This window comes from Ideonella sp., assembly GCF_036277275.1.
Classification (GTDB): domain Bacteria; phylum Pseudomonadota; class Gammaproteobacteria; order Burkholderiales; family Burkholderiaceae_C; genus Ideonella.
Window position 1 is genome coordinate 1 of the sequence record NZ_DASUNH010000038.1, and the last position, 43,265, is coordinate 43,265.

General features: G+C 65.7%; 41 protein-coding genes. 28 read left to right on the forward strand and 13 right to left on the reverse strand.

The window, feature by feature from the left end; translation table 11 throughout:
* The 4 genes from VFY73_RS07945 to VFY73_RS07960 form a co-directional block, all read left to right on the forward strand.
* A partial coding sequence (locus VFY73_RS07945; RefSeq protein ID WP_329717414.1) for a chitinase occupies positions 1-1,257 on the forward strand: 1,257 nt, incomplete at its 5' end.
* A 130-nt stretch (positions 1,258-1,387) separates the two neighbouring features.
* Positions 1,388-1,846: a (2Fe-2S)-binding protein gene (locus VFY73_RS07950; protein WP_329717416.1), complete on the forward strand. Its 459-nt coding sequence runs from the start codon at positions 1,388-1,390 to the stop codon at positions 1,844-1,846.
* The gene (locus VFY73_RS07955; RefSeq protein WP_329717418.1) at positions 1,843-3,918 is read left to right on the forward strand and encodes a xanthine dehydrogenase family protein molybdopterin-binding subunit; all 2,076 of its coding nucleotides are present in this window, start codon (positions 1,843-1,845) and stop codon (positions 3,916-3,918) included. Before VFY73_RS07950 ends, VFY73_RS07955 begins: the two co-directional genes overlap by 4 nt.
* Positions 3,915-4,829 carry a helix-turn-helix transcriptional regulator gene (locus VFY73_RS07960; RefSeq protein ID WP_329717420.1) on the forward strand — a complete coding sequence of 305 codons (915 nt, stop codon included), beginning with the start codon at positions 3,915-3,917 and terminating at the stop codon, positions 4,827-4,829. The genes VFY73_RS07955 and VFY73_RS07960 overlap by 4 nt, the downstream gene beginning before the upstream one ends.
* 64 nt (positions 4,830-4,893) lie before the next feature.
* On the opposite strand, the gene VFY73_RS07965 is transcribed toward VFY73_RS07960, so the two are convergent.
* The 4 genes from VFY73_RS07965 to VFY73_RS07980 form a co-directional block, all read right to left on the reverse strand.
* Entirely contained in the window at positions 4,894-5,502 is a 609-nt protein-coding gene (locus VFY73_RS07965) for a redoxin domain-containing protein (RefSeq protein ID WP_329717422.1), read from the reverse strand.
* A gap of 31 nt (positions 5,503-5,533) precedes the next feature.
* The gene (locus VFY73_RS07970; RefSeq protein WP_329717424.1) at positions 5,534-7,690 is read right to left on the reverse strand and encodes a protein-disulfide reductase DsbD family protein; all 2,157 of its coding nucleotides are present in this window, start codon (positions 7,688-7,690) and stop codon (positions 5,534-5,536) included.
* Between the two features lie 162 nt (positions 7,691-7,852).
* Complete coding sequence (locus VFY73_RS07975) at positions 7,853-9,442, reverse strand: hypothetical protein (protein WP_329717426.1); 1,590 nt, start codon at positions 9,440-9,442, stop codon at positions 7,853-7,855.
* Positions 9,443-9,676: 234 nt separating this feature from the next.
* Positions 9,677-10,339: a metalloregulator ArsR/SmtB family transcription factor gene (locus VFY73_RS07980; protein ID WP_329717428.1), complete on the reverse strand. Its 663-nt coding sequence runs from the start codon at positions 10,337-10,339 to the stop codon at positions 9,677-9,679.
* Between the two features lie 175 nt (positions 10,340-10,514).
* On the opposite strand from VFY73_RS07980, the gene VFY73_RS07985 reads away from it, so the two are divergent.
* The 17 genes from VFY73_RS07985 (at position 10,515) to VFY73_RS08065 (ending at position 29,370) form a co-directional block, all read left to right on the forward strand.
* Positions 10,515-11,291, forward strand: coding sequence for a phosphonate ABC transporter ATP-binding protein (locus VFY73_RS07985; protein ID WP_329717430.1), 777 nt, complete (start codon positions 10,515-10,517; stop codon positions 11,289-11,291).
* Complete coding sequence (locus VFY73_RS07990) at positions 11,278-13,293, forward strand: PhnE/PtxC family ABC transporter permease (protein ID WP_329717432.1); 2,016 nt, start codon at positions 11,278-11,280, stop codon at positions 13,291-13,293. Before VFY73_RS07985 ends, VFY73_RS07990 begins: the two co-directional genes overlap by 14 nt.
* Positions 13,294-13,318: 25 nt before the next feature.
* Positions 13,319-14,173, forward strand: a complete 855-nt coding sequence (locus VFY73_RS07995; RefSeq protein WP_329717434.1) for a putative selenate ABC transporter substrate-binding protein — start codon at positions 13,319-13,321, stop codon at positions 14,171-14,173.
* Between the two features lie 14 nt (positions 14,174-14,187).
* Positions 14,188-15,108, forward strand: a complete 921-nt coding sequence (locus tag VFY73_RS08000) for a transglutaminase domain-containing protein (RefSeq protein WP_329717436.1) — start codon at positions 14,188-14,190, stop codon at positions 15,106-15,108.
* Positions 15,109-15,131: 23 nt separating this feature from the next.
* Positions 15,132-16,271, forward strand: coding sequence for an NAD(P)/FAD-dependent oxidoreductase (locus VFY73_RS08005; RefSeq protein ID WP_329717438.1), 1,140 nt, complete (start codon positions 15,132-15,134; stop codon positions 16,269-16,271).
* 26 nt (positions 16,272-16,297) lie between these two features.
* On the forward strand, positions 16,298-18,607 hold the full coding sequence (locus VFY73_RS08010; RefSeq protein WP_329717440.1) for an efflux RND transporter permease subunit: 2,310 nt from the start codon (positions 16,298-16,300) through the stop codon (positions 18,605-18,607).
* A gap of 17 nt (positions 18,608-18,624) precedes the next feature.
* Positions 18,625-19,413: an outer membrane lipoprotein-sorting protein gene (locus tag VFY73_RS08015; RefSeq protein WP_329717442.1), complete on the forward strand. Its 789-nt coding sequence runs from the start codon at positions 18,625-18,627 to the stop codon at positions 19,411-19,413.
* 14 nt (positions 19,414-19,427) lie between these two features.
* On the forward strand, positions 19,428-20,615 hold the full coding sequence (locus VFY73_RS08020; protein ID WP_329717444.1) for a hypothetical protein: 1,188 nt from the start codon (positions 19,428-19,430) through the stop codon (positions 20,613-20,615).
* 12 nt (positions 20,616-20,627) lie between these two features.
* Complete coding sequence (locus VFY73_RS08025; protein ID WP_329717446.1) at positions 20,628-20,978, forward strand: DsrE/DsrF/TusD sulfur relay family protein; 351 nt, start codon at positions 20,628-20,630, stop codon at positions 20,976-20,978.
* Positions 20,979-21,012: 34 nt separating this feature from the next.
* A complete protein-coding gene (locus tag VFY73_RS08030; protein WP_329717448.1) occupies positions 21,013-21,720 on the forward strand; it encodes a 4Fe-4S dicluster domain-containing protein in 708 nt (235 codons plus the stop codon).
* Positions 21,721-21,730: 10 nt separating this feature from the next.
* A complete protein-coding gene (locus VFY73_RS08035; protein WP_329717450.1) occupies positions 21,731-24,394 on the forward strand; it encodes a molybdopterin-containing oxidoreductase family protein in 2,664 nt (887 codons plus the stop codon).
* Positions 24,361-24,867 carry a cytochrome c gene (locus VFY73_RS08040; RefSeq protein WP_329717452.1) on the forward strand — a complete coding sequence of 169 codons (507 nt, stop codon included), beginning with the start codon at positions 24,361-24,363 and terminating at the stop codon, positions 24,865-24,867. Before VFY73_RS08035 ends, VFY73_RS08040 begins: the two co-directional genes overlap by 34 nt.
* Before the next feature lie 19 nt (positions 24,868-24,886).
* Positions 24,887-25,828 (forward strand): thioredoxin-disulfide reductase, encoded by a 942-nt coding sequence (trxB, locus tag VFY73_RS08045; protein WP_329717454.1) that lies wholly within the window; start codon positions 24,887-24,889, stop codon positions 25,826-25,828.
* Complete coding sequence (locus VFY73_RS08050; RefSeq protein ID WP_329717456.1) at positions 25,825-26,985, forward strand: cysteine desulfurase family protein; 1,161 nt, start codon at positions 25,825-25,827, stop codon at positions 26,983-26,985. The genes trxB and VFY73_RS08050 overlap by 4 nt, the downstream gene beginning before the upstream one ends.
* Before the next feature lie 68 nt (positions 26,986-27,053).
* Positions 27,054-27,683, forward strand: coding sequence for a cytochrome b/b6 domain-containing protein (locus tag VFY73_RS08055; protein WP_329717491.1), 630 nt, complete (start codon positions 27,054-27,056; stop codon positions 27,681-27,683).
* An 81-nt stretch (positions 27,684-27,764) separates the two neighbouring features.
* Complete coding sequence (locus tag VFY73_RS08060) at positions 27,765-28,085, forward strand: c-type cytochrome (protein ID WP_329717458.1); 321 nt, start codon at positions 27,765-27,767, stop codon at positions 28,083-28,085.
* 13 nt (positions 28,086-28,098) lie between these two features.
* Complete coding sequence (locus VFY73_RS08065) at positions 28,099-29,370, forward strand: NAD(P)/FAD-dependent oxidoreductase (protein WP_329717460.1); 1,272 nt, start codon at positions 28,099-28,101, stop codon at positions 29,368-29,370.
* Positions 29,371-29,460: 90 nt separating this feature from the next.
* Here VFY73_RS08065 and VFY73_RS08070 read toward each other — a convergent pair whose 3' ends face one another.
* Positions 29,461-30,537, reverse strand: a complete 1,077-nt coding sequence (locus VFY73_RS08070; RefSeq protein WP_329717462.1) for a helix-turn-helix domain-containing protein — start codon at positions 30,535-30,537, stop codon at positions 29,461-29,463.
* Positions 30,538-30,691: 154 nt separating this feature from the next.
* Here VFY73_RS08070 and VFY73_RS08075 point away from each other — a divergent pair, with 154 nt between their 5' ends.
* The 3 genes from VFY73_RS08075 (at position 30,692) to VFY73_RS30420 (ending at position 32,159) form a co-directional block, all read left to right on the forward strand.
* Positions 30,692-31,519: a sterol desaturase family protein gene (locus VFY73_RS08075; RefSeq protein ID WP_329717464.1), complete on the forward strand. Its 828-nt coding sequence runs from the start codon at positions 30,692-30,694 to the stop codon at positions 31,517-31,519.
* 171 nt (positions 31,520-31,690) lie between these two features.
* The gene (locus tag VFY73_RS08080; RefSeq protein ID WP_329717466.1) at positions 31,691-31,930 is read left to right on the forward strand and encodes a hypothetical protein; all 240 of its coding nucleotides are present in this window, start codon (positions 31,691-31,693) and stop codon (positions 31,928-31,930) included.
* Positions 31,839-32,159: a hypothetical protein gene (locus VFY73_RS30420; protein ID WP_414654430.1), complete on the forward strand. Its 321-nt coding sequence runs from the start codon at positions 31,839-31,841 to the stop codon at positions 32,157-32,159. Before VFY73_RS08080 ends, VFY73_RS30420 begins: the two co-directional genes overlap by 92 nt.
* Here the strand turns inward: VFY73_RS30420 and VFY73_RS08085 are convergent.
* Together VFY73_RS08085 and VFY73_RS08090 are read right to left on the reverse strand one after the other, a co-directional pair.
* Positions 32,061-33,971 carry a GGDEF domain-containing protein gene (locus VFY73_RS08085; RefSeq protein WP_329717468.1) on the reverse strand — a complete coding sequence of 637 codons (1,911 nt, stop codon included), beginning with the start codon at positions 33,969-33,971 and terminating at the stop codon, positions 32,061-32,063. The genes VFY73_RS30420 and VFY73_RS08085 overlap by 99 nt on opposite strands.
* A gap of 350 nt (positions 33,972-34,321) precedes the next feature.
* The gene (locus VFY73_RS08090; protein WP_329717470.1) at positions 34,322-34,660 is read right to left on the reverse strand and encodes a hypothetical protein; all 339 of its coding nucleotides are present in this window, start codon (positions 34,658-34,660) and stop codon (positions 34,322-34,324) included.
* Positions 34,661-34,881: 221 nt separating this feature from the next.
* Here VFY73_RS08090 and VFY73_RS08095 point away from each other — a divergent pair, with 221 nt between their 5' ends.
* From VFY73_RS08095 to VFY73_RS08105, 3 genes are read left to right on the forward strand one after another with little or no spacing between them, the layout of a single operon-like run.
* A complete protein-coding gene (locus VFY73_RS08095; protein ID WP_329717472.1) occupies positions 34,882-35,505 on the forward strand; it encodes a TetR/AcrR family transcriptional regulator in 624 nt (207 codons plus the stop codon).
* Between the two features lie 4 nt (positions 35,506-35,509).
* Positions 35,510-35,824 (forward strand): hypothetical protein, encoded by a 315-nt coding sequence (locus VFY73_RS08100; RefSeq protein WP_329717474.1) that lies wholly within the window; start codon positions 35,510-35,512, stop codon positions 35,822-35,824.
* Positions 35,821-36,441 carry a DNA-3-methyladenine glycosylase I gene (locus VFY73_RS08105; RefSeq protein WP_329717476.1) on the forward strand — a complete coding sequence of 207 codons (621 nt, stop codon included), beginning with the start codon at positions 35,821-35,823 and terminating at the stop codon, positions 36,439-36,441. The genes VFY73_RS08100 and VFY73_RS08105 overlap by 4 nt, the downstream gene beginning before the upstream one ends.
* Before the next feature lie 58 nt (positions 36,442-36,499).
* Here the strand turns inward: VFY73_RS08105 and VFY73_RS08110 are convergent, their stop codons facing one another.
* Both VFY73_RS08110 and VFY73_RS08115 read right to left on the reverse strand, forming a co-directional pair.
* Positions 36,500-36,703 (reverse strand): hypothetical protein, encoded by a 204-nt coding sequence (locus VFY73_RS08110; protein WP_329717478.1) that lies wholly within the window; start codon positions 36,701-36,703, stop codon positions 36,500-36,502.
* A 106-nt stretch (positions 36,704-36,809) separates the two neighbouring features.
* Complete coding sequence (locus VFY73_RS08115) at positions 36,810-37,400, reverse strand: OmpA family protein (RefSeq protein WP_329717479.1); 591 nt, start codon at positions 37,398-37,400, stop codon at positions 36,810-36,812.
* Positions 37,401-37,734: 334 nt separating this feature from the next.
* Here VFY73_RS08115 and VFY73_RS08120 point away from each other — a divergent pair, with 334 nt between their 5' ends.
* Positions 37,735-39,051 (forward strand): right-handed parallel beta-helix repeat-containing protein, encoded by a 1,317-nt coding sequence (locus tag VFY73_RS08120; protein WP_329717481.1) that lies wholly within the window; start codon positions 37,735-37,737, stop codon positions 39,049-39,051.
* Positions 39,052-39,105: 54 nt separating this feature from the next.
* Here the strand turns inward: VFY73_RS08120 and VFY73_RS08125 are convergent, their stop codons facing one another.
* The 4 genes from VFY73_RS08125 to VFY73_RS08140 all read right to left on the reverse strand — a co-directional run.
* Positions 39,106-40,194, reverse strand: coding sequence for a LacI family DNA-binding transcriptional regulator (locus VFY73_RS08125; protein WP_329717483.1), 1,089 nt, complete (start codon positions 40,192-40,194; stop codon positions 39,106-39,108).
* A gap of 31 nt (positions 40,195-40,225) precedes the next feature.
* On the reverse strand, positions 40,226-41,428 hold the full coding sequence (locus VFY73_RS08130; RefSeq protein ID WP_329717485.1) for a glycoside hydrolase family 5 protein: 1,203 nt from the start codon (positions 41,426-41,428) through the stop codon (positions 40,226-40,228).
* 32 nt (positions 41,429-41,460) lie between these two features.
* The gene (locus tag VFY73_RS08135) at positions 41,461-42,207 is read right to left on the reverse strand and encodes a polysaccharide deacetylase family protein (RefSeq protein ID WP_329717487.1); all 747 of its coding nucleotides are present in this window, start codon (positions 42,205-42,207) and stop codon (positions 41,461-41,463) included.
* A partial coding sequence (locus VFY73_RS08140; protein WP_329717489.1) for a glycoside hydrolase family 2 TIM barrel-domain containing protein occupies positions 42,204-43,265 on the reverse strand: 1,062 nt, incomplete at its 5' end. The genes VFY73_RS08140 and VFY73_RS08135, both read right to left, overlap by 4 nt.

Sequence of the window (43,265 nt, forward strand, 5' to 3'; positions counted from 1 at the left end):
CCTCCGCCTCCGCCCCCCCCACCACCGCCGCCCCCACCGCCCCCACCGGCCGATTGCGACCCGTGGCGTGCGGACTACAAGTACACACGGGGCGCCCTCGTCACCGACGACGGCAAGGGCTACAAGGCCGTCGCCAAATCGCTGGGTCAGGACCCGTCCGAGAACAGCGGCCCGAAAGGCAGTGGCGAGCCGTGGAGAAAAACGAAGGCCTGCGCCAGCCCGCCCCCGCCGCCCAGCGGAGCCCATTCCCTGGTGGGCTACATGCACGCGAGCTTCGCCAACGGGTCGGGCTACATCCGCATGGCCGACGTGAGCGACAAGTGGGACATCATCGACCTGGCCTTTGCCGAGCCGACCTCGAACACCTCGGGTGAAGTGGCCTTCAAGCGCTGCCCTGTGGGCGAGTGCCCGAACGTCGAATCGGACGCCGACTTCCTCGCGGCCATCCAGGCCAAGCAGGCCAAGGGCAAGAAGGTGGTGATCTCCATCGGTGGTGCCAACGGCCAGGTCCGACTGGAGTCCGGCGCGGCGGTGACGGCCTTCGTGAACTCGGTCTCGGCCATCATCGACCGCTGGGGCCTGGACGGCCTGGACATCGACTTCGAAGGGCACTCGCTGCAGCTCAACAGCGGCGACAAGGACGTCGCCAACCCGACCACGCCCGTCATCGTCAACCTCATCAGCGCGCTGAAGCAGCTCAAGGCGAAGTACGGAGCCAGGTTCGTGCTGACCATGGCACCGGAGACCTTCTTCGTGCAGCTGGGCTACAGCTTCTACGGAGGCACCTGCCTGAGTTGCGACACGCGGGCCGGCGCCTACCTGCCGGTGATCTACGCGCTGCGCAACGACATCACGATGCTGCACGTGCAGGACTACAACTCGGGACCCATCATGGGGCTGGACAACCAGTACCACACGATGGGCAACGCCGACTTCCACATCGCCATGACGGACATGCTGCTCACCGGGTTCACCGTGGCCGGCACGACCTTCAAGTTCCCGGCGCTGCGGCCCGAGCAGGTGTCCATCGGCCTGCCGGCCAGTGTCAATGCCGGTGGCGGCTTCACCAGCGTGGCAGATGTGCAGGCGGCCTTCGACTGCCTGACGCAGCTCAAGCAGTGCGGCAGCTACGCCCCCCGCACGCACACGCTGAGCCTCAACGGCCTGATGACCTGGTCGATCAACTGGGACCGCCACAACAACTACGAGTTCTCGACCCAGCACCGGGCCTATCTGGACGCCTTGCCGAAGCCCTGATCGCCAGGGAAGGGCGTGCCTGTCCGGGCACGCCCTTGTTCGGACGGGGTGCTGGTTTGGCGTGATCGTTCAATACGGCCCTCGGCGCCCCCCTCAGACTGCCGCATCGATTTCTCCAGAGGAGACGGCGGTGGAAATTCGCATCAACGGGCAGGGGGTCGCCACGGCGCCCGAGTGGCACGACGAGTCGCTGCTGAACGTCCTGCGTGAACACCTGGGCCTCGTCGGAGCCAAGTTCGGATGCGGCGTGGGCCTGTGCGGTGCATGCACGGTGCTGGTGGACGGAGAACCCCAGCGCAGCTGCCTGGTGCGCACGAAAGACATCGGGGCGCGCTCCATCACCACGATCGAGGGGCTGGCCGATGGCGCCAGCCTACACGCCGTTCAGCAAGCATGGTTGGACGAAGCCGTGCCGCAGTGCGGCTACTGCCAGGCGGGCCAAGTGATGGCGACGGTCGCGTTGCTGCGTACCCACGCTCGGCCGACCGATGCGCAAATCGATGAAGCGCTGTCGGGCCACCTTTGCCGCTGTGGAACGCAACAACGCATTCGCAGGGCGGTTCATCGTGCTGCCGGACAAACACGATGAGAAGGCGTACGTTCCTCGCGGCCGGGCCGGGTGGCCTCACCGTCACCTTCCTCGCCGGCTGCACCTTGCCGGTCATCCCCAAGCGACCGGCACCCGAGGTGGCCGATGCTTTGTCGTGGGTGCGATTCGAGCATGGCCGCTACACGCTGTTCATCCCCCGCGTGGAGATGGGACAGAACATCCTGACCGGGCTCAAGCAGATCGCGTGCGAGGAACTTGGCGTCGACTGGACACGGGTGGACGCCAAGCTTCCCGCCACGACCGAGATTCGGCGCGTGCGCGCCACCGTGGGAAGCGAGTCGGTCAAGGAGTTCGCGGTGCCGCTCGCCCAGGCGTGCGCGACGTTGCGCGAGGCGATCGCGGCTGGCACGTCTGCCGGCGTGCTGAAGGCTCAAGCGTTGCCGGTCGCGGCGCTTCGCTCGCTGCGCCCGGGCGGACGCTTCGTCGGAAAGACGATGCCGATCGAGCAAGGCCGCGCCATCGTTCTCGGCGAGCCTCTGTACGCGGCCGATGTGCAGCTGCCAGGCATGCTTTTCGGCCGCGTGCTCAGGGCGCCCGCGTCGCCTGAGTTGCGGTCCCGCCTGCTAGGTGCAGATGAGGCGGCGGCGCGTGCGGTCGGCGGGTTCGTCGCGCTGGTTCGGGACCCGTTGCTCACCATGGTCCATGCCGAGGGCCTGGGCATCGTCGCGCGAACGCCCGGCGCGCTGGACCGCATCGAAGCCGCACTGACCCCACGCTGGCAGATCGACCACGCGTTCGAACAGCGTGACATAGACGCGGCCGTGGACATCGACACGCGCTTGCAGGCAGGGGCTTTGCGCTACAAGCTGCAGGAGGACGGCATCGATCAAGACGGCCCCTGGGAGGTGGACCTGCGCATCGATGTTCCACTGGCCGCCCATGCCCCGATCCAACCACGCGCCGCCGTGGCCGACATGGCGGGCGAAGACGGCATGCAGGTCTGGGTGGGTTCGCAGGACGTGTTCTACCAGCGCGACGTGATCGCCAAGCGGCTGGGGCTCGCCGACGAGCGCGTGATCGTCCACGGGCACCGCGTGGGCGGCGCGTTTGGAGGCAAGACGATCTGCACCGTCGAGCTGGAAGCTGCGCTGCTGGCACGCGCGACGAAGCGTCCGGTCAAGGTTCAGTGGACACGCGCGCAGGAGTTTCAGCTGGGCTTCCACCGCCCGCCGTCGAGCCATCGAATCCGCGCGCGCCTGAAGGCCGGCCGGCTCGACCAGTGGTGGCACGCGTTCGCCAGCAGCCACATTCTGTTCACCAACGCCGCCGTGCCAGCGTGGATGCAGCGGCTGACCGACTTCATCGGCGACGACGGGGTGGCCCGCGGCGCGAATCCACCGTATCGCATGCGCGCCCGGCGGGTCGAATTCGATCTGACGAGACTGCCGGTGCTCACTGGGCCCTGGCGCGGCCTGGGTGCCGGGCCGAACGTGTTCGCCATCGAATGCGCGATCGATGAATGCGCGCGCGCCGCGCGAATCGATCCGGTGCAGTTCCGCCTCGACCACATCGAGGATCCGCGCTTGTCTCGAGTGCTCAGACGTGTGGCCGATGCGGCCGGCTGGCGCGATGCCCGCGCGCCCAGGGCCGGCGAGCGTCGCGGACGTGGCGTGGCGTGTGGCATCTACAAGGCGATGAGCTACGCCGCGGTGGTGGCCGATGTCGCAGTGGACGACGCCACGGGCGAGATCCGCATCACGCACATGTGGTGCGCGCACGATTGCGGCCTGGTGGTCAATCCCGATCAGGTGCGAGCGCAGTGCGAAGGCAACCTGGTGTGGGGCATCGGCATGGTGCTGGTCGAAGGCTTGTCCGTCGGGCGCTCGCAGGTTGCCGCCGGCACCTTCGCCGACTCGCCGATTCCGCGCCTGAACAACGTGCCAGCGATGGACATCCTGCTGGTGGACGAAGGGGATCCACCTTCAGGTGCCGGTGAGACCGCCATCGTGGCCGCCGGCGCCGCCGTCGCCAACGCCGTGCGGGACGCGACCAATGTGCGCATCACGAAGCTGCCGACCGCGACGGTGCCTGTGCAACCATCTGCCCCATGAACGACTTCGCTTCGGCGGCGATGTTGCGCCTGATTCAACTGGGTCTGCAAAGGCAAGGCCTGGGCATGGCGCCGCCGCCGCGCGCGAGCGGCGCGCATGTCCCGCTGGCGGACAAGCGGGCGCTGCTCGACGGCCTGTTGCAGGCGCATGGCGCGCAGGTGGTGATTCGCCTCGGCGAGGGCGCTTTCGATGCGCGCGAGGAGCCTGTGACGGTGGCTCTGAACATGGCCCGCGATCCGCTCGACCTGATCGGCCGCTGGACGAGGCTGGAGCGGTTCGTCCATTCACGTCATCGCGTGGTCGTGCAGGCGTCGACCGCGTGCAGCCTGGTGCTGCGCCACGTGTCGCGCGATCCGAGGCAGCCGCCGACCCTGGCGGAGGACCTGCTGGTTCTCGGCCTTCTGGTGGCGCTGCTCCACCGGCTGGGGACGCCCGATCTGCGGGTGCGCATCGCCGACGAGCCCGGATGGCGCTGGCAGGCAGGGCGCTGGGCCGAGCACCCGCTGCCCGATGACGCCTGCTGTTGGGCGTTGTCATGGCACCCGGTTGCACAGGGCGCGCCGACAACACCCGCCGGCGGCCAGGACACGGCGGCACTGGCCCACCGACTGCTTGCAGCGGACTGCGGCCGCCGTTGGACGCTGCAGGCGCTCGCGCGCGAGATGGGCATGTCCACGCGCAGCCTGCAACGGCACCTGGCGGCCGGCGGGAGCGGGTTCTCCGGCCTGGTTTCCAGCGTCCGGCTGAGCCGGTCCGCGAAGTTGCTGGTGGAAACGCTGCAGCAACCGGCACAGATCGCCTACGTCTGCGGCTTCGCCGACCAAGGACACTTCAATCGCGAATTCAAGCGCTTCAGCGCGCTGACGCCGGGCGAGTACCGCAGGGAGTTCGCCGTACCAAGGGTCGGGTAGTGCGCGGCTGGCACGGGGCGGTTGAGAAGGTGTGCACCGGCACCCGTGTACTCGGGGCGCGTCCTCAGCTCGGGTACTTCACCGAGCAGCCGTACGCCCGCGTGGTCGCCTGGCTGACCGCCTTGCCGGACATCGCTTCGCCCAGCGCCTGGGCCACGTAGTTGGTCGCCGTCTTGACATCCGCGGCGTTGGCGGTCGGCTTGCTGTCGATCGCGCCGGCGTAGATCAGCTTGCCTTGCGGGTCGACGACGTACATGTGCGGCGTCGTGCGTGCTTGGTAGGCACGGGCGATCGTTCCGTCGGCGTCGACCAAGGTCTTCGTGGGCGAGGCGCCCTTGGTCTTTTGCCAGGCCTGCAACTCCGTCCGCGTCCGGTCCGCGTCTTCCTTGCCCACGGTCTGGATCGAGATCCAGGTGACGCCCTTGTCCGTCAACTGCTTCTGCGTGGAAGGCATGTTGCCGCTGCCGTAGTGCTTCTCGACGAACGGGCATTGCGGGTTGGTCCATTCGAGGACGACGTACTTCCCCTTGAAGTCGCCCAGCGACAGCGGCTTGCCGGCGAGGTCGGCACCGGCGAACGCGGGTGCCGGCTGCCCCACCACGGCTTCGGCCATCGCGGCACCGGTCGCGGCGAGGCCTGCGGTCATGATCAGCGTCAGCGCAAGACTTCTCATGTCACTCTCCTTGGGGTCGGGTTGCAAAGGGTCATCGTGCGGCCTGTGCGACGTCCGACAGGCCGTTCAAGGCCTCCCTCACCATCGAGGGAGTCAGGATCTCGGACAGCACCGTGGGCACGCCGCTACCGGGTCGATACAACGCGTACACCGGAACGCCGCTGCGGTTCAGGCGGGCGAGCTCCTCGGTGATGCGCGGGTCGCGGCGCGTCCAGTCGGCACGCAGCAGGAGCACGTCGCGATGTGCGAAGTCTGTCAGAACGTCGGTGTCCGACAGCGTCGTGCGCTTGTTCAGCTGGCAAGTGACGCACCAGGCGGCGGTGAAGTCGACGAACACAGGCCGGCCCTGTGCCCGCGCGGCTGCCACGACATCGGGCGACCACGGCTGCCAGAGCTGCCCTGCGGTGCTGGCGGTGTCGGTGCGGGTCATGGCATCGGCCTGGAGCCCCGGCAGCGCCCATGTCCCGGTGGCAGCGAGCACGCCCAGCGACAGCAGCCCGAGCCCCATGCGCCCCCGGCGCGTGCTGGCCGGCGTGCCGAGCGCCCAGGCGGCGAAAGCCACGGCCACGAGCAGGCCCAGCAGCGCGATGGCGCCGTCGACCCCGGCCTGGTGCCCCAACACCCAGAGCAGCCACACGACGGTGGCGAACATCGGGAATGCCATGAAGACCTTGAATCGCAGCATCCACGCGCCTGGGCGCGGCAGCCGCCGCGTCAGGCCAGGGAAGCAAGCCACCGCGAGGTAGGGCAGGGCCATGCCCAACCCGAGCGCCGAGAACACCGCCAGGGCTTGCCCTGGCGGCAGTGTCAGTGCGGCGCCCAGCGCCACACCCATGAACGGCGCCGTGCAAGGCGAGGCCACGGCGACGGCCAGTGCGCCGGTGAGGGCATGGTCCATCAGTGGATGCCGGGCGCGCAAGGTGGCCAGGCCGCTGGGCAGCACCGAGCCCACCTCGAACACGCCGGCCAGGTTCAATCCGATGAGGGTGAAGAGCACGGCGAGAGCGGCGACGAACGGCGGCGACTGCAGCTGGAATCCCCAACCGAGTTGCTCGCCGCCAGCGCGCAGTGCCAGCAGCACGCCGGCGAGCAGCATGAACGACACCACCACGCCGACCGTGTAGGAGAGGCCACCGGCGGCCAATGACCGGCGCGACTGCCCGGCTTGCGCGAAGCCCAGCACCTTGAGTGACAGCACCGGAAAGACGCAGGGCATCAGGTTCAGCAACATCCCGCCCAGCATGGCCAGGCCGAGCGTGACGACGAGCGGCGTCTGAGGCTGCTCAGCGGTCGTTGGGCGGGCAGTCGCGATCGGCGAGGCGGAGGAGGGCGTGCTTCCTGGCCAGCCCGACACCACCGGTGCACTGACACGCACGCCCGCCACGTCGCCGGGCGCCTTCAGCACGGCCTCGATCACTGGCGGACTCTCGCTCCGCTGGGCCGACAGCGCGGCCTTCGCGATCCAGCGGTCGCCTTCCCATCGCTGGTCGATGACCGCGTGGTCGAAGACGCCCACGTTCTCCGGGAAGAACTCGATCGGCGCGTGGCGCCACGAGGCCGGCATGCCCTCAAGCTGCAAGCGCAGTGCGTTGCCCTCCACTCGGGCCTTCGCCGTCACCGCGGACATGGCATTCGGACGCGCGGCACTCGCCTCGTCGAACACTCGAGCGTGATGGTTGATGGTCGTGCCAACGGGAAGCTGCAGCGCGAACTCACCAGATTCCGGGATGCAGATCTCCTTGCACACCAGCCAGTCGGCGCGCAACTTCACGGGCAGCGTGTCGCCCCGAAAGTCGGGCGGCACCGCCAAGGCGACCGGCAGCAACACCGTTCCCTCGTAGCCGTAATTCACCAGCGGGCCGATGGGAAGCCGCTTGGGTGTCGGCCACTCCACTTCGCCGGGGTGAACGCCCGGCGGCAACTGCCAGTCGAAGGTGGTGGCCAAGCCCGAATCGCCGGGGTTGCGCCAGTAGGTGTGCCAGTGCGGTTGGTGCGCCAGCTGCAGGCCCAGCCGAACGGTGCGGCCCGGCGCCACCCCTTCCGGCGCATGGGCCACCAGCTCGGCGCGCACGTGTTCGGTGACCACCGTGGTTTGTGCCAGCCCCAGCCCTGGCAGCAGGCACAACAGCGTGCCCGCCACGCTCGTCATGCCTTTCGACAGGCCGGCACGCATCGGAAACAGGTACATCGAGACCCCGACCGCAGGAGGAACCGCCCCCACTCAGGCGGCAGCCTACCGCGCCTGCGGCCGGCTCGCCGGGAGATGGACATTGCGCGCAGGTCTGATGAAGGGACAGTGAGCGCCGTTCCGGCTCCGAACACCAACGTCATGAAGGTGCCAGGGGTCAGATCACCACCAGCGTGGTGACAGCCCTTTCAGCCCGATGGGCACGAGGACCTTCGCCACGTCGACGGCCTTGTCGCTGGCGTCGGCGATCTTGTTGGTCGTCCAGTCGGCCGCGCCGCCGGCCGCATCGAAGGCCACTTCGAGGCCGTCACCGGCAACATCGCTGCCCGCGCGCGTGAGGTTGCCGGCGTTCTCCACCGACCGCGCGGTGAAGTCCGTCAGCGGATCTGGGACGTGCAGGGTGTCGCCCAGATCGCGGATGGCCGCGCCGGCCTGGTCGGTGCCGCCGGTCACGGTGCGGCCGGTGAAGTCGCCGAAGTTGTCGATCATCGCGCCGGAGGTCTGCAGGAGGCCCTCCTGCACCTCGCCGCCCGCCCGCAGGAAGGCGAACTTGTCACCCCCTTGCAGGTCGCCCCGGATGTCGCTGCGGGTGTCGCCACCAATCTGCAGCAGGTCGTTGAGTGCACTCTTCGCCGTGGTGCCGACATTGCCCACCTGCGAGACGACGAAGCCACGCGTGTAGTCCGACGCGCCTGTTGGGCCCAACGCCCCGATGAAGGCCACATCGAGCCCGGCCTTCATGTACGGGTTCTCGACCACGCCAGGCTTGAACTGGCCTTGCTCCATGATCTTGACGTAGCTCTGGCCGTCGCCGAATTGACCGTGCACGTTCACGATGTTGTTCGGGTCCCGCCAGTTGCCCTTGGGATCGTTCCATGCCGCATGCCACTTCGCGCCCAGCTGCGGCGGGATGCCGTTCTCATCGGCGGTGGTCAGCACGTCACCGTCGACCGAGTAGCTGCGGATCTGCCCGTTGGTTTCAAAGGCGGCGCGGGCATCGTTCGGGTTGGCAAAACCGACCGAGCGCAGCGTCTCGTTGCTGACGCCGGCGGCATTGAAGGTCACTGCGGGTGCGCCGGTGGCGGCCGAGGCGGTGGCCGCCAGGCCGCCGCCCAGCGAGTGGCCCGCGAACGCGACGTTGCCGGGCCCGGCCAATTGGTTCACGTTCCTGGCCAGCGTGATGGCCTGGTTGTATTGCGCGTTGCTCATGCCGGCGCCTTGCTCCACGTCGGCCCTGATGTCGCCGGGCTCGTTCGTGACGGTGCCGGCGAAAGCGACGACATAGTGGCCACGGCCATCGGTGTAGATCCCGGAGGTCAGGCCGGTTTTCTCGTCGGTCAGCGACTTGGGATCGATAGCCAGCTTGCCGCCGTTGGCGCTCTGCAGCGACTTGCCATCCGCCGTGGCTTCCATCCGCTTCCAGCCCGCCTTGTCCAAGGCCGCTTCGGACTCCGTGCCCGTGCCGATGCTGTTGCCTTGGGCGTCCTTTCTCGGGGCGTCGTAGACGTCGTTGGCCATCTGCGCAAACATCAGGTCACCGCATTGGGGCTGGGTGCCCCGCAAGCCCTGCGCAAACGTCTGATGGGTCTGGACGTTGGTGTTGGTGTTCGTGTTGGTGGACACACCCACGAAGCGCGGGCCCTGGATCGCCTGGGTGTTCAGCGACGGTGACGGTGGAGGTGGCGGTGGGGGAGGGACGAAAGGTGGCTCGATGTAGTAGGACGAGCGTGCACCGTCGATGGCAGGGATCATGAGCACTCCTGATGCGTTGTTTGAGTGTGTGATCGACGGCACGGGCCCACCCAGGTTCGCGAGTCCAGCGACAGCAGACAGGCAGCAGGTCCGGCGGTCCTGCGCATCTTCGAAAGCCAGCAGTGCCTGCTGCAACTACGAGTGTGCGTAACGAACGGGTCGGCGTGCGCGCATCGGCGCACATCCGGCATTCGCAAGATGCGAGGCGGCCTCGAAGTCGCCTGGTCGCTCAGCTCAGCTTTGCTCGAGCGACAGCCGGCTGAGCTTCCATTCGATGATGCCTTCTCCGATGCGTTGCGCCGACAGGCCATGGGCCTTGAGGAAGTCGACGGCCGCGTAGGCCAGAAGGCAATACTTGCCGCGGCAGTAGGCAACGACGGGCTTGTCCTTTGGCAGCTCCGACAAGCGGTTCTCCAGCTGCATGAGGGGAATGTTCGTCGAGTGCGGCAGGTGTCCACTGGCGAACTCGCCAACTGGCCGCACGTCCAGCACGATCACGTCGCCTTGCTTTGCCCGCTCGATGACGTCCTCAATGTTGACGACCTCGAACTCGGCTGTGTGGGATTGAAAGCGCTCGAGCAGTTCGTCAACCTCTGAGAGGTGCTTCTGCGAGACTGCCTGCAGGCGAGACACGAGGTCGGAGACATCCGAGTCCACCAGGCTGTAGTGGACGAAGTTGCCTTCCTTGCGCGTGTGTACCAGCTTGGCTTGCTTGAGTACCTGCAGGTGTCGCGACATGTTCTGGAGGGACTGACCCAGCATGTCTGCCAGTGCTTCGACGCTGTACTCCTTCTGAGCGAGCAGATCCAGCACCTCCAGGCGCACGCCGCTGGCCAGGGCCTTGGCGACCCGCGCGAATTGCTCGAACAGCTCGGTCTTGTGCGACCTGATTGACATCGTCGAAATTTCGGGCATAGTTACTAATCAATGGATTAATTGATCATTTGTGTAGGTTACCACAGGACGAGCAAGCGCATTAGGTTCTAGGGGGGCGGGGTTGGAGCGGGTCACCGAAGAGTGACGCCCACGCGCCACTGAACGATTGCCCAGCGATGGGCGTGGCACGGGGGTAATGAAGATGGTGGCAGTGACTGCGGCGCCAGGGATAGCGCTGCGCGGCGTAGCCAAGGCATGGGGCAGCAAGCGGACGCTGGAGGGCATCGACCTCCATCTGAAGCCGCGGGACCGGATCGCCTTGATTGGCCCAAGCGGTGGTGGCAAGTCCACTCTCATCCGGATCATGGCGGGCGCCTTGCGGGCGACCGAAGGCGCGGTCGAAGTCGATGGGCAGGACCTGAAAAGTCTTCCATGGCGGAGGCTTCAGAGCTATAGGGCGAGCTGCCGCATTGTCGAGCAGCACAGCTTGCTGGTTCATCAGGCCACCGTTCACCAAAACGTCGTGGCAGGGCTGCTTCCGAGCTGGAACTGGAGCCAGGCACTGCGGGCCTCGCTCATGCCGGTCGAGAAAGATCGGGTCCGCCAAGTGCTGGATCAGTTGGGCATCGCCGAGCACCAATGGTCGCGCGCCGGTGACCTGAGCGGTGGCCAGATGCAGCGCGTGGCCATCGCCCGCGCTCTGATCTCCGATCCCAAGGTCTTGTTGGCAGACGAGCCCACGGCGTCGCTCGACCCGAACACTGCCAAGTCGGTGACCCAGCAGATCGTCCACATGGCCAAGCGCCGGGACGTCTCGCTCGTGTTCTGCACGCATTGGTTCGACATCGTGCGCGACGACTGCACGCGTGTCGTCGGCCTGCGTGCGGGCCGCGTCGTGTTCGACCTTCCAGCGGGCGACGTCAACAACGCGATGCTGCAACGCTTGTACGAGGGCAGCAATGAACGCCACTGATCGCCGCGCCGAGTGGCGGCGGTTTGCCCTGTGGGCAGCCATTGCGCTGTCTGCCGTGGTGGCGACTGAGTACGTCGGCGCGGATCCGACCAAGCTGGCCGATCGAGAAGGGTTGGCCAACGCGATGGACATCGTGTCCGGCTTCGCAAACCCGGACCTCTCGGCCGAGTTCGTTCAGCGCATCGGCATGTTGTCGCTGGAGAGCCTGTTCGTCGGGATCATGGGAACGGTCCTGGCCGTGGTCATCGGCGGCGTGCTGGCCCTGGCGACGATCCGCGTCCCGGATCTGCCGCAACCGCCGAAGACGGCGCCCGCGCCCAAGCGCTACGCCTTCGAAGCGGTGCGCACGGTCGGCCGGTGGATTCTTGCCTTCTTCCGATCGATTCCCGAGATCGTGTGGGCCTACATCTTCGTGCGCCTGTTTGGACTTGGCGTCATTCCCGCCATCCTGGCCATCGGCCTCACGGTAGGCGGCTCGATCGGCAAGCTGTACTCGGAGTTGGCCGAGTCCGTGGACCCGCGAACCGTTCTGGCCATGCGCGCGATGGGTGCCAATCGCCTGGCGATCCTGTTGTTCTCGGTGATCCCGCAGGTGTCGCGGCAGTGGATCGCGTACGCGCTGTTCCGTCTCGAATGCAACATCCGCAGTGGCACGATCCTGGGCGTCGTCGGCGCCGGCGGCCTTGGTGCAGAGATCGCGCTGGCCATCCGCTACTTCCAGTACGACAAGCTCGCGACGGCGTTGATCGCGGTGCTGATCTTCGTGATCGCGCTGGAAATGGTGAGCGCCTGGCTGCGCAAATCCCCGAGTCGATACACGTTCATGGCCGCCGGGCTGAGCACCGCCGCGGCACTGAGCTTCCTCGACATCTCTTGGCACGACTTGCTGAATCCGAGCGGTGCCATGCTGGTCACCGACAGCGTTCCGCTGCAGTGGGACTTCATCCGCACGGCATCGAGCCAAGTGCTCGACACGCTGGCGATGGCGTGGGTGGCGACTGTCGTCTCGGCTGTCGTGGCATTCGTCCTGGCGCCCCTGGCCGCCAACCAACTGACCACGGGCAGCTACCTGCCTGATCCAGTACGCACACGTGGCCTCAGCGGGTTGCTGCTGTCGGGCACGAAGTGGTGCAGCCGCTGGTTCCTGCAGATCACCCGGGCCATGCCCGAGCTGACGCTGGCGCTGGTGTTCGTCGTCTGGGTCGGCGCAGGGCCGCTTGGGGGCATCCTCGCGATCGCCGTGCACAACGCCGGCGTCCTGGGGCGGCTGTACTCCGATGTGCTGGAAGAGGTCGAGAGCGGGCCTCCCGCCGCATTGCAGGCGATGGGTGCCGGGCGCATGGCGGTGTTCCTGTTCGGCGTCCTACCGCAGGTTCGAGCCCGATTGGCCGCCTTCACGCTGTACCGCTTCGAGGTCAACGTGCGCGCCACTGCCATGGTGGGCTTCGTGGGCGCAGGAGGTATTGGCGATGCACTGAACACCGCGATCAGCCTCTTCCACCTGCAAGACCTGACGTTGCTGTTGATCACGATGGTTGCCTTGGTGACCGTGGTGGACACCGTTGGCGATCGAATCCGCGCTCGGATCTTGCGCTCCGATCACGGCCACAACACCCAACAGTCTGGCTCGACTGCGTCCGAAGCTGCATTGGAGGACAAGGCCGTGCCGCCGCGACCGTTCCCCATCGAATACGGCGGGGTGCTGGTGGCCATCGAGCGCGTCGTCGAGGCGACTCGCGAGCGCCTTGTCGTTCAGACGTCGCAAGAGGTGCCCGAAGGCCTGTGCCTGACCCTGGCGCCGCGTGATTCGACACCGATGCCGGCGACGAACGCGCCCACCGTGACGGCACGCCGGGTGGCGGATGTCGGAGCCACTCATCACGTCTACGAGCTGACGCCGTGCGACGGCGACGACGCGACCCAGTGGGCGCATGCGGGCGACAGCGCGTGGCACCTCCATAGCGCTCCCGCGCCGCTCGCGGCCGTTCCCCAATCCAACTGACCCACCCATCACCGAGGAGAGTTCCATGCTTTCGAAGATCAAGGGCCTGCTGGCCGCCATGCTGACGGTCGCCAGCGCCTCCACGTTCAGCCAAGACGTCATCCGGGTTTCCGGTATTCCCGACGAGAACCCGACAGAGCTGGCGCGCAAGTACCAGCCGATGGTCGACCACCTTCAGAAGCACCTCGGAGCGAAAGTCGTGTATGTGCCGGTCATCGACTACGGCGCTGCCGTGTCCGCGCTGGCCGCCGGAAAGATCGACTTCGCCTGGCTCGGCGGCTTCACCTATGTGCAGGCCAAGGTGATGGCCGGCGCGAAACCGCTCGTGATGCGTGACATCGATCGCAAGTTCAAGAGTGTCTTCATCGCCAGCAGCGGCTCGGGCATCAACAAGCCCGAGGAGATGAAAGGCAAGTCGTTCGCCTTCGGTGCCAAGAGCTCGACCTCCGGACACCTCTTTCCTCGCCACTTCCTCAAGACGAACTTCCAGATCGATCCCGACAAGGACTTCGCCGGGCAGCCGGTCTACAGCGGCGCGCACGACGCGACCGTGAAGATGGTCGAGTCCGGCAAGGTTCAGTCCGGTGCGCTGAACATCGAAGTCTGGAACCGGATGACCGAGAACAACAAGTACGACAAGTCGCGCGTCAAGCCGATCTGGACGACGCCTGAGTACGTCGACTACGTGTGGACGGCACGCAAGGATCTTCCGCCTGAGCTGGTTCAGAAGTTTGCCAACGCCTTCCTGAGCCTGGACGAAAGCCGCCCGGCCGACAAGCAAGTGCTCGAGATTCAAGGCGCGCACAAGTTCGTCACGGCCGATCCGAAGGACTTCGACGTCATCGAACAGATCGGCCGCTCGACCGGCTTGCTGAAGTGAGTGGAGGCAAGACCATGACGGCCTCACGCACGGTCGAGCTGCACTACCACGTCGACATTCCGACTCCCAACAACCTTGGCGATCCGATCCAGATCTGGATGCCGTTGCCGCCGGCGACACCCGAACAGGAGGTGATCGCCATCCAGACGGATTCGACAGCGCCGGTCAGCGTCCGGTACGACCCGGTCTTCGGCAACGCCATCCTGCATGCGGTGATCGGCGGGACTGCCACGGGCCCGGCACATGTGGGGTACCGGGCTGTCGTCGAGCGCCGCGAGTGGCGTGTCGATCTCAGCCGTGCGCCGCGCGGCACGCTGGCACAGGACGCTCAGCTGCTGCTGCCGCAGTTGTCCGAGACCCGCCGGATTCGTTTCCTTCCCGAGATCGTGGCGGCAGCAAACGAGATCCGCGCCGGCGGCAAGGACGCATTGAGCATGGCACGTGCCGCCTACGACCACGTCCTCGCGACGATGACCTACGACAAGTCCGAAGAAGGCTGGGGCACCGGCGACACCGAGTGGGCGTGCGCGATGGGCAAGGGCAACTGCACGGACTTCCACACGCTGTTCCTGGCCATCCTGCGCAGCTGCGGCGTCGCTTGCGAGTTCGAGATCGGTTCCGCTTTCCCGGCCGGTATGTCCGGCGGCGACATCACCCACTTCAAGTGCGGCTACCACTGCTGGACGCGCTTCTACGTTCCGGGTCTCGGCTGGGTCCCGGCCGACGTGTCCGAGGCGTCGCGCCACCCCGAGAAGCGCGAGTACTTCTTCGGTGCGATCGACGAAGACCGCGTGCTGCTCAGCCGCGGACGCGACATCCAGATGGTGCCCGCCAGTCAGGGTGGCCTCGAAAACTTCTTCACCGAACCGCGCATCGAGAAGCAATCGGGCGGCAGCGTGATCTACGAAAAGAAGCTCGAGTTCTCCAGCCTCTGAACCTGCCTCTGAAGGACGAATCAATGACCAAGCGAGTGGTGATATTGGGCGCCGGGATCGGGGGCGTGGCCGCGGCCAACGAACTGACCAAACTCAGCAACGGCAAGACCGAAATCGTGCTGGTTGATCAAACCAGTCAGTACGAGTTCTCCCCGTCGTACCTGTGGGTGGTGTCGGGCACGCGCAAGATGTCGGACATCACGGTGCCGATCGAGCGTATTTCCCGCAAGGGCATTCGCTTTCAGCGCGCCAAGGTGTTGGGCATCGACCCGGCGGCGCGCGTCGTGAAGACCGACGGCGGTGTGCTGGAAGCCGACGCCATCCTGGTGGCACTGGGCGCCCACACCCACATGACCGGGCTGGAGAGCGTGGCTGCTGTCGGTCACAACCTCTATTCGGCTGAAGGTGCGACGGCGATCAGCAATCTCGACGGGCGCCCGGCTGGCAGCCGCATTGCCGTGCTCGTGTGCTCGATGCCCTTCAAGTGCCCGGCCGCGCCCTACGAAGCGGCGATGTTGTGGCAGTCGCGGCTCAAGGGGCCGGGTGCCAAGACCGAGTTCTCGATCTACACCCCCGAGCCGGGCCCGATGCCGGTGGCCGGCGAGAAGGTCTCGGGCCAGATGGTCGAGATGCTGACCCGCAAGGGCATCAAGTATTTCCCGAAGCACACGATCCAAGGGCTGACCGTCGACGGTCAGCTCGACTTCGGTTCGTCCAGTGCGGCGTTCGATCACTTGGCCTATGTGCCCAAGCACAGCGTACCGCCGCTGCTGGTCGAGGCGGGTCTCGCTCAAGCCAATGCATGGGTCAGCGTCGACCGCCACACGATGCGCGCCAAGTTCCCAGGCGTCTATGCGGTGGGCGACTGCGTGGGCATTCCACTGGCCAACGGCAAGTCGCTGCCCAAGGCGGGCGTGTTTGCCCACGGGCAGGCGGAGGCGGCGGCTCGCAACATCGCCGCGGAACTCGATGGCCGTGAGGCCACGCACAAGTTCAACGGCCACGGCCAATGCTTCGTCGAGATGGGTGGCTGGATGGCCGGCCGTGGCGCTGGCAACTTCTACGCCGAGCCGAACCCGGATGTGCGCCTGGCGATGCCCGGGCCTTGGAACCACCTCGGCAAGGTGATGTTCGAGAAGTTGTGGCTCAACAAGATGTATTGAGCGTGCAGAACAAGAAGGAGAACAACGTGAGCGCGATCCCGGATCAATCCATCCGCACCACCCAGTCTTCGGGGCTGACGGCCCTCGGCGTCGAGCGGCCCTGGCTCGCGGTCATCGTGAGCGTGCTCATCATGATGTTGTTCGGCGCGGCGTTGCCTTGGGCCAAGGTCGACACCAACCCGAAGAACATGTTGCCGCCCGATTCGGAGGTGCGGGTCTGGAACGACGAAGTGGATCGGCGCTTCGGTCTTCACGAGGACACGATCGTCGTGGCCATTCGGCCCGAAGGCGGTGTGCTTTCCGCGGCCAACCTCGAGAAGCTGCAGCAGGTGAGCCGCAACGTCCTGGCACTGCCGGGCATCGTCAAGGGCGATGTGACGTCGCTGTACACCGTGGACAACGTCACCTCCGGTGGCGAGATGCTGCGCATTGCTCCGCTGCTGGCAACCGCGCCGAAGGATGCGGCCGGCATCGAAGAGCTGCGCAAGCAACTGTTCGAAGGGCCGCTGTTCGTCGATCGCCTCATCTCTCGCGACGAAAAGACCACGGCCATCTATGTCCCGCTCGAGATGGGTGCCGATGGCGCCAAGCTGGCCGCCTCCATACGCAGCGCCGCGCTGCAGAGCTTCACGGCGGATCAGGTCTTCATCACCGGCGATCCGGTCGCTCGCGATCTGTTCGGCGCAGAGATGTTCAAGCTGATGGGCATCTTCGCGCCGATCGCCGGCGGTCTGATGATGGTCTTGATGTTCTGGATGTTCCGCAGCTGGTGGCTGGCGGGCGTGATGATGATGACCGCCATGGTCAGCATCATGGTGGCGATGGGGGCGGGCATCGCGCTGGGCTTCCCGGTGCACATCATGAGTTCGATGGCACCTGTTTTCCTGATGGCCATCGCGACCGACAGCATCCACATCTTCAACGAGTTCTTCCAGCGTCATCGCCCGGGCTCGAACCGCGCTGAAGTCGTGCGCCAGACGATTGCCGCCGTGGCGCGCCCGGTTCGCTACACCGCACTGGCCACGGCGTTGGGCTTCGCGGTGCTGCTGTTCATGACCATCATCCCGGTCAAGGTGTTTGGCGGGATCGTCGTGCTGGGCACGGTGGTGCTGCGGCTGCTGAGCTTCTACCTGGTCCCGGCGTGCTTGATGCTGGTGCCGTTGCCCCAGGCGCGAGCCGGCGACGACTCCCTGTCGCGACTGACCAGCTGGATCGCCTCCTGGGCCGTCCGGCGATCGGTGTCCACGTTGGCGATCACGGTGCTGCTCGCGGCGGGCAGCCTCTGGGGTTTGTCGAAGTCGGTCGTGGACAACAACATGCTGCGCTGGTTCAAGGAGAGCAGCGAGGTTCGCCAGGCCGACGCGCTGTTCAGCCGTGAGATGGGCGGCGCGATGCCGGCTTCGCTGGTCATCGACACCGGCAAGCCGGATGGCGTGAAGGACCCCGCGGTGCTGAAGGCGATGGAGGCGCTGCAGAAAGACCTGGTGGAGCAGAAGCTGGTGGGCACCACCTTGTCCGTGGCGGACTACCTCAAGCGCATCAACCGCGTCCTCAATGGCGATCAGCCGGCGGCCGAAACACTGCCGGCCGATGTCGAGACGGCCGGGCAGTACCTGATGGCCTTCTCGATGGGCGCGCGCCCGAGCGACTTGAACCGGGTCGTCGACTACGACTACCAACGTGCCAACGTTCTGCTGCAGCTGCGCAGCGGCGATGCCCAGCTGATGCAGCGTCTGGAAGAGCGGGTGCAGACGGTCGTGCGTGAGCAGCGCATGCCATTCAAGGTCACCGCGGCGGGTCCCGCGCACTTCAACTTGGTGTGGAACCAGGAGGTGCTCAAGGACATGATCCTCGGCTTCGCCATCGCACTGGCGGTCGTCCTGGCCGTGTTGGCGGCGGATTTCCGGTCGCTGAAGTGGGCGTTGGTGGCTTACGTGCCGCTGTTGCTGACGGTGCTGGTGATCTTTGGCGCGCTCGGCGTCATCGGCAAGACGATCGACATGCCGGTGGCGGTGTTGTCCTGTCTCTCGCTGGGCATGGCTGTCGACTTCGCGATTCACTTCGTGACGCGCTACCGCCAGCGCAGTGAAGAGGTGGGCCGTGGCCGCCCCCTGACCGATTCTCAACGAGAAGACACCCTGCGCTGGGTCATCGAGTGGCCCGGCAAGGGCATCGTCCGCAACGCATTGATGTTCGCCGTGGCGTTCGCGGTGATGCTCGCTGCGCCGCTCACCCCTTACGTCACCGTTGGCGCCTTCATCGTTTCGATGATGTGCCTGAGTGCCCTGGCGTCGCTGACGCTGATGCCCGCACTCATCAAGACCTTCCGCCTTTGAACTGGAGCAAGTTCCACATGATCCGTCAGACCGTTCTCGCCGTCGCGCTGGCGGCAAGCGCCAGCAGTCTCTTCGCCCAAAGCCTGAGCGGCGAGGAGATCATGCAAAAAGAGATCGCCAGCTTCTACCAACCCGGCAAGGACTTCCAGGCCAAGGTGCAGATGCGCCTGGTCAACGCCCAAGGATCGCAGCGCGAGCGAGCGATGAACATGTGGCGTGTGAACGCGGGAACGTCGGGCGATCAACGCTACCTGATAACGTTCGACGCGCCGGCCGATGTCCGCGGCATGGGTTTCCTGGTCTGGAAGTACGCCAAAAAGGAAGACGACCGCTGGCTCTACTTCCCGGCGCTGAAGGCGGTCAAGCGCGTAGCCGCTGACGACAAGCGCTCGTCGTTCGTGGGCTCGGACTTCACGTACGAAGACATTTCGGGCCGCGACCTCGACGAGGAGCAGCACAACCTGCTCAAGCAGGAGCAGGTGGGTGACCGTGCCGTCTACGTCGTGGAAAGCCGACCGAAGTCCGCGGCCACCTATGCCAAACGCTTGAGTTGGGTCGACCAAGAGCGTTGGTTGCCGCTGAAGGAGGAGTACTACGACGCCGAGGGCAAGCTACAGCGGACGTTCAAGGCCGACAAGGTGGAAGAGGTCGGTGGCCGATGGACGATCACGACCCGCTCGATGCTCAACGCGCAGACTGGCCATCGTACCGAGGTGGTGTTCAAGTCCGTCCGCTACGACGCCGGGCTGACTGAAGACCTGTTCGCCGAACGCAGCCTGCGCAACCCGCCGACGCTGGCTCAATGAAGGCAGTCGGAATGATGTTCGCCGCCACTGTGCTGTCGACTTCGGCGCTCGCACAGGTGACGGGGTTCGTCCAGTTCCGGCAGGCGCAGAGGCTCGACTCGAGCGACTGCCAAGCCGTGTCGGCCTGTTCCACGATGGTCCAGGAGGCATTGGGCGAACTGCTGCTCGAGAAGCGGCTGAACGATCACTGGTCGGGGTCGCTGCGCGTGGAGGCCGGCTACGACAACGCCGTGTCGGATGACCGCCTGTTGGTGCGCGAGGCCTTCGTGGATTGGGCGCCCACCTCGACGGCGAGCGTGAAGCTGGGTCGCCAGGTGCTGACCTGGGGCGTCAGCGACTACCTGTACGTCAACGACATCTTCCCGAAGAACTACGACTCGTTCTTCACCGGTGGCGGCTTTGATCGCATGAAGGTGCCGGTGGATGCCGCTCGCTTTCAGTGGCACGCCGGTGCCGTCGATGTCGAAGCGGTTGGCGGGCGCAGCAAGGCCGATACGGCTCCTGACGTAAGGCGATTCAGCGCAATGACCATGCCGAGCATGGCCGTGGCGGTTGACGAGGACGACCGGGCCGACCTGGCGTTGAAGGTCTCAGGGCACACCGGTGGCTGGGACCTGGCCGGCTACGCGGCAAGCTTCAGGAGCAGGGAACAGCGCCAGTTCATGGATGGCTCGGGCCTGCGGGTCGATCGTCCGCGCCTTCGTCACCTGGGTGCCAGCGCCACCGGCAACGCGGCTGGAGGCCTGCTCTGGCTGGAGGGTGCGATTCGCGACGCGGGTGATGAGCGGCCGCTGACCGTGAACCGGCACTTCCTGGGTTCGTCCGCAAAGCTGATTGCAGGCTACTCGCGTGAGATCGGCACCGACCTCACGGCATCCGCGCAGCTGCAGCTCGAAGCAGCCACGTCGCGCCAGCGCTATCTCGACTCGCTGGCGCCGGGCCTGCGACCGCTGAAACCGGTCAGCAGCACCGTGCACCTTCGCGTCCACGGCAGCTGGATGAACCAGACGCTGAACGGTGGTGCACAAGTTTTCCTGGGCAATGAAGGCGATTCGCACTTCAACCCGTTCGTGAGTTGGAGTCCAGCCGACGGCTGGACTGTGGAAGGGGGGGCCAACCTGTTCAACGGTAGGTCGGACACCCGATACGGCGCATTTCAGGACGATTCCAACGTCTATGTCCTGGGGCGCTATTCATTCTGAAAGAGAGAAACCGTGAAGCATCTGTTCATTTTCAATGACGCCCCCTACGGCAGCGAACGCACCTACAACGGCCTGCGTCTGGCCGGCTCCGTCGCCAAGCGCGATGGTGAGGAAGTGCGCGTGTTCCTGATGGGCGACAGCGCGCTGTGCGCCAAGGGTAACCAGAAGGTCCCGACCGGCTACTACAAGGTGGAAGACATGCTGGGCATGGTGACCCGGCGCGACGGCAAGGTCGGCGTCTGTGGCACCTGCATGGACGCGCGCGGCATGGCCGAGACCGAACTGGCCGAAGGCACGCACCGCGGCACGATGGACGAGCTGACCTCCTGGACCCAGTGGGCCGACAAGGTCATCGTCTTCTGAACGTCCAGATGCACTGACAGGCGGGGAGCCTTCAATGAACAACAGTCCAACGGCCAAGCCCCCGGTGTGGGGCATGGCGATCGACGTCGAGCGTTGCATCGGTTGCCACGCCTGTTCGGTCGCGTGCAAGGTCGAGAACTCCGTGTCTCTCGGCCACTTTCGTACCAAGGTCTACTACTACGACCACCACGGCAAGGATGCCGTTGGCAAGACAGTGCCCAAGCGAGCCTTCTTGCCCACCTTGTGCATGCATTGCGAGGATGCTCCTTGCATCAAGGCGTGCCCGACAACGTCCATCTCGCGTGGCGTCGATGGAGTCGTCCGTATCGACGCGTCCAGCTGCGACAACTCCAAGGACTGCATCGCGGCGTGTCCCTATGGGGCCATCCATACCGATCCAGTGGCCGAGGTGGCGGACAAGTGCGACTGGTGCAGCCACCGCCTGGAGGTCGGGATGCAGCCAGCCTGCGTGGAAGTCTGCCCCGCCGAGGTGTTCGCTTTCGGTGACCTGAACGATCCGAACAGCAAGGTCAATCAACTGCATGCCAAGCATGGCGCGCAGCTGACCGTGCTCAAGCCCGCCGAAGGTACCAAGCCAAGCGTGAAGTACCGCGGCATCGGTACGGTTGTTCCACGCGAGATGGAAAACAAGCTGCCCAAGGGGCGCAACCACGACCCGTTCAGCTACGAGATCGATACCTGGGCTCAGCTGAAGTCGGACTTCGGCACCGGCAAGGCTTGAGGAGACAGCCATGCAACGCAGAGACTTCGTCAAGTCCGGCATGGGGGCGCTCGCCTCGCTGGCGGTCGGCGAGACCATCCTGTTGACACCGCAGCAGGCCTCGGCCGCGACCACGGCCATCGAGCCGCTGAGCTACAAGCTCAACGCCGGCGGCAATCCACGCAAGGCCCGCACCGACTATCGCAACGCCAAGAAGGTCAAGAGCGTCTGCCTGAACTGCTCCACGGTCTGCGGCATCGAAGGGTTCGTCGTCGACAACAAGGTCGTCAAGATCCGCGGCAACCCGTTGGACCCGAACGTGGCGAGCTTCATGACCTGCGCCAAGGGGCAGAGCGGCCCGACGATCAACAGCTACCCCGAGCGCCTGATCTACCCGCTCAAGCGCGTGGGTGCCCGAGGTGAAGGCCTGTGGAAGCGCATCACCTGGGACGAGGCCTACGCGGAGATGGCAGCCCGCATCCAGAGTTGCGTCGATGCGGGCCATCCGGAGTGGGTGGCGATCCACCAAGGGCGCTCTCGCTACGAGTCGGAGTTCAACCGCTTCCTCGATGCGATCGGCTCGCCGGTGTTGCTGAACCACCGGTCCATCTGTTCGTCGAACAAGCGTGCCGCCAACTACGTCAGCCTGGGCGACAGCGATTGGGAGTCGATCGACGCTGAACGTTGCCGCTACTTCCTGAACTTCGGCTCGAACTTCTACGAGGCCCACCAAGGCGGCCTGCACTTCGTGCGCCGCGTTGTAAAGGCGCGGTTCGACCATGGTGCCAAGCTCGTCACCTTCGATGTGCGGATGTCCAACACGGCCGGACGCAGCGACGAGTGGTTCCAGCCGTTCCCTGGAACCGAGGGCGCGATCGCCTTGGCGATGGGGCATGTGATCCTGCGGGACAACCTGCACGATCGTCGCTTCATGGCTGAGTTCGTTCAGCCGGGTGAGGGCAAGCTCAGGGACTGGTTGGCGAACTGCACGCCGCAGTGGGCCGAAAAGATCAGCGGCGTGCCGGCTCAGGACATCGAACGACTTGCCATCGAGTTCGCCAAGGCGGCGCCGTCTGTTGCGGCGTTCACCAATCGCGGCACGGGTGCGCACTACAACGGCTTCAACGCCGAACGGGCGGTCGTGATGCTCAACGCCCTTGTCGGATCAATTGGACGGGTGGGCGGGTACTGCTACGGCCTCGAGGAGAAGCTGTCGACGCAGCGCTACCCGCATCCCCAGCCGGTGCCTCCAAAGCCCAAGATCCGCACGGATCTGGAGGACCCGCCCGAATGGCCGCTGGCCAACCGGTGGCAAAAGATGAAGGTCGGCCAGATCGTCTACGACTACCTGGAGCAAGGCCGGGCCAGGTTGGAGGTCTACCTCAGCTACACGCTGGCCTCGCCGATGACCTGGCCGGAAGGGCGGTCGAAGACGGTTGACGTCCTCAAGAACGAGAAGTTGATCCCGTTCCATGCCTGCTCCGACATCATCTACTCGGAGATGGCGCACTACGCGGACCTGATCCTCCCCGACGCGACGTACCTGGAGCGCTGGGGCATGGACATCCGCAACAACCTGGAGTTGCGCCACTATGTGACGCTGCGACAGCCCATGGTGACGCCGCCAGGCGAAGCAACGAGCTTTCCTGATGTGCTGATCAACATCGGCAAACGGCTCAAGCCCGAACAGGCGAAGTACTTTACCTATGGCACCCACGAAGACTTCGTACGGCACCAGTGCTCCAAGCTGCCAACCAAGGGCGCCGACGGCCAGGAGTTCGAATCGGGCTTCGATTACCTGAAGCACTACGGGGTCCATGTCGACACATCGAAGCCCAAGGACTACGAGGTCTATCGGCGCAAGCTCAAGCCGGAGCAGCTCGAAGGCAGCCGCGTTGAAGAGAACACCGGCCGTGTGCTGAAGACCGACGACAAGGGCAAAGAGCGCGCGATCGGCGTGATGGTGGCCGGCGAGGCCGTGCGAGGCTTCGCCACGCCGTCGAGGAAGTTCGAGATCTACGCGCCCGAGGTGGAACAGGCGGCCGCGAAGATGGGCATGCGCGACGACGGCCTGCCTTCGTTCTCGCCGGTACCGTGGCACGAAGGGCTCGGGCGCGATCGCTACATCCTGACCACCTTCAAGTGGAACGTGCACACGCAGGGTCGCACGGCGTCGCAGAAGTACCTGTCCGAGATCGTCCACGACAACCCGATGTGGATCCATCCGGACACAGCGAAGGACGTCGGCGTCAAAACCGGCGACTGGGTGGAGCTGACGACCTACCGACCCAAGTCCGGCACGCTCGGCGACAAGGCCTTCCGCGCATCGACGGCCGACCATGTCGTCGGCTCCGCGAGGGTCAGGGTGTTCGTCACCGACGGCATCCACCCGCGAGTGTTCGCGGTATCGAATTCCCTGGGATGGGAGTTCGGCGGAAGGGCGAGCGAAGGCCGGCGCGCACAGCGCGACGAGGCGCTGTCGAAATCCGGCAAGGAGCAACTTGCCCAAGGCATGGGCCTGGCGCCGCGCTTTGACGACCTGGAGCAAAGCCTCTGGTGGGACGAGCGACGTGGCGGCCGAGGCAACGGCGTGAACATCAACGGGATCTTGCCGATCAACCCTGCGCCACTGATCGGCATGCAGGCCTGGTACGACACCGTTTGCAGCATCAAGAAAGTAGGAGCGACAGCGTGATGAAGAGGTCCGTCTATTCCTTGGCCGTCGCGTGCGGGGCACTGACTGCTGTCATTGCCGCGGTGAGTTCGCCGGCATGGGCCGCCGGTGAACTGGTCCCCGAAAAGGCCATCCGCGCGCGCCAGTCGGCGTACTACTTGATGGGGCAGCAGATGGCTCGCATCAATGCGACCGTCAAGGGCGACCTGCCGTTTGACAAGTCGGCGATGGAGACCAGCGCCGAGGTGCTCGACGCCGTGAGTCGCATCGCCACGCAGTACTACCCCGAAGGCTCGGATCAGGGCAGCACCAAGGCCAAACCGAATGTCTGGAAGGAGCGACCTCGCTTCCAGGAACTCGCCCAGGCATCGCAGGCGGACACCGCGAAGCTCAGGGCTGCCGTGCATGCCGGAGACATGAAAGCCATCAAGGCCGCCTTCGGGGCCACCGGCCAGTCGTGCAAGGCCTGCCACGACTCCTTCAAGGCCCAGTGATCGACAAAGCAGCTCGAACATGCCACACGCACGCGTACTGATCCTTGGCTCCGGCCCGGCCGGCTACACCGCCGCCGTCTATGCGTCGCGCGCCAACCTGACGCCGATGCTGATCACCGGCATGGCCAAAGGCGGCCAGTTGATGACCACGACCGAGGTCGACAACTGGCCCGCAGACGTCCACGGGGTGCAAGGGCCCGACCTGATGCTTCGCTTCGAGGCCCATGCCAAGCGATTCGGCACGGAACCGGTCTTCGACCACATCAACAGCGTCGACCTGTCTGCCAGGCCATTCAAGCTGCGCGGTGATTCGGGTGAGTACAGCTGCGACGCGCTCATCGTTGCAACGGGTGCATCGGCCAAGTACCTGGGCATCCCCTCCGAAGAGGCCTTCAAGGGCCGCGGCGTCAGCGCCTGTGCGACCTGCGATGGCTTCTTCTACCGCCAGCAGGTCGTGGCCGTGATCGGCGGCGGCAACACGGCTGTGGAAGAAGCGCTGTACCTGTCGAACATCGCCAGCAAGGTGCATCTGGTGCACCGTCGGGACAAATTCCGCGCGGAGCCCATCCTGGTGGACAAGCTCATGGAGCGCGTGGCTGCTGGCGTGATCGAGCTGCACTTGTTCCAGACGCTGGACGAGGTACTCGGCGAGGAGTGTGGCGTGACCGGCGTGAGGCTGAAGAGTGTCCGCGATGCGAGCACCAAGGAACTGTCGGTCAGCGGGTGCTTCATCGCGATCGGGCACCAACCCAACACTGAGCTCTTCAAAGGCCAGCTCGAGATGCGAAACGGCTACATCCTGACCCGGGCCGGCCTGGATGGCCTGGCAACGATGACCAGCGTCGCCGGCGTATTCGCCGCCGGTGACGTGCAGGACCACGTGTACCGGCAGGCGATCACGAGCGCAGGTACCGGGTGCATGGCGGCGCTAGACGCTCAGCGGTTCCTGGAGCAGCTGTGATCTACCTGGACTACAACGCAACCACGCCGGTGCATCCGCAGGTGCGCGAAGCAATCAACGAGCACCTGGAACGGGAGTTCGGCAACCCGTCGTCGTCTCATGCAAAGGGGCGATGGGCCAAAGCGGTGATTGATGACGCGCGTGCCCACGTGGCAGCCTCCGTGGGCGCTCATTCGCCGTCGGAGATCGTCTTCACCGCCAGCGCGACCGAAGCAGACAACCTGGCGATACTGGGCGCTTGCACAGCGGCCTCTGCGCAACGGCGTCACCTGATCGTCAGTGCCGTGGAACACCCTGCAGTGATGGAGCCTGCGCTGCAACTGCAGCGCCAAGGCTGGAGGCTTTCGATCGCCCCGGTCGATCGTGACGGTCGCTTGATATTGGACGCGTTGGCCGGGCTGTTGGCGGCTGGTGACACGGCGCTGGTCAGCGTCATGCACGCCAACAACGAACTGGGCACCATACAGCCTGTCGTGGAGGTGGGTCAGCTCGCCAAGCAACATGGGGCATTGTTCCATGTCGACGCTGCCCAATCGATGGGCAAGATACCGGTCGATGCGAAGGTGATGGCAGCCGATCTGCTGACCATTGCGGGCCACAAGATGTATGCGCCCAAGGGCATCGGCGCGCTGTACATCCGACAAGGCACGCCGATGCACCCGTTGATGTACGGCGCATCGCAAGAAGGCGGCCTGCGCCCTGGTACCGAGAACGTGCCGTATATCGCCGGGCTGGCCGCCGCCGCCCGCCTGATGGCCAACGCATTGCCTGCGCGCCAGCGCATGCCGCGCCTGCGCGATCAACTGCAGGACCGTCTGGTGGCAGCCATTCCGGGGCTGACGGTCAACGGATCTCAGTGGCACCGGCTGCCCAACACGCTGCACGTGTCCCTGCCGGTTGGTTCAGCCCGCGCGGTCATCGCACTGCTGGCAGATGACATTGCGCTGTCCGCGGGGGCGGCATGTCACTCTGACGGCGCCCGAGATCCGTCAGGGGTGATGCGTGCCATAGGCGCGACCATGCAACAGGCGAACGGCGCCATTCGGCTCAGCCTTGGCTATGACACCACCCTCCAGGAGTTGGACCTGGCTGTGCCCCTGATCGTTGCGGCCTATGCGAAGCACGCCGAAGACGTTGTTCGAAGGGGGCATGCGTGAACGACACGACTTTCCGCTTCGAAGCGCCCAGCCCGCATGCGACAACCGATTCACAGCTCGGCACCAAGGTGTGGGACCTACCGACCCGGGTGTTTCATTGGACGTTGGCGTCATGCGTAGTCGGGGCCATCGTGACGGCGCAGATCGGTGGCCATTGGATCGACTGGCACCTGCGGCTCGGTGTCGCCACCTTGGCGCTGCTCGCGTTTCGGCTGGTCTGGGGGCTCGTCGGGCCGCGATATGCCCGCTTCAGCGCCCTCTTGTTGAAGCCGAGCACGGTTGTCGCTGATTTCCGTGGCCGGAGCGCCACGCGACACGTCGGTCACAGCCCGTCCGGCTCGTTGGCCGTTGTCTGCATGCTGGGCGTGCTCGCAATCCAGGCAACGGCCGGCCTCTTCAGCTCGGATTCGATCAGCACGGAGGGCCCGTTGGCCCACTTGGTCGGGGAGGCCTCGATCGAGTGGGCAACCTGGTTGCACCTGAAGCTTCAGTGGGTGATCTACGTCGTGATCGGCTTGCACCTCCTCGCGATCGTGGCCTATCTGGTGATCAAAAAAGAGAACCTCGTCACGCCGATGCTTGGCGGGTTCAAAGCCGACCTGCGTGCGCCGCATGCGGCCGACTCGTGGGCCACGCGCCTGGCTGGTCTGCTGCTGCTCACCGCATTTGGCGCTGCCGCGTTCTGGTGGCTGCGCTGAAGCGCGAGTTGCTGCTCGTTCAGCGCCAACGGCCATGCACCGCCGCGTGGCCTTCGCCATGTCCAACAACGAGGAGACCGCATGGGAAATACCGATCTCAAGGCTGCTCTCGCAGTCACCCTGGCATTGACCAGCGGCGTCGCTGCCGCGCAGGACGCCAGGGCGTTGCAGGTGCGCGCCTTGGCCGCGACCTGTGCCAATTGCCACGGAAGCGAGGGTCGGCCACCCCAAGGTTCTGCACTTCCCCCGCTGGCCGGAATTCCAGCTGAACGCTTCATCGAAAGGATGCAGTCCTTCAAGTCCGGGGCGCCGGGGCCGACGGTCATGCATCAAATTGCGAAGGGCTTCAACGACGCCCAGATCCAACAGATGGCCGCGTACTTTGCTGCACGGCAGCTGTGAGAGGAGTCGAGCGATGAATCGACGTGATCTGATTCAATTCGGTGGTGCGGCGGCATTGCTGGGCCTGACGGGATGTGCCGGCCTCGGATCGGGCGCTGGCAAAGCGAAGGTGCTCGTTGTCGGCGGTGGCTTTGGCGGCGCCGCGGCGGCGCGCTACGTTCGCATGCTCTCGCAGCAGCGCGTTGACGTGACACTGGTCGAACCTCAACCGACGTTCATCAGTTGCCCGATGAGCAACCTGGTCCTGGGCGGAAGCAAGACGATCGCGCAGATCACGCTGCCCTATGACACCCTTGCCGAGTCACGAGGTGTCCGACTCGTTCGCGATCGAGTGACCGCGATCGACATGCAAAAGAAGGTTGCCACCTTGTCGTCAGGCACGACCATCGCCTACGACAAGCTGGTGCTGAGCCCAGGCATCGACATGATGCTGGACAGCGTGCCGGGCCTGCAGGCTGCGCACGACGCCGGAGCCACGCTGCACGCGTGGAAGGCGGGCACGGAGACTGTTCAGCTGCGCAAGCAGCTCGAAGCAATGCCCGACGGAGGCGTGTTCGCGATCACCGTGCCGGAGATGCCGTACCGCTGTCCCCCTGGACCCTACGAGCGCGCGAGCCTGGTGGCCGAATACTTCAAGAGTGCCAAGCCACGCTCGAAGGTCCTCATCCTCGACGCCAACAAGGACGTCGTGGTCAAGGGGGCGCTGTTCAAGAAGGTCTGGACGGAAGATTACGCCGGCTTGGTCGAGCATCGGCCGCTTCACAAGCTGGTCGGCGTAGAAGGGCGTGTCTTGAAGTTTGAAGGTCGAGAGGACGTGCGGGTCGACGTTTCGAACGTGATTCCAGCCATGCGCGCCGGCCGGATCGCGCTGCAGACCGGTCTGGCACCGGCGGGCGGGCGCTGGTGTCCCGTCCAGTATCTGAACTTCGAGTCGACCATCGCCAGGGACGTCCACCTGATCGGTGACGCCGTGGTGTCACCGCCGGGCATGCCCAAGAGCGGTCATCTCGCCAACAACCAGGCCAAGGTGGTGGCTGCCGCCATCGTCGCGGAACTGAACGGTTGGGATCTGAACCGGGCCCCGGTGCTGATGAACGCGTGCTACAGCGTCGTGAGCACCAAGTCGGCCATCCACCTGGCCAACATCTACGAATACGCGAGCGCCGACAAGACATTCAAGCCGGTGTTGCCGTTGCCCGGTGGCCTGTCTGCCGCACCCAGCGAACTCGAGGGCCACTATGCGTGGGACTGGGCACGCGCGACGTGGGCGGACACGCTGGCTTGATGTTGCCTTCAGATCTGCCGCCAATCCTGCAGGGCAGGCGTCACGACGAACCATGGTTGTGCGTGTCGCCAAGCGGCTGTGTGCGTGCGCTCAGACCAAGGCGTCGCCCGGATCCGACCTCTTGCGGTACTCGGAGGGCGTCAACCCGTGACGCTCGCGAAATGCCCGGTTGAATGGACCGATGGAGCCAAAACCGGCCTCCAGGGCGAGTGTCAGGATCGGGCGACGGACGAGTGCCGGATCGATCAGGTTCTGCTCAACCTCGGCCAACCGATAGGCGTTGACGAACGCCGGAAAGTTGCGGTGACCCAGGCGGTTGTGAATCAGGTCGCGCAGGCGGTATTCGGGCAACCCGAGCTGGTCGGCGACAGCGGACAGCGTCAGCTCCGGATCGCGATAGATCAACTTCACGGTCATCAAGTGCTCGAGATCTTGCAGGCGAGCCTCGTCGCCGGCATCGTCCGGCTGGCGCTCAGCGGCGCGAGCCGAGGTGGCCACCGACGGGCCCGCCTTCTGTGAAGGAGGACTCTGCTCAGGATCGGCGCCGAACAGGGTCTGGATTGCATTGCCGTCGCTTCGCAGCAAGTAGATTGCCGTGGCACCAAGCGCAGCCATGATCACCGCCACGTTGACCGTCTCCAGCCACGACGGCGCCCGTTGGCCTTGCAAGACAAGCTCGGCGGCGAGGACAGCCAGTCCGTGCCCGCCGGTGTAGGCGACGAGCCACAGACGCACCCGCCGCCGATCGGAGACCAGATCCTGGGGCCACGCGACGGCCAGCCGCCACAGCGCGGTGAGCATGACCGCTGCCGCGATTGCCTTTTGCGCAGCTTGCCACTCCGGCCTGGCACTGCCGAGTCCCGCAATGAGCAGGAGCGCAGCCACCACCGGAGCCGGCCAGGGCAGGGCGGTCCGGTCGTCGAACGCGACGCGCACCAGCCACCAGAACGCCAACGGAAACAGCAGCGCCCCCATGGCCAGCGGCACCAGCACCCAAGATGGTGCGGCGACGGCCTCGGGGGCGGAGCGCAACAAGTAGGCCACCAGGCACACCAACAGCGGCGCCAGCGCGCGCCGCGCTCTGCCGGAGCCCGAGCCGACGGCAAGCAGGAGCACGGCGAAGCCCAGCGCTGTGCCTCTCAGGAGAAGTGCAATGGATTCAGCCATGTGCGCAGCTTCGCCGCCCTGGCATCGACGGTCTTGCCGAATCTTGCAGAACAGCGCCGATTTCAGCAATCGGCCAGGGTCCGCAGGAATCGAGACGACATTTCGCCGCAGGTCGGCCAGCGTTGCGATTCGTCATCTCGAACGGAGCATTCGCATGAACAACGATCCCTGGCTCGCCGCGCTGCAGGCCTGGCCTGCGATCTGGCTGATCGATCTGCTGCGGTACGTCATTCCCGCTGCGACGGTGACGGCCGCGCTGGCCTACCTGCCTTCGGCCTGGAAGCGCGTTCGCTGCGTTCGCGAGCGACAGTCCGTCGCCGGCCAGTGGCGACGGGAGATTCTCAACTCGATGGTGACGGTACTGATCTTCTCCGCCCACGGGGCGGTGATCTACGCCGGCGTTCGCTGCGGGTGGGCCCGCATCTACGACGAGCCGGAAGCGCTGGGGACAGCGTACCTGTTGGCCAGCGGCTTGATTCTTCTGCTCGCCCACGACGCCTGGTTCTACTGGACGCATCGCCTGCTGCACAGCCAGGCGCTGTTCCGACGAGCGCACCGGACGCATCACCAATCCGTTGCCCCGACGCCCTGGGCGGCATACAGCTTCGCTCCGGCCGAGGCCGCCATCCAAGCCGTCTTCCTGCCGCTCACCCTGCTGGTCCTGCCGTTGCATCCGGCGGTCATTTTCACCTTCCTTGCCTACATGATCGTACGCAACGTGCTGGGGCACGCCGGCGTCGAACTCTTGCCTCGTTCGTGGCTGGCCGGTTGGTGGGGGCGCTGGTTCACGACCACGCTGCACCATGACCTGCACCATGCACACGGGCGGCTCAACTATGGGCTGTACTTCACCTTCTGGGATCGTCTCTGCGGGACCGAACATCCGGACTATCGAAGGCGATTGCTGGAACTTGCACACCGCACCGTTCGCCGGGCAACGTTGACTCACCCTGATACTGCACGGGAACCCCGCGTGCGGTGATCGTGGGCGCCGCCGCGCGATGCGGGGGCCAGCACGGCCAAGGTAAAAGCGCCGCGTTCCCTCGGTCAACAGGCGGCCAAGTTCCGTCGCAACAGCGCGCGGACCGTCTTCGAACCAGCGCGTCTCGACATACTACCGCAGGGTTATGGTGGGACTCGGTGCAGCACTCAGGTGCACGCCATCACCTATGAGGTGATCGACCTGGGCACGCTGGACGGTGGGCGCACCAGCGGCGCGTTCGACCTCGACCGCGACCGCGACGGTACCGCGGCAGGCTGGTCGCGCGTCGACGGCTACCAGCGCGCGAGCCTATTTCGTGATGGCGCCATTGTCGACGTGGGGCCGCTCGGGGGGGAACTCCAGCTTCGCGGTGGCCATCAATGGACGCGGACATGTCGTCGGGTGGGCTGAGACCGCCGACTTCAGGATCCGAGCATTCTTGTACCGGGGTGGGGAGCTCAAGGATCTCGGCACGCTCGGTGGCTTGTACGGCGAAGCGACCTCGATGAACAACTTCGGGCAGATCGTTGCTGAGACCGATTCAGCCCTGAACCAGCTCGTTCGGGTGGATGGCGGTGAGCGCTGCCGGTTCGTCTGGCACGCCTTGACGGGGCGCAGCGGCAGGCAACGCTCGATCTGAGTGCGGCCCGGTGCCCGGTGCAAGCAAACAGCGGTCACGTCCCGCATCCTTGGCGGCGTACAGGGCCGCATCCGCACGTTTGAGCAGTGCCTCGAGCGATTCGTCCGGCCCGGCGGCGGCAACGCCCATGCTGAAGCTGAGCTCCCTGCCAAGCTCGATGTTCGGCACCCGGATCGCATGAACCGCTTTCTGCAACCGCGCGAACACCGCGGCGACGGTGTTTGCATCGCACTGGGGCAAGATGAGCAGGAACTCTTCCCCGCCGAATCGTCCCAACGTGTCGCTCCCTCGCACCAATGGCGCACAAGCCTGCGCGAAGGCCCGCAATACCCAGTCGCCGACGTCGTGGCCATGCTGGTCGTTGACCCGTTTGAAATGGTCGATGTCCAGCAGCGCCAGGTGGAATGCGCCGCTCACTTCACGCCTACCGCGAAGTTGCCGCCCCGCCGTGTCAAGCATGCTGCGTCGATTGGGAAGCTTCGTCAGCTCGTCGGACAACGCAAGTGTCGCGAAGCGGCGCTTTTGACGCACCTGCAGGTGCAGGATCGTTGCCAGCCCGAGCAGCAGCAGCACGGCGCTGGCCAGCGCGAGGAGGAGCACCTGCCTGCGGGCCTCGGATTCGAGCTGCTTCGCTCGCAATACTTCGTTGTCCTTCTCTTTGCGCTCGGCGTCGAAGCGTGCACGCAGTTCGGCCGCGAGCGCGTCGTTGGCTGCGACGGCGGCGGCCTTGTCGGCGACGCGCACGCGGAGCATGGCCTCGTATGCCTCACCCATGTTCTGCAGGCGCGCCTGGATCCTTGCGGCGGCCTCGAAGTACAGCAGCTCCCGACGTGCGTTCTTCAAGGCAGGGAGCAACTTTTCGGCCGAGGCAAGCATCTTCAGACTCGCCTGCTGATTGCCAAGCCGGGCCAGAGCGTCCGCGCGGTCCAGCCTCACGTTGAACTGCATGCCCAAGTTGTTCGATTCGTCGAAGAATGGCTCGGCGACGTCGAGCCGCGCCAGCGCACGCTGCGGCCGATCGTCATGCAGATCCAGGCCGGCCAGGCGCCATGACAACATCGCTTCGGCCAGCCTGTGGCGCATTTTTTGCGCCAGCTCCAAGGCGCTGGCGTATTCCACTCGTGCACCCGGCACATCACCAGAATTCTTGAGCGCCATGGCCAGGTTGTGCTTCACCATCACTGCGAAGCTGGCGTAGGTGTCCTGCTCGATCGTGTGCAGAGCGCGGCGGTACAGCTCGATGCTCCGCTTGTAGTCCTCAGCGGCGGAACGGGGTGAAAAGCTGGCGGCGGCCATGCCGTTGAGCGCAGCCGCAGCGCCAAATTGGTCTCCGATCTCTTCGGCCAGCGGCAGCGCCTTGACGAACAATGCCAGCGCTTCGGAAGTCCTTCCGCTGCCGAAGTACTGCATGCCCAGGTAGTACCGGGCACGCACCACTTGACGCTGCAGGCCCGCTTGCGCCGCCAATTCCTCAGCCTGCTTGACAGCGGCTTCCGCCTCCGGTGCCCGGTTCGCGTCGAAGAGGTGTTCTCCTTTGGCGATCTGCAACTCGCACTCCGCCTCCGTGTCCCTCAGCCTGCGCGCGAGCGTCAATCCCGTCTCGATGAGTTCGCCGTCCGTTTCGCTGAGTATGACCTGTGCCATCACCTGCATTCGCAGCAGGCGCAACTGGACCGGAAGATCCTGCGCGGCCGGCGACGCACTCGGTCTCGACTTGGCTTCGGAAAGCACACGGTGGGGATCCGACTGGACTTGACGCTCGATATCCTCGGTGACGTCGGCACGGCTGGACAGCCCGAACAGCAACAACATCAGCCCCACGACCACTGCACATCGGCGTCGTGACGCGTGGACCATGCAATAGAGCAAGGCGCAAACAGGCGATGGGGCAGTCGTGGTCATGACGGGAATGGGGATGATCGCCGATTGGCCACCCGGTGGTGCCATCGACAGTCCACGCCCGTTCTGAATCATCGGCCAGCCCTGTGCCGTCGGGAATGAGACAACCGTCACGGATGGCCCGGAGGAACGCGAAGCATCGTGAGATTGCAGCCAGCAAAAGGGGCGTGCCGGGCGCGTCTGCGCGAGGGCGAACAAACCAGCAGGGATGGTCGGCGAGCGCCCTGCGCCATACCGACGGCGCGGGAGACCTGGCGAAGGCGTCAGCGGCTGCCGCGGCGTGAACAGGCGAGGGCTTCGTCGGCCAGCGTGGCCCAGGCGGATCCGCGCTCGCCCGGGATGGTGACCCACTCTCTCATGGGCTTGCCGCTGCCCGTGCTGTAGGCCGCCCCTTCACCCGCCGCGATGAGTTCAGCCACCCGCACCGCCGGCAACTTGAGGACGAGCGAGCGCCTGTCGGGACTCATTGCAAAGATCTTGCCTTTGCACCGCAGCGTCGCGGAGCCGAACCCATTGGCCTTGGCGGTGGGCAACTCGACATCGGGCTCTGCCACGTAACGCGCTACGAGTGCGGCGAACTTCTCGAGGTCGGACTTCGGCATGCTGGCTTCCCGCAGGTTGCGCTTGGTGTGCGAGACGCATTTTCCATGCGCCGGCGCCCGTCAGGCCCGGCGTCTGGCAGGGCTTGACGGCCTAGGTCAATTGTCCTAAAGTTTATTGGGTCACTTGTCCTGGTCGCCCCGGACTCCGAGACCTTCTGCATCGGCGCCGAACGCGGCTACACCGACCATCCAGCCCACACGGCGACCGAGAGCCTTCGATCATGAGCACGACCGCATCGGAACCCGCTGGGACGAGGCGCCGTATCGCCGAGGCGGCGGACGCACTGTTCTACCAACGCGGCTTCGAGAAGACATCCTTCGCGGACATCGCAGAGCAAGTCAACCTCTCGCGCGGAAATTTCTACTACCACTTCAAGACGAAAGACGAGATCCTTGCAGCGGTCATAGCGCTGCGCGCAGCCAAAACACAGGCGATGCTGGATGGCTGGACCGAGGGCGCGCGAACACCGGTCGATCGGCTTTGCCGCTTCGCAGAGATGATGGTCCGCAATCGCAAGGACATCCTGCGCTACGGCTGCCCGGTCGGGACGCTGTGCGCCGAATTGGCCAAGCTCGAGCATCCGGCCCAAGGCGATGCAAGCATGATCTTCGGACAGTTCCGCAGCTGGCTTCGCGAGCAGTTCGAAGCCTTGGGGCATGCAGAAGATGCCGATGGGCTCGCCATGCATCTGCTGTCGCGCAGCCAGGGCATCGCGGCCTTGGCCAGCGCCTTCCACGATGAAGGATTCATCCGGCACGAGGTCACGCTGATTGAGGCGTGGCTTCAATCCATGCAGCGCAAAGCGCGACCGACCAAGGCTCGTCAGGCCAAAACCCAAGGGTAGGACCATGCATATCATTTTTCTGAAGTTCGGGCCGCATCGTCCACAAGCCGGTCAACGGATGGATGCGCACGCTCAGTGGATCCAGCAGGGCATCGACGATGGGGTCTTTCTGATGGCAGGATCGCTCGACAACGCGCAGGGCGGAGCCGTGCTTGCAATGAACATGGACAGCGCGCAGGTCAAGCACAGAGTCGAGCTGGATCCGTTCGTCGTCCACGGGATCGTCACGCCCGAGATCTACGCCGTCTCCCCCTCGCGCATGGCGCAGGGCATGGCCGCTGTTCTCAGTGGTACCCACTCGCCGCTGCTCGCCCAATGAGCACGCCGTCGAGCGCGACCATCGCTGGAACCGATGGCCGGCCACGCTGCCGTTGGTGCGGCGCCGCGCCCGAGTTCGAAACCTACCACGACACGGAGTGGGGTTTCCCGGTTGCCGACGATACGCGGCTGTTCGAGAAGCTCTGCCTGGAGGGTTTCCAGTCCGGGCTCAGTTGGCGAACCATCCTGGCCAAGCGTGAAAACTTCCGCCGCGCCTTCGATGGCTTCGACTTCCACAGCGTCGCGCGGTATCGAGAAAAGCACGTCGCCCGCTTGCTGCAAGACGAAGGCATCGTGCGACACCGCGGCAAGATTGAAGCCGTGATCAACAACGCTGCCTGCGCGGTCGCGCTACAGCAGGAGCATGGCTCGTTGGCAGCCTACTTCTGGCAGTTCGAAGTCGACCGAGCCCGCGCAGCATTGCCACAAACGGTTTCGGTGTCGCCCGAGTCGATCGCTCTGTCCAAAGATTTGAAGAAGCGCGGCTGGAAGTTCGTGGGGCCAACCACCGTCTACGCGTTCATGCAAGCCATGGGCCTGGTGAATGATCACGTTCCCAGCTGCGTGGTCGCGAGCAAGGTCGACCAGGCCCGGGAGAAGTTCCTGACCCCGACATGACGAACAATCTGCTCGGCGCCCGGGCCAGGCTGGTTCATGAAGTCATGGAGGGCAGGGTTCAGGCCTTGCGGATCCAGGCCGGCGCAATCGACGTGCCCTGGCCAGCCCCGTAGCCGAGATAGATGTTCAAACCCGCCAGCGGTTCGAGGTAGCGGGCGTTCTTCAGGCCGCCGGCATCGACCACGTCGATGCCCATGCTGCCGGCCAGCGAAGGGGCGGTCTGCTTGGCGCGCGAGAGCAACCCCAGCAACTGGCTCGTCAAGCAGTGCGCCCGCCGCAATGCGAACGTGGCGGCTGTCGCGCTGGCCAACAAAACGGCCAGGAGCGTCTGGGCGATGCTGGTGCACGACCGAGAACGCCAGCCTGACTCAGCGCATCACGATCAGCTGAACCCGCCGGTTCATGCTGCGGCCTTCGCGGGTGCTGTTGTCGGCCAGGGGCGCAGATTCGCCGTAGCTGATCGTTGCCATGCGCGCCAGCGGCAGGCCGGCGCGGGCCAGGTGCAGGCGTACGGTTTCGGCCCGCTTGAGGCCCAGTTGCTCGTTGATCGTGTCGCTGCCGGTAGCGTCGGTGTGGCCTTGGATTTCGACGAACACCGGCTGGTTGTCGGCCTTGAGCTTGGCGACGAGTTGATCGAGTTCTTGGCCGGCCTGCTCGGTGAGTTGGGCGCGGCCCGAGCTGAACTTGATCTTGTCATCGGTCAGCAGGGTGCTCATCAGCAGGCCAGGCGGCGCGGGCAGATTGTTTGCGGCCTGGGCTCGCGCCGCAGCCTCCTGCTGCAGGGCCTGGATGCGCGCCTCGGTTCCCTGCAGCCGGCCATCCAGGGCCTTGAGACTGTCGTCATGCGCCTGCACGCGGGTCTGCACCGGAGCGATGGTCTCTGTGACGAATTCCTTGGTGGCACAAGCGCTCAGCAACATGACGCTGCTGGTGACGATCAGGATCGAAAGTCTCGACATCGGTGGACTCGTGGAGGAAGAAAGAGGTGTGACTTTAGGCAGTCCTCCGGGAAAAACGTACCGAGCTGTGAGCAATCCTCTCGCCGTTAACCGGGCTGAACAAAGCCTTACCGTTCTGCGCTACGGGTACAGCTCGGCTGGAGCTCGACGCGCGCCGGAACTTCACGGCGGTGAAGATCTGATTCCGGCAGCAGATCTCGCAAAGCAGCCGGCGCTGGCGATCTGCGCCGGACGGCTCGCGAGCACGAAGCCAATGAGAGCAGTCATGAGTGCGCCAGTTGGTCACCTCCTTGTCACCTCACCGACAAGCCCGAGGCGACGGTGACCCCACAGAATGGCCGTCGCCGATCGATGGCGGTTTGCCTGCGAAGTCTGTGGCGCGTCCCTGCTGGGGTTTGAAACGCGCGACGAATTCGCGTCGAGCGATCCACTCACACCGCAATCAAAGAGGAGACCAGAATTGATGAAACATCTTGCTCACGCATTGACACTGGCACTGACAGGCTTTTGGGGGATGGGAACCGTGGCCGCGGCTGAGACCCCGGCTTCGCCTGTTGCACACATCGACGACGGGATTGAGCAGGCCGCCGAAGCCGTCACCGCAGCCTTGGAAACGAGTCTCTATCACCTGTATGTCTCGCCACAAGGCTCTGACGCCAACCCTGGCACTGAAGCGTCCCCTTTCCGGACGATTCAGCGTGCGGCGAACGTCGCCAAGGCATCGACCACGATTCACGTGGCGGAAGGGGCCTATCCCGGCAACATCGACTCCTCGGCATCGGGCACGGCCAGCGGGCGGGTCATCTTCCTGTCTGACAAGGCCCACCCCGCCAAGGTCGTCGGCACGGGCACCGAAACGATGTGGAAGAACAATGGGAGCTTCGTCGACATCATCGGCTTCGACGTCTCCGGCCCTGGTCGGCTGGGCATCTACAACGCAGGCTCCAATACGCGGATCATCAACAACCACGTTCACGATCTGGCTGTCTCGGGTGGTTGCACCGGCAACGGTGGCGCCGGCATCTTGAACGGCAACTACAGCGCATCGGACAACGACGTCATCGGGAACTATGTCCACGACATCGGCAAGCCCGGCACCTGCAATGGCGTGCAAGGTATCTACCATTCCAACCTGCGTGGCCACATCTACAACAACGTCGTGTACCGCGTCTCCGCCTATGGCATCCATCTATGGCATGCGGCGAACAACGTGACGATCGCGAACAACGACACCTTTGCGAACGGCTCGGCGACCATGGGCGGCGGGATTCTCATTGGCGCCGGCGACAGCCCGGGGGGCATCGTGCTCGACTACACCAAGGTCCACAACAACATCGTGTACGACAACCCCGGCGTCGGCATCATCGAGTACTGCTATGACGGCGAAGACTGCATCGGTGCGCACAACACCGTGGCCAACAACCTGGTCTACGGCAACGGTCGCGGCATCATCATGAAGGTTGGCAGCGCCACCGACACTGTCGTCGCGAATCCGAGGTTCAGGGACTATTCGCAGATCGACCTTCGTCTTCGCAAGAAGTCACCTGCCATCGACAAGGGGACTGCCGACGGCGCGCCGGCGGATGACATGCGCCATGTCGCGCGGCCACGTGGCAACGGGATCGACATCGGCGCCTACGAAAGCCATTGAGGCGCGCGCCTGTCTAGGCTGATTCGCAGGACCTCGCTTCCGAGCTGCAGATCATCAGGCGATGGCGATCGCGTCGGCCCTTGGCGCCGCCAGCGTGGCGCCCAACACCAGCTCGGTGGCGAGAACGATGTTCGCTGCGTCGCGCGGCGCGATGTCTTGTCCTCGGGCCTCGATGCGGGCCACCAGCACCTGGACGGCCTGACGGCCCAGCTCACGCAGAGGCTGCCGAACGGTGGCCAGTCGGGCGACGCGTGCCAGCACGGTGTCGTCGAAGCCGACCACCGATACGTCGGCCGGTACGCGCAGTCCTCGTGCCAGCAGGGTGTCGATGCACCCCAGCGCCACGGCGTCGCTGGCGGCGAACACGGCCTGCGGCAAGGGCTGTCCAGGGTGCTGGCGCAGCCAGTCCTCCAGCGCCTGCCGGCCGTCGGCGGCGCTGAAACCGGCACGCAGGATGTGAGCGGGCAGGGGATCCAGCCCGGCCGCCGTGTGGGCCCGGCAATAGCCGGAGACACGGCGGTCGGCACCCAGGGCGCCTAACGGCCCGCCGACGTGCAGGATTCGCCGGTGGCCCATGCCGATCATGTGGCTGACCATCGCGAAAGCGCCGGCCTCTTCGTCCGACTCCAGGTTGACGACGCCGGCGATGCCCTGGTTGGCGTGCACCGCCACCACCGGTGTGTGCTCGGGCAGCCAGTCGGCGGCGTCGGCCTGCAGCAAGGGGGCCAGGAGCACCAGGCCATCGACGCGGCCGTCGCAGAAGGCCGGGACGCGCTCGCGGGCCTCGTCCCAGGAGTGGAGGGTGAACACCGTCGTGGTCTGGCCGGCTTCAGCGGCCCCGTGGATGATGCCGTTGAACACCTCCAGGAAGTACTGGTTGGGCTCATCCCCGCTCAGGGTGGCCACCACGCCGATGGTCTTGATTCGACGATCGATCAGGCCCCGCGCGGCTGCGTTCGGCCGGTAGCGCAGGCGTTCTGCCGCCTCGAGCACCCGGGCTCGCGTTTCGTCTGAGATGCGGGTGGAGGTCTTGGCACCATTCAGCACGGCCGAGGCGGCCATCGCGGACACGCCCGCTTCCCGGCCGACGTCCACCAGGGTGGCAGCGCGGTGGGCCTTGCGGGGTCTGGGAGTGGGAGGCATCGGTGGTGAGGTGGGGCGTGAACGTAACGGTCTACTGTCTGCCACTGGCCATCAGGGCCGCGAGCGCCTGCGGGTCGCGCACCGTGTTCGTCCAGCGGTCCAGCAGCCCGCCAGTGTCCCAGAAGAAGAGATTGAGCCCGAGGGCTCGGCACTTCGACGCAACGTACTGGAAGTAGTGAGCGCGGCTGGCCAGATGCAGGCGCAGCGCGTCACCTGTCAGCTCATGGCGTTGCACGGCACCGAACTCGCCGATGACCACCGGGATGCCCTTGTCGACGAACCGCGACTTCATCAGCCCGAGGTGCTGATCGACCGCGTCCTCTTCGCCCCAGGTGGCGTTGCGCGCGGTGTCGGTGGGCGAATGAAAGGTCTTGCCCCAGTAGAAGAACCGCCTGCCCCACGACTCGTCCTTGTCCAGGCCGGTGAAGTTCCAGGGCGTGTAGTAGTGGACCTCGGCCATCAGCCTGCCGGCCACCGTGTCCTTGGGCCAGTCGGTCATGAGCCGGCCGGTGAGTTCGATGTCGGTCGATGGCCCTTGCACGACGAGCACGCGGTGGGCGTTGCGGCCGCCGGTGGCCCGCACGGCGTCGATGAAGGCCTGGTGGTAGCTCATCAGCACCGCCATCTGCTCGGCGTTTTTCACGTTGGGCTCGTTGGCGCCGGCGAACATCAGCCGGCCATCGATCTCGCGCAGCGCGGTCGCGATCTGCTGCCAGAAGGCCTTCTGCTTGGCGATGTTGGCGGCCTGCTTGTCCGGGGTGACATGGTTCTCCAGCCAGCCACCGTCCCAATGGATGTTGACCAGCACGTACAGGCCGGCCTCGAGGCAGTACTGCACGACCTCCTTGACGCGCGCCATCCAGGCGGCATCGATCTTCGCGGTGGCTGGGTCGGCGTACTGATCCCACGACACCGGCAGCCGGACGGCGTCGAAGCCGGATGCCTTGACGAACTGGATGAACGAGCGGGTGATTCGCGGGTTGCCCCACGCCGTCTCCGACCGGCCGGGTGTCGCCTCCAGCGTGTTGCCGATGTTGAGGCCCAGGCCCATCTTGCGCGAGATCTGCAGGGCCGTTTCGCCCATCCCCGCCTCGTCAGGCGGCAGGGGTTGGGTGTTGTAGTCCGGATACCGGCCGACCCCATCCGGGGCGGCGCGACCGCCGTTGCCGCAGCCCAGCAGCGGGCTGAGCGACAGCAGCATGATGGAGCGGCGGCGGACTGGCTTGATGGTCATCGGCTTGTCTCCCATTGCCATGCGGGCCGGCTTCAGGGCACGGCCCAGTGAAGGTGGACCACCTGCCAGCCATCCTGCTGCAGGCGGCGCAGCATCAGCGGCAGGGCGGCGGCGGTTGATTCAAAGGTGTCGTGCAGCAGCACGATGCCGCCGCCGCGCTCGCGCAGCCGCGTGATCAGGCGTTCGGCCAGCAGCTCGGGCGATTGCCCAGGCAGCCAGTCCTCGATGCCGACGTCCACCGACATCACGGTGATGCGCTGCTCGCGCAGTACATCGGCCAGTGCGGGCGATTCGGCCAGGTAGGGAAAGCGCCAGGCCGCGGGCGGGCTGCCCAGCACGTCTTGGAAAGTCTGCTGCAGGGCCTGCAGGTCGGCCCGCTGCGCTTCGGGTGGCAGCTGCGTGAAGTCGTGGTGGCGGTCGCCGTGCATCGCCACGGTGTGGCCCTCGGCCAGCACCTGACGGGCCAGCGCCGCGTGCTCGCGCATCGGCTCGCCGTTCATGAAGAAGGTAGCCTGCACGCACTGGTCCTTCAGCGCCTGCAGCACGCGCGGCGTGGTCTCGGGTCGCGGGCCGTCGTCGAAGGTCAGCGCCACTTCGCGCGGCCCGAGCGGCAGTGGGCCGTGCTGTTGGCGGCCGTACGCGGCGCCGGCGCGCGGCAGTTCGAGGATGCGCTGCGTGCCCAAGGCCGAGGCATCGCAGCTGGATGAGACCGCTGCCGGCGCCGCGGTCGCGCACAGCGCCAAGGCCAGTGTCACGCTCGCGGCGGGCGACGCTCTCATGGCGTGGCCTCCCAAACCGCTTGCTCGACCAGGCCGTGATCGGACTGCAGTTGCAGCACATGGCGGCCCGGCGACAGCACCACGCCGGGCCAGGTGGCGATGCGGTCCACCACGTCGGCGCGGCCCACGAGTCGGCCGTCCACCGTGAGCGTCACGCTGCGGGCATTGCTGTAGGCCTTCACCGTGACCGGGCCCGACGGGCGCGGGCTGTGGCGGCGGCTGGCCAGGTGCAGCACCGGCTCACGCTGCCACCAGGCGCGCAGCAGGTGGTAGGCGTCCTTGCGGTAGCGCCGGTCGTAGGTGACCAGTCCCTTGTCGTTGATGCCGGGGTGGTCGCCCTCGTTGCGGCCCGCCGAGGCGTGGTCGAAGCCCAGCCACACGAAGTGGCCCCACAGGTAGGGCCGCGCGGCGAGCTGGCGCGCATAGGCCTCGTGGAACAGGGCCTGGTACTGCTCGGGGTGCCAGCGGCCGCCCGGCTCGGGGCGAAGCGGCGGATCCTGCTGTTGCAGCACGCTGGCGCCGGCACCGTATTCGCCCAGGCCGATCGGCTTGGCCGGCAGCTTCGCATGCAGTCGGTCGGCCCAGGGGCCGATGTCGTCGAGGCCGCCGTCGTACCACCCCCAGTAGCGGTTGTACGACGCCAGGTCGGCCTGCAGCGCCATCGGGTGGTCATCGGGCGCGCAGCAGTGCGCATAACTCGTCAGGCGCGAGGCATCTTCCTGCTTGGCCAGCCGGTGCAGATCGCGCAGCAGCGCGACGATGGGTTCGTCGGACCGATAGACCTCGTTGCCGATGCCCCAGACCGCGACCGAGGCGTGGTGGCGCGTCTGGCGGGCCAGCTCGCGAAGCTGCTGGCCGAGGTTGTCGCGGAAAGCGGCCGTCTCCTGCATCGCGCTGTTCAACGGAATCTCGGTCCACAGCACCAGGCCCAGCTGGTCGGCGCGTTCATAGACCTGGGGCGGATGCTGGTAGTGCACGAGGCGCAGGCCGGTGACGCCCAGCTCGGTGAGGATGCGCAGGTCTTCGTCGATCTCCGCCGCGCCGACGGCCACGCCGCG

Bases quoted from the DNA above. Each gene is read 5' to 3' on its own strand.
- VFY73_RS07955 (WP_329717418.1), top strand. From the start codon at position 1,843: ATGAGAAGGCGTACGTTCCTCGCGGCCGGGCCGGGTGGCCTCACCGTC.
- VFY73_RS07960 (WP_329717420.1), top strand. From the start codon at position 3,915: ATGAACGACTTCGCTTCGGCGGCGATGTTGCGCCTGATTCAACTGGGT.
- VFY73_RS07965 (WP_329717422.1), bottom strand. From the start codon at position 5,502: ATGAGAAGTCTTGCGCTGACGCTGATCATGACCGCAGGCCTCGCCGCG.
- VFY73_RS07970 (WP_329717424.1), bottom strand. From the start codon at position 7,690: ATGTACCTGTTTCCGATGCGTGCCGGCCTGTCGAAAGGCATGACGAGC.
- VFY73_RS07975 (WP_329717426.1), bottom strand. From the start codon at position 9,442: ATGATCCCTGCCATCGACGGTGCACGCTCGTCCTACTACATCGAGCCA.
- VFY73_RS07980 (WP_329717428.1), bottom strand. From the start codon at position 10,339: ATGTCAATCAGGTCGCACAAGACCGAGCTGTTCGAGCAATTCGCGCGG.
- VFY73_RS07985 (WP_329717430.1), top strand. From the start codon at position 10,515: ATGAAGATGGTGGCAGTGACTGCGGCGCCAGGGATAGCGCTGCGCGGC.
- VFY73_RS07990 (WP_329717432.1), top strand. From the start codon at position 11,278: ATGAACGCCACTGATCGCCGCGCCGAGTGGCGGCGGTTTGCCCTGTGG.
- VFY73_RS07995 (WP_329717434.1), top strand. From the start codon at position 13,319: ATGCTTTCGAAGATCAAGGGCCTGCTGGCCGCCATGCTGACGGTCGCC.
- VFY73_RS08000 (WP_329717436.1), top strand. From the start codon at position 14,188: ATGACGGCCTCACGCACGGTCGAGCTGCACTACCACGTCGACATTCCG.
- VFY73_RS08005 (WP_329717438.1), top strand. From the start codon at position 15,132: ATGACCAAGCGAGTGGTGATATTGGGCGCCGGGATCGGGGGCGTGGCC.
- VFY73_RS08015 (WP_329717442.1), top strand. From the start codon at position 18,625: ATGATCCGTCAGACCGTTCTCGCCGTCGCGCTGGCGGCAAGCGCCAGC.
- VFY73_RS08020 (WP_329717444.1), top strand. From the start codon at position 19,428: ATGTTCGCCGCCACTGTGCTGTCGACTTCGGCGCTCGCACAGGTGACG.
- VFY73_RS08030 (WP_329717448.1), top strand. From the start codon at position 21,013: ATGAACAACAGTCCAACGGCCAAGCCCCCGGTGTGGGGCATGGCGATC.
- VFY73_RS08035 (WP_329717450.1), top strand. From the start codon at position 21,731: ATGCAACGCAGAGACTTCGTCAAGTCCGGCATGGGGGCGCTCGCCTCG.
- trxB (WP_329717454.1), top strand. From the start codon at position 24,887: ATGCCACACGCACGCGTACTGATCCTTGGCTCCGGCCCGGCCGGCTAC.
- VFY73_RS08060 (WP_329717458.1), top strand. From the start codon at position 27,765: ATGGGAAATACCGATCTCAAGGCTGCTCTCGCAGTCACCCTGGCATTG.
- VFY73_RS08065 (WP_329717460.1), top strand. From the start codon at position 28,099: ATGAATCGACGTGATCTGATTCAATTCGGTGGTGCGGCGGCATTGCTG.
- VFY73_RS08070 (WP_329717462.1), bottom strand. From the start codon at position 30,537: ATGGCTGAATCCATTGCACTTCTCCTGAGAGGCACAGCGCTGGGCTTC.
- VFY73_RS08075 (WP_329717464.1), top strand. From the start codon at position 30,692: ATGAACAACGATCCCTGGCTCGCCGCGCTGCAGGCCTGGCCTGCGATC.
- VFY73_RS30420 (WP_414654430.1), top strand. From the start codon at position 31,839: ATGGCGCCATTGTCGACGTGGGGCCGCTCGGGGGGGAACTCCAGCTTC.
- VFY73_RS08085 (WP_329717468.1), bottom strand. From the start codon at position 33,971: ATGTTGTTGCTGTTCGGGCTGTCCAGCCGTGCCGACGTCACCGAGGAT.
- VFY73_RS08090 (WP_329717470.1), bottom strand. From the start codon at position 34,660: ATGCCGAAGTCCGACCTCGAGAAGTTCGCCGCACTCGTAGCGCGTTAC.
- VFY73_RS08095 (WP_329717472.1), top strand. From the start codon at position 34,882: ATGAGCACGACCGCATCGGAACCCGCTGGGACGAGGCGCCGTATCGCC.
- VFY73_RS08100 (WP_329717474.1), top strand. From the start codon at position 35,510: ATGCATATCATTTTTCTGAAGTTCGGGCCGCATCGTCCACAAGCCGGT.
- VFY73_RS08105 (WP_329717476.1), top strand. From the start codon at position 35,821: ATGAGCACGCCGTCGAGCGCGACCATCGCTGGAACCGATGGCCGGCCA.
- VFY73_RS08115 (WP_329717479.1), bottom strand. From the start codon at position 37,400: ATGTCGAGACTTTCGATCCTGATCGTCACCAGCAGCGTCATGTTGCTG.
- VFY73_RS08120 (WP_329717481.1), top strand. From the start codon at position 37,735: ATGGCCGTCGCCGATCGATGGCGGTTTGCCTGCGAAGTCTGTGGCGCG.
- VFY73_RS08125 (WP_329717483.1), bottom strand. From the start codon at position 40,194: ATGCCTCCCACTCCCAGACCCCGCAAGGCCCACCGCGCTGCCACCCTG.
- VFY73_RS08130 (WP_329717485.1), bottom strand. From the start codon at position 41,428: ATGACCATCAAGCCAGTCCGCCGCCGCTCCATCATGCTGCTGTCGCTC.
- VFY73_RS08135 (WP_329717487.1), bottom strand. From the start codon at position 42,207: ATGAGAGCGTCGCCCGCCGCGAGCGTGACACTGGCCTTGGCGCTGTGC.